The 57671-nt window shown below is 40.7% G+C and carries 45 protein-coding genes, 1 tRNA gene and 1 pseudogene (1 of these 47 running past the window's edge); 27 read left to right on the forward strand and 20 right to left on the reverse strand.

From position 1 onward, the window contains the following. Nucleotides 1-87: 87 nt before the first annotated feature. Together lpcA and ACTG7X_RS07340 are read right to left on the reverse strand one after the other, a co-directional pair. Nucleotides 88-672, reverse strand: coding sequence for a D-sedoheptulose 7-phosphate isomerase (lpcA, locus tag ACTG7X_RS07335; protein WP_439257859.1), 585 nt, complete (start codon nt 670-672; stop codon nt 88-90). A 70-nt stretch (nt 673-742) separates the two neighbouring features. Then, on the reverse strand, nt 743-1663 hold the full coding sequence (locus ACTG7X_RS07340; protein WP_439257860.1) for a helix-turn-helix domain-containing protein: 921 nt from the start codon (nt 1661-1663) through the stop codon (nt 743-745). 123 nt (nt 1664-1786) lie between these two features. On the opposite strand from ACTG7X_RS07340, the gene ACTG7X_RS07345 reads away from it, so the two are divergent. After that, nucleotides 1787-3904 carry a TonB-dependent siderophore receptor gene (locus tag ACTG7X_RS07345; RefSeq protein ID WP_439257861.1) on the forward strand — a complete coding sequence of 706 codons (2118 nt, stop codon included), beginning with the start codon at nt 1787-1789 and terminating at the stop codon, nt 3902-3904. A 33-nt stretch (nt 3905-3937) separates the two neighbouring features. Continuing rightward, nucleotides 3938-5500 (forward strand): alpha/beta hydrolase, encoded by a 1563-nt coding sequence (locus tag ACTG7X_RS07350; RefSeq protein WP_439257862.1) that lies wholly within the window; start codon nt 3938-3940, stop codon nt 5498-5500. 47 nt (nt 5501-5547) lie between these two features. Here the strand turns inward: ACTG7X_RS07350 and ACTG7X_RS07355 are convergent, their stop codons facing one another. Both ACTG7X_RS07355 and mfd read right to left on the reverse strand, forming a co-directional pair. Beyond that, nucleotides 5548-5940 (reverse strand): GFA family protein, encoded by a 393-nt coding sequence (locus ACTG7X_RS07355; protein ID WP_439257863.1) that lies wholly within the window; start codon nt 5938-5940, stop codon nt 5548-5550. A gap of 40 nt (nt 5941-5980) precedes the next feature. Beyond that, complete coding sequence (gene mfd / locus ACTG7X_RS07360; protein WP_439257864.1) at nt 5981-9427, reverse strand: transcription-repair coupling factor; 3447 nt, start codon at nt 9425-9427, stop codon at nt 5981-5983. Between the two features lie 236 nt (nt 9428-9663). Here mfd and ACTG7X_RS07365 point away from each other — a divergent pair, with 236 nt between their 5' ends. From ACTG7X_RS07365 to ACTG7X_RS07380, 4 genes are all read left to right on the forward strand, one after another. Beyond that, nucleotides 9664-9963 (forward strand): type II toxin-antitoxin system HigB family toxin, encoded by a 300-nt coding sequence (locus tag ACTG7X_RS07365; RefSeq protein ID WP_439257865.1) that lies wholly within the window; start codon nt 9664-9666, stop codon nt 9961-9963. Nucleotides 9964-9965: 2 nt separating this feature from the next. Further along, the gene (locus ACTG7X_RS07370; protein WP_439257866.1) at nt 9966-10322 is read left to right on the forward strand and encodes a helix-turn-helix domain-containing protein; all 357 of its coding nucleotides are present in this window, start codon (nt 9966-9968) and stop codon (nt 10320-10322) included. A gap of 274 nt (nt 10323-10596) precedes the next feature. After that, nucleotides 10597-10947, forward strand: a complete 351-nt coding sequence (locus ACTG7X_RS07375) for a hypothetical protein (RefSeq protein WP_439257867.1) — start codon at nt 10597-10599, stop codon at nt 10945-10947. Then, entirely contained in the window at nt 10938-14807 is a 3870-nt protein-coding gene (locus tag ACTG7X_RS07380; RefSeq protein WP_439257868.1) for an exo-alpha-sialidase, read from the forward strand. The genes ACTG7X_RS07375 and ACTG7X_RS07380 overlap by 10 nt, the downstream gene beginning before the upstream one ends. A 59-nt stretch (nt 14808-14866) precedes the next feature. Here ACTG7X_RS07380 and ACTG7X_RS07385 read toward each other — a convergent pair. After that, nucleotides 14867-15175: pseudogene (locus ACTG7X_RS07385) on the reverse strand (hypothetical protein); the annotation flags it as partial. 146 nt (nt 15176-15321) lie between these two features. Between ACTG7X_RS07385 and typA the strand changes: the two are divergent. The 5 genes from typA (at nt 15322) to ACTG7X_RS07410 (ending at nt 21483) form a co-directional block, all read left to right on the forward strand. Further along, nucleotides 15322-17172: a translational GTPase TypA gene (gene typA, locus ACTG7X_RS07390; protein ID WP_439257869.1), complete on the forward strand. Its 1851-nt coding sequence runs from the start codon at nt 15322-15324 to the stop codon at nt 17170-17172. A 173-nt stretch (nt 17173-17345) separates the two neighbouring features. Then, nucleotides 17346-18368: an amino acid ABC transporter substrate-binding protein gene (locus tag ACTG7X_RS07395; protein ID WP_439257870.1), complete on the forward strand. Its 1023-nt coding sequence runs from the start codon at nt 17346-17348 to the stop codon at nt 18366-18368. Between the two features lie 38 nt (nt 18369-18406). Further along, nucleotides 18407-19585, forward strand: coding sequence for an amino acid ABC transporter permease (locus ACTG7X_RS07400; protein WP_439257871.1), 1179 nt, complete (start codon nt 18407-18409; stop codon nt 19583-19585). A gap of 7 nt (nt 19586-19592) precedes the next feature. Further along, complete coding sequence (locus tag ACTG7X_RS07405) at nt 19593-20720, forward strand: amino acid ABC transporter permease (RefSeq protein WP_439257872.1); 1128 nt, start codon at nt 19593-19595, stop codon at nt 20718-20720. A 37-nt stretch (nt 20721-20757) separates the two neighbouring features. Then, nucleotides 20758-21483 (forward strand): amino acid ABC transporter ATP-binding protein, encoded by a 726-nt coding sequence (locus tag ACTG7X_RS07410; protein ID WP_439242299.1) that lies wholly within the window; start codon nt 20758-20760, stop codon nt 21481-21483. Nucleotides 21484-21630: 147 nt separating this feature from the next. On the opposite strand, the gene ACTG7X_RS07415 is transcribed toward ACTG7X_RS07410, so the two are convergent. After that, nucleotides 21631-23970 (reverse strand): TonB-dependent hemoglobin/transferrin/lactoferrin family receptor, encoded by a 2340-nt coding sequence (locus ACTG7X_RS07415; protein ID WP_439257873.1) that lies wholly within the window; start codon nt 23968-23970, stop codon nt 21631-21633. A gap of 407 nt (nt 23971-24377) precedes the next feature. Then, the gene (locus tag ACTG7X_RS07420; RefSeq protein WP_439257874.1) at nt 24378-25661 is read right to left on the reverse strand and encodes a citrate synthase; all 1284 of its coding nucleotides are present in this window, start codon (nt 25659-25661) and stop codon (nt 24378-24380) included. Nucleotides 25662-25987: 326 nt separating this feature from the next. Here ACTG7X_RS07420 and sucA point away from each other — a divergent pair, with 326 nt between their 5' ends. The 5 genes from sucA to ACTG7X_RS07445 all read left to right on the forward strand — a co-directional run bounded on the left by sucA (nt 25988) and on the right by ACTG7X_RS07445 (nt 32840). Further along, nucleotides 25988-28804: a 2-oxoglutarate dehydrogenase E1 component gene (gene sucA, locus ACTG7X_RS07425; protein ID WP_439257875.1), complete on the forward strand. Its 2817-nt coding sequence runs from the start codon at nt 25988-25990 to the stop codon at nt 28802-28804. A gap of 29 nt (nt 28805-28833) precedes the next feature. Further along, complete coding sequence (gene odhB, locus ACTG7X_RS07430; RefSeq protein WP_439257876.1) at nt 28834-30045, forward strand: 2-oxoglutarate dehydrogenase complex dihydrolipoyllysine-residue succinyltransferase; 1212 nt, start codon at nt 28834-28836, stop codon at nt 30043-30045. 59 nt (nt 30046-30104) lie between these two features. Beyond that, on the forward strand, nt 30105-31265 hold the full coding sequence (gene sucC, locus ACTG7X_RS07435; protein ID WP_439257877.1) for an ADP-forming succinate--CoA ligase subunit beta: 1161 nt from the start codon (nt 30105-30107) through the stop codon (nt 31263-31265). Between the two features lie 9 nt (nt 31266-31274). Continuing rightward, complete coding sequence (sucD, locus tag ACTG7X_RS07440) at nt 31275-32144, forward strand: succinate--CoA ligase subunit alpha (RefSeq protein WP_439257878.1); 870 nt, start codon at nt 31275-31277, stop codon at nt 32142-32144. 135 nt (nt 32145-32279) lie between these two features. Continuing rightward, nucleotides 32280-32840, forward strand: coding sequence for a DUF5358 domain-containing protein (locus tag ACTG7X_RS07445; RefSeq protein WP_439257879.1), 561 nt, complete (start codon nt 32280-32282; stop codon nt 32838-32840). Between the two features lie 45 nt (nt 32841-32885). Here ACTG7X_RS07445 and ACTG7X_RS07450 read toward each other — a convergent pair whose 3' ends face one another. The 5 genes from ACTG7X_RS07450 to ACTG7X_RS07470 all read right to left on the reverse strand — a co-directional run bounded on the left by ACTG7X_RS07450 (nt 32886) and on the right by ACTG7X_RS07470 (nt 37028). After that, complete coding sequence (locus tag ACTG7X_RS07450; protein ID WP_439257880.1) at nt 32886-33548, reverse strand: NAD(P)H-dependent oxidoreductase; 663 nt, start codon at nt 33546-33548, stop codon at nt 32886-32888. A 133-nt stretch (nt 33549-33681) separates the two neighbouring features. Then, nucleotides 33682-34263, reverse strand: coding sequence for a division/outer membrane stress-associated lipid-binding lipoprotein (gene dolP, locus ACTG7X_RS07455; RefSeq protein WP_439257881.1), 582 nt, complete (start codon nt 34261-34263; stop codon nt 33682-33684). A 55-nt stretch (nt 34264-34318) separates the two neighbouring features. Next, entirely contained in the window at nt 34319-34906 is a 588-nt protein-coding gene (locus ACTG7X_RS07460; protein WP_439257882.1) for a D-sedoheptulose-7-phosphate isomerase, read from the reverse strand. Between the two features lie 2 nt (nt 34907-34908). Further along, nucleotides 34909-35283 carry a YraN family protein gene (locus ACTG7X_RS07465; RefSeq protein ID WP_439257883.1) on the reverse strand — a complete coding sequence of 125 codons (375 nt, stop codon included), beginning with the start codon at nt 35281-35283 and terminating at the stop codon, nt 34909-34911. After that, nucleotides 35283-37028, reverse strand: a complete 1746-nt coding sequence (locus tag ACTG7X_RS07470; RefSeq protein WP_439257884.1) for a penicillin-binding protein activator — start codon at nt 37026-37028, stop codon at nt 35283-35285. Before ACTG7X_RS07470 ends, ACTG7X_RS07465 begins: the two co-directional genes overlap by 1 nt. A 74-nt stretch (nt 37029-37102) precedes the next feature. Between ACTG7X_RS07470 and rsmI the strand changes: the two genes are divergently transcribed. From rsmI to ACTG7X_RS07495, 5 genes are all read left to right on the forward strand, one after another. After that, entirely contained in the window at nt 37103-37945 is an 843-nt protein-coding gene (gene rsmI, locus ACTG7X_RS07475) for a 16S rRNA (cytidine(1402)-2'-O)-methyltransferase (RefSeq protein ID WP_439257885.1), read from the forward strand. A gap of 101 nt (nt 37946-38046) precedes the next feature. Continuing rightward, entirely contained in the window at nt 38047-39048 is a 1002-nt protein-coding gene (gene cra, locus ACTG7X_RS07480; protein ID WP_439257886.1) for a catabolite repressor/activator, read from the forward strand. A gap of 82 nt (nt 39049-39130) precedes the next feature. Then, a complete protein-coding gene (locus ACTG7X_RS07485; RefSeq protein ID WP_439257887.1) occupies nt 39131-40198 on the forward strand; it encodes an IS1595 family transposase in 1068 nt (355 codons plus the stop codon). A gap of 286 nt (nt 40199-40484) precedes the next feature. Then, nucleotides 40485-41117, forward strand: a complete 633-nt coding sequence (locus tag ACTG7X_RS07490; protein WP_439257888.1) for a hypothetical protein — start codon at nt 40485-40487, stop codon at nt 41115-41117. A gap of 243 nt (nt 41118-41360) precedes the next feature. Next, entirely contained in the window at nt 41361-41915 is a 555-nt protein-coding gene (locus tag ACTG7X_RS07495; RefSeq protein ID WP_439257889.1) for a hypothetical protein, read from the forward strand. A gap of 39 nt (nt 41916-41954) precedes the next feature. On the opposite strand, the gene ACTG7X_RS07500 is transcribed toward ACTG7X_RS07495, so the two are convergent. Next, entirely contained in the window at nt 41955-43817 is a 1863-nt protein-coding gene (locus ACTG7X_RS07500) for a hypothetical protein (RefSeq protein ID WP_439257890.1), read from the reverse strand. Between the two features lie 267 nt (nt 43818-44084). On the opposite strand from ACTG7X_RS07500, the gene ACTG7X_RS07505 reads away from it, so the two are divergent. From ACTG7X_RS07505 to truB, 6 genes are all read left to right on the forward strand, one after another. Next, nucleotides 44085-44161 (forward strand) — tRNA-Met (locus ACTG7X_RS07505). Between the two features lie 268 nt (nt 44162-44429). Continuing rightward, nucleotides 44430-44885: a ribosome maturation factor RimP gene (rimP, locus tag ACTG7X_RS07510; RefSeq protein ID WP_439257891.1), complete on the forward strand. Its 456-nt coding sequence runs from the start codon at nt 44430-44432 to the stop codon at nt 44883-44885. A gap of 35 nt (nt 44886-44920) precedes the next feature. Continuing rightward, the gene (gene nusA / locus ACTG7X_RS07515; protein WP_439242111.1) at nt 44921-46453 is read left to right on the forward strand and encodes a transcription termination factor NusA; all 1533 of its coding nucleotides are present in this window, start codon (nt 44921-44923) and stop codon (nt 46451-46453) included. A 20-nt stretch (nt 46454-46473) separates the two neighbouring features. Next, on the forward strand, nt 46474-48987 hold the full coding sequence (gene infB / locus ACTG7X_RS07520) for a translation initiation factor IF-2 (protein ID WP_439257892.1): 2514 nt from the start codon (nt 46474-46476) through the stop codon (nt 48985-48987). Between the two features lie 226 nt (nt 48988-49213). After that, nucleotides 49214-49603, forward strand: coding sequence for a 30S ribosome-binding factor RbfA (gene rbfA / locus ACTG7X_RS07525; protein WP_439242108.1), 390 nt, complete (start codon nt 49214-49216; stop codon nt 49601-49603). Then, the gene (gene truB, locus ACTG7X_RS07530; protein WP_439257893.1) at nt 49603-50523 is read left to right on the forward strand and encodes a tRNA pseudouridine(55) synthase TruB; all 921 of its coding nucleotides are present in this window, start codon (nt 49603-49605) and stop codon (nt 50521-50523) included. The genes rbfA and truB overlap by 1 nt, the downstream gene beginning before the upstream one ends. 72 nt (nt 50524-50595) lie before the next feature. Here the strand turns inward: truB and ACTG7X_RS07535 are convergent, their stop codons facing one another. The 7 genes from ACTG7X_RS07535 to ACTG7X_RS07565 form a co-directional block, all read right to left on the reverse strand. Then, nucleotides 50596-51288 carry a DUF4755 domain-containing protein gene (locus ACTG7X_RS07535; RefSeq protein WP_439257894.1) on the reverse strand — a complete coding sequence of 231 codons (693 nt, stop codon included), beginning with the start codon at nt 51286-51288 and terminating at the stop codon, nt 50596-50598. A 240-nt stretch (nt 51289-51528) separates the two neighbouring features. Beyond that, a complete protein-coding gene (locus ACTG7X_RS07540) occupies nt 51529-52143 on the reverse strand; it encodes a hypothetical protein (RefSeq protein WP_439257895.1) in 615 nt (204 codons plus the stop codon). Nucleotides 52144-52189: 46 nt separating this feature from the next. Further along, nucleotides 52190-52882, reverse strand: a complete 693-nt coding sequence (locus ACTG7X_RS07545) for a DUF4755 domain-containing protein (protein WP_439257896.1) — start codon at nt 52880-52882, stop codon at nt 52190-52192. 229 nt (nt 52883-53111) lie between these two features. Further along, the gene (tyrS, locus tag ACTG7X_RS07550; RefSeq protein WP_439257897.1) at nt 53112-54302 is read right to left on the reverse strand and encodes a tyrosine--tRNA ligase; all 1191 of its coding nucleotides are present in this window, start codon (nt 54300-54302) and stop codon (nt 53112-53114) included. A 93-nt stretch (nt 54303-54395) separates the two neighbouring features. Further along, complete coding sequence (locus tag ACTG7X_RS07555; protein ID WP_439257948.1) at nt 54396-54770, reverse strand: PD-(D/E)XK nuclease family transposase; 375 nt, start codon at nt 54768-54770, stop codon at nt 54396-54398. 121 nt (nt 54771-54891) lie between these two features. Continuing rightward, nucleotides 54892-57030 (reverse strand): phosphate acetyltransferase, encoded by a 2139-nt coding sequence (pta, locus tag ACTG7X_RS07560; RefSeq protein WP_439257898.1) that lies wholly within the window; start codon nt 57028-57030, stop codon nt 54892-54894. A 70-nt stretch (nt 57031-57100) separates the two neighbouring features. Next, a protein-coding gene (locus ACTG7X_RS07565) for an acetate kinase (RefSeq protein WP_439257899.1) crosses the window boundary here: on the reverse strand, nt 57101-57671 show its 3' portion. It continues 626 nt past the right edge of the window; the window shows 571 of its 1197 coding nt (coding positions 627-1197); its start codon lies beyond the right edge, outside the window — the gene reads right to left on this strand; the stop codon is at nt 57101-57103.

Raw genomic sequence — 57671 nt, forward strand, 5'->3', positions numbered from 1 at the left:
GTGCCAGCGACTATCTGGCATGCAACCCAAATGTAAACGATGTCCTTAGGGAAAATGTAAACTATGTGTGGGTTGCACAGAGGGTTTTTACGAATTTTTCGCCATTTCAAATTCAATTAACATCATCAAAATATGAATTACTTTAATATGAATTTCTTGAATCCGATCCGCATAACGGAAATGAGGGACACGGATTTCCACGTCGGCTAATCCTGCCATTTTTCCGCCATCTTTGCCTGTCATGGCAATGACTTTCATACCTTTGGATTTAGCGGCCTCAATGGCATTTAAGATATTTTTAGAATTACCGGAAGTCGATAAGCCAAATAATACATCACCTTTTTGTCCCACAGCCTCGACATAACGGGAGAACACATATTCATAGCCAAAGTCATTACTCACACAGCTTAAATGGCTCACATCAGAAATCGCAATAGCAGGGTAGCCCGGACGATTTTCACGATAACGGCCGGTTAATTCTTCGGCAAAGTGCATGGCATCACAATGGGATCCGCCATTTCCGCAAGAAAGGACTTTACCGCCTTGTTTGAAACTGTCGGAAATAAGTAAGGCAGCTTGTTGAATGAGTTTAATGTTGTTTTCGTCTGAAATGAATTTATTTAATACATCTTGTGCCTCAACCAGTTCGGCTTTAATTTGATCTAAATACATGGTTTTCCCCTTTTATTGAATCATTGTTGGTGGAATTGTATAGCAAAAGTGCGGTGAGAATCCATTAAATTTATCGAATTAACCCACTCAAATGCTGTTTTCTCACCTGACTCGGCACGATATTAAAATATTTACGGAAAGCGGTGGTGAAATTATCGGGGTTACTATAACCTGCAACGGTTGCAGCTTCACTGATGCTTTTCCCGTTTAAAATGGCACGGTAACTGCGTTCCAGTTTTAATTGCCTGAGATAAGCCATTACGCTGATACCGTGAATTTGTTTGAAATCACGTTGCATTGTCGTGACGTTGGTGTGTAGAAAAGCTGCCATTTGAGTTAAATTCCAGTCGTCCATCTTTCCGCTTAATAAAAATTCAGTTAATTGTTTGGTTCTTTTGGCTTTTAAGGAAATATTTTGCCCTTGATTAAACTGCGGTAATTGGGATAACAGTTCAAATAGCAGATTTAAACAGCAACTTTCTTTGTATAAAAATTGGCAAACTTGCGATGAATCGGCTCGCTCGATAATATCATTTACTAAAGTTAGAATCTGTTTATTGACCTGTAAAATATGTGGTTGTAAATGGGCTTTTTCCAGCTGTTCCACATAATAATAGTCTAACGCTTGTGCAAAGTTGGAGGTTTTTAACCAATCGGATTCAATAAACATCACTAGTTCTTTTTGTGTGGCGTTAGCTTCAAAATATTTTGCTCCCTGTATATCTTTTGAGATAGGAAAAAACACCGCCACGGGTTGTTTGTCGGCGGAAAAAACAAATTTTTGCTTACCGAATTGTAATTGGGTTTTGCCTTGCAGTGTGATGATTAAGCGAATACCAGCTTGAAATAAGCCTTGATCGCTCGCAGGAGAATCATTCATGGATAAATCGGCATATTTTAACAGTAGCCCTTTTCGCAAAGTATTGATAATAACCTTTCCATTTACACCGTTAAAGGGATCATTGATTTCAAGGACGGGTACTTTATTCATTTTATTTCCTTATTTATTTTTTTCTGCACGGTAAAATATATTTTTTTGCAAAGGTAAAGGCAATGATTTTTTGCCATAATAATTAAGAATTATTCTCATTAAACCGATAAACAAGGAACAATTATGACGAAATCATTTCAATATTCTTATTTAACACTTGCCTTATCCAGTGTTTTTTCAGTCGCTTATGCAACAGAAAATAATAGCCTAGATCAGATTGATATATATGAAACCATTACATCGCAAAGTCAGTTATATTCGCCCAATATCAGCTATGTGGGTACCAAAGTGGCAACCCCGTTGGTGCGTACGCCAATGGGGATTACGGTTGTCACCGAGAAACAAATTCAGGATCGTAACGCTCAGGATATTGCACAAAGTTTGGATTATACATCAGGTTTATTGAGTGCTTATCGGGGCAAAAACAGTATGTTGGAAATAATGGTGAGGGGAATTGGGAATAAAAGTGACGGTGGCGGTGTTCCGACCTATTTAAACGGCATTGCCTATCAGGGATCTTATGAAATGGATCCGTTCTTTTTGGAAAGTATCAATGTGATTAAAGGACCTGCTTCGGTGCTTTACGGACAAGCCAATCCGGGCGGTGTGGTGGATATTGTGAGCAAAAAACCGACCAAAAAAGACCGCACTTTGCTACAAGCCAAGGTGGGAACGGACGATTATTATCAACTGGGTTTGGATATGGATCGTAAAATCAGCGATCAATTATCCGTACGGGTGGTGGGCAATGTGAAACGCTTAGACTGGAAAGAACGCTTTACCCGTCAACAGGGCGGTACCATTGCACCCTCTTTGACGTGGTCGCCAAGTCAGCAGACGGATTGGACTATCAGTTTGTTTTATCAGAAAAATCCGAAAATGGGGCAACGTAATTTCTTAATGAAAGAAGGGACGATTGAGTCAGTCAATGGGTCAAAATTGCCTTATGATTTCTTTGTGGGCGATCCGAATTATCATAAATTGGCATTGGAACAATATCATCTTGGCAGTCAGTTTTCGCATCGGTTTAATGAAAATATCACTTTTAGACAAAATTTGCGTTACACTAAATCTGATAACGATCATCGTGAATTATTGGGCTGGTCTTACAAAGGAGATACCACTTATGGGCGTGTGGCACGAGCATTTAGGGACGTTTACCACGAATTTGGCGTGGATAATCAATTAGAAACGAAATTTACCACGGGTTCGCTGAACCATACCTTGTTATCAGGGGTGGAATATAAACAATTCCGTTATGATTCCGTGGGTTATCATGGTCAAGCACCGAGTATTGATTGGACGAATCCTGTTTACGGTGTAACCATCAATCCGCCTGATTTGCTGACCAGTTCCGTGAAAGTGATTAAACAAACAGGTATCTATTTGCAAGATCAGATTTCGGTGGGAAATGTGGATTTCTTGCTGGGCGGACGTTATGACGTAGCTCACAATCGCTATGATGAACGTTATAGTATGCACGGCTCCCCAAGCGAACACAAACAACGGGATTATAAATTTACGTGGCGGACAGGGGCGATTTATAATTTCGCCAATGGTATTGCTCCGTATATCAGTTATAGCACCTCTTTCCAGCCTGAAATTGGTGTGGACAGTCAGAATAATGTGTTAAAACCGACCACGGCAAAACAATATGAAATCGGGCTGAAATATCAGCCGAACGAACATATTTTATTTACCACCGCACTTTATCGTATTTTGCAACATAATTTAGTCACCACCGACCCGAATACAAGGGAAAAAACCCAAACGGGTGAAACCCGTACCAACGGCGTGGAAGTGGCGTTATCGGCGGATTTAACCGAAAATATCAGTGTTATCGGTTCTTATGCCTATACCAAGCGTAAAGTCACCCAAGATAAAGATCCGAGCAACGTAGGCAAAAAACCGTGGGGCGTACCGCATCATCAGGGATCCTTATGGGCGAAATACGCTTGGCGTAATGGCGTGCTTGACGGTTTGGATATTGGGGCTGGGGTGCGTTATATGGGAACCACTCAAGATCGTACCAATACCATTAGAGTGCCGCATTATACGCTGTATGATATGTCCGTAGGCTATGATTTAGCCAAGTTAAGCAGTTCGCTCAAAGGGGCAACGGTGCAGGTGAACTTGAATAATCTGACCAACAAAAAATATGTTGCTTCTTGTGCCAGTGGGGATACCTGTTTTTATGGCACGGAACGTACAGTGGTTGCAACCTTTAATTATCAGTGGTAATTTTACAGGACTGAAAGTTTATCGGAAAAAACAATGAAAAAAACCACCGCACTTTTATTAATGAGTATGAGTATCTTCGCTTACAGCCAATCCATTTCCTTGCAAAATGGCGATTTTGTCAAAGGGGAATTTACTGTCACAGACAAAGACGGGGCAGATTTAGCCATTGTTTTTGCGGATAAAAGCGAGCGGTGGTTGTTGCAAAATGTGGTGGGTAAGAAAGAGTTTGTGTTCAAAGCCGAGCAAACAGGCACGGCGGATTTTGTGATTTATCCGCCTAAAGCTGAAAAAACTGAAAAAGCTGAAAAAGCTGAAAAAGCCGAAACGGCACATTATCAGATTCAGATTTTGCAACAGATTCCTGTGGCGGAACAACAGGCGTTGCCTGAAAAATACCTTAGTCCAACTATTCAACAGCTTGCCGAACAATTAACCGAACAGAATAAAGCCGCACGGCTAGATGAATTTTGGCAAAAGATCACCCAACAAGGTTTGCCCCTCATTGAACCTGTTGAAAATAGTAATCAAAGCATCGTTACGTTTTTATGGCGTGGGGCAAAACACAATGTGTGGTTGTGGGGTTCGCCGAGCCGTGAAGATCATCATGATCAGCTTGAACGTCTGTTCGGTTCGGATATTTGGTTTAAATCTTATCAACTTCCCAATGACAGTCTGGTATCCTACGGTTTCGCTCCCGATGTACCGAGCTTGCCAGTAAACCAAGGCGAGCAACGCCGAGCTATATTAGCCACCTTGCAAGCCGATCCTTTTAATCCGCATACCTATCCAGCCAAGCCGAAATATCCGCAGGATAGATTTAGTTATGTGTCGGCATTAAAACTAAAAAATACACCACAATCGCCTTGGCTTAAACCACAAAATGCACCGCAAGGTAAGTTGCAAACACATCAATTTCATAGCCAAATTTTGGTGAATAGCCGCCGTGTACAGATTTACCTGCCTGCTCATTTTGAACCGAACAATCCCGATCTTCGCTTGTTGTTTTTGTTTGACGGCACGGATTATATAGATAAAGTCCCGACCCCGATGATATTGGATAATCTGATTGCTCAGGGCAAAATTCCACCGACAGTTACGGTGTTTATTGATAATCCAACCACCCAAGCCAGAAGAGCGGAATTACCGCCCAATCTCGATTTTGCCAAAATGATCGCAACGGAATTATATCCTTGGGTAAGCCAACAGTTAGGCATAAAAATTGCCACAAAACACACCGCACTTGCAGGCTCCAGCTTCGGCGGATTAGCCACCGCTTATATCGCCAATCAATACCCTGATATTTTTGGCAATGGGTTGATTTTATCGGGTTCGTTTTGGTGGAAAGATCCACAACAAAGCTCGCAATTTAACAACGCAATGGCACATTTATATGCCAGTCAAGCGACAAAAAACCTTCATTTTTTTATCAGTGCAGGGATTTATGAGCAAACCATTTTAAACAGCTCAAGGCATTTTAAAGATGTATTGATGGCGAAAAATTACCCTGTAATCTATAAAGAATACGCTTCCGAACACGGTTATTTTTCATGGCAAACGATTTTGCCTGAGGGCTTGCTGGCGTTGTTTGGTCAGTAAAGCATAATCGTATTGATGGTGGGTTTACCCCACCTATCATCTAATGACTATGCCATTTTTTCCAACACTTCCGCTTCGGTCAATTTCGGTACATCATTTTTTAGTTCATAGAAAGACGGCTTTTTATCGATAAAAATTTCGTCTGCCAAGGTAAACGTGGTTTGCCCGTAAAATAAGCCAGTGGAAACATAATAATGTTGTGTACCCAGCATGTGATAATAAAGATGTGAACCGCAATTTCGGCAAAACGCACGTTCCGCCCGTGGGGAAGATTGATAACAAGCAATATGTTCGTTTCCTGTGGTTTCTATTTTTTCACTATGAAATGAAAATAATGGACCGCTGTTCCAGCGTTGACACATGCCGCAATGGCAGACACTGGCGTTTTGATTATCGGCAACCGTAAGTGTGATGGCACCGCATAGACATTGACCTTTCATGATGTTATTCTCCTTTGATGATGTTTATCATCGTTCGATTTTACCACAAACTCTCCAACAAATTCTTGATAAATTCCAACCGCACTTTTGCCTGTTCTAAATTGCAAGTAAAGCGAAATTTCGTTGGTCCATCAAATTTAAACACTGCAGGTTGCTGTTTGATTAAGGCCAAAAACTTCATTGGATCAATATCCGCCGTTGGGTTAAATTCCACAAAACCGCCGTGAGTCGTGCCGTCTATTTTAATCACTTTGAGTGCTTTGGCATGCAAACGCAATTCGGCAATTTGCAGTAGGTTTTGGGTCGGTTCGGGCAGAAGACCGAAACGATCAATCAATTCTACTTTTAGTTCATCAAGGGCGGCTTTGTTTTCTGCCCCTGCAATACGTTTATAGAAAGACAACCGCATATTCACATCGCCCAAATAATCATCAGGTAACAGGGCTGGTACACGCAAATCAATTTCTACTTGCTGTTGGGTGAGTTCGTCCAAACTCGGCTCACGCCCTTCTTTCATCGCTTTCACCGCCGCTTCCAGCAATTCCATATACAGGCTAAAGCCGATGCTTTCAATTTGTCCGCTTTGTTCTTGCCCGAGTAATTCGCCTGCCCCACGGATTTCTAAATCGTGGGTCGCCAAAATAAAACCTGCCCCGAGATTATCCAAACTTTCAAGGGCTTCAAGGCGTTTTACTGCATCTTTGCTAATCAATTTTGGTGGCGGTGTCAGCAAATAAGCGTAGGCTTGATGATGGGAACGCCCGACCCGTCCACGCAGTTGGTGCAGTTGTGCCAAACCGAAATTGTCGGCTCGCTCAATAATAATGGTATTCGCCGTTGGCACGTCAATGCCTGTTTCAATAATGGTGGAGCAGACCAACACATTAAAGCGTTGATGATAAAAATCCGACATCACTCGTTCAAGATCCCGTTCTCGCATTTGCCCGTGACCGATAGTCACCCTAGCTTCAGGGACAAGTGTGGTGATTTTTTCCGCACATTTTTCAATGCTTGCCACATCATTATGCAAATAATACACCTGACCACCACGCAGGATTTCACGCAAAATGGCTTCCCGAATAATCAAATCATCCGCTTGTCGCACAAAGGTTTTAATAGTTAAACGGCGGGCTGGTGGCGTAGAAATAATCGACAGATCCCGAATGCCGTTCATCGCCATATTCAGCGTGCGTGGAATCGGTGTCGCAGTCAGGGTCAGAATGTCAATATTGGCTCGGAGCTGTTTGATTTTCTCTTTTTGTCGCACGCCGAAACGGTGTTCTTCATCAATAATCAGCAAACCGAGATCGCTAAATTTCACATCCGATTGAATCAGTTTATGGGTGCCGATCAGAATATCCACCTTGCCCTCAGCGAGATTGTCCAAAATTTGCTTTTGTTGTTTAGCGGTTTTAAAGCGTGACACCATTTCCACATTGACAGGCAAATTGGCAAAGCGATCTTTGAAATTGTCAAAATGTTGTTGAGCCAACAGCGTCGTCGGCACCAACACGGCGACCTGTTTATGGTTCATTACCGCCAAAAATGCCGCACGCATTGCCACTTCGGTTTTGCCAAAACCCACATCGCCACACACCAGCCGATCCATCGCTTTCGGTTGACACATATCGGAAATCACCGCATTAATTGCCATTTCTTGATCAAGGGTTTCTTCAAATGGAAAGGTTGCCACAAAGGCTTGATAGTTTTGTTTATCATATTGAAACGCAAAGCCTTTTTTTACTTCACGTTCGGCATACACATCAAGCAGTTCCGCTGCCACATCACGGATTTTTTCTGCCGCTTTGGAACGGGCTTTTCCCCAGGCATCACTGCCGAGTTTATGCAAGGGGGCGGTTTCATCGCTACCGCCCACATAACGGCTGATTAAATGCAGACTGGCGACAGGCACATACAATTTTGCATCGTTGGCATAAGTCAACAGCAAATATTCCGCTTTCACACCAGCATTTTCAAGGGTGACTAAACCGCCGTAACGCCCCACACCGTGCTCCAAATGCACCACGGCTTGCCCAATTTTGAGTTCCGCCAAGTTGCGAATGAGCGTATCGGGATTTACGCTTTTGCGTTTGTCACGGTAGCGTTGTTGGACACGAGAGCCTAATAATTCGTTTTCAGAAATTATCGCAATTTTGACCGCACTTTTTTCTGATGTTTCTAGGATAAATCCCTGATCTAACGGGCTGATTTGTAAACTAAATGGTTGCCTTAAAACATCGTTAAAATCATTAATCTGTTTCGGCTTAATTTTTAACGGTGCCAACAAATCCAACAAGGTTTCACGCCGTCCTTCGCTTTCTACCGAAAATAAAATTTTGCCGTCAAATTGTTCAATAAATTGGCGTAATGCCTGTAATGGCTCTTTTTGTTGGGCTTGAATTTGCAACTCAGGCAACGGACTTACGCTTAAATTGGTTTGCCGAACGGATTTTTTCAAGGTTTCGGTTTTTAATGAAATGCGTGGATATTGCTTCAAACGGCGGTTAATTTCATCAATTTTGAGCCAAAGTTGATCGGGTGATAACAGCGGTCGCATTGGATCCACTTTGCGACTTTCAAAACGGCTCTCCGCATCTTGATAAAACCGCTCGCCTTGGATTTGATAGCCGTCAAGATCCACAAACAGGGTGTTTGGCGGCAAATAATCAAACAAGGTCGCCATTTGCTCAAAAAACAGCGGTTGCCAGTATTCAATGCCCGACACCAGCGTGCCTTTGCTCACTTGCTGATAAATATGCTCGGGATCACGGCGGATTTCGCCAAAGGTTTCCCGAAATTGGCTGCGGAAAAATTCAATGCCACGGCTATCGGTAGGAAATTCGTGAGCAGGCAACAGATTAATTTTGTCAATTTCAGTCAGCGTGCGTTGGCTGTCCACATCAAAGGTGCGAATACTGTCAATTTCATCATCAAAAAAATCCAACCGAAACGGCTCGTTGCTCCCCATTGGAAACAGATCCAACAGCGAACCCCGTACCGCAAATTCGCCCACTTCCAATACCTGCTCCACCGCTCGATAGCCCGCATTTTCAAGGTTCAACCGCATTTTTTCGATATTCAGTCGATCGCCTTTTTTAATCAACAGCACATTTTGGCTTAAAAATGACGGTGGACAAAGGCGTTGCATTAATGTAGTAATCGGCAAAATCAGCACGCCCGATTTGGCTTGTTGCAAGTAAAACAGGCTACTTAGCCGTGCGGAAATAATGTCTTGATGGGGCGAAAACGCATCATAAGGCAAGGTTTCCCAATCGGGAAACAGTTGCACGGCTGGCAAAGTTTGGCGTAAAAGTTTTTCCAAACGCACCGCAGTTTTGCTGTCTTGCGTAACGATAACGGTTAGCCCTTGATATTGCTGGGCAATTTGGCTTAAAGCAAAACTGTCTGCACCTGCAAGGACGTTGCCGAGCAGTTTGTGATCTTGGGGTTGGGTTGGGATATCTAATTGGAAAAAGGCATTGTTCATTATGATGTTGCGTTAAGAAGATGGAAATGGTGCTTATCTTAATGGAAAAAAGGGGGGATTGGCAATGGTTTCATTGTCGGGCATACCTACACAGTGATTTTTGTGATCTGTATTCCAAAAATGAACACAATGTCTTGCTTGATTTCCCCTGTTTTGCCTACAATCATTCTATTGCTATTGATGTAATCCCAAATAGGGACTATAATCACCAAATCCCGAAATAGGACGATGAAAAGATGAGAATAATTGCAACGTCAACGCTAGTGAGTTATTGGCAAAAACATCCTGATACTGAGCAACCTTTGAAAGCATGGATTACTGAAGTAAAAAGGGCGAATTGGCAAGACTTGCATGAAATAAAGGCACAGTATCGAACCGTGAGTATCTTGAAAAATCGTAGAGCGGTATTTAATATTAAAGGAAATCAGTATCGATTAATTGTGGCTATCGCTTTCCAGTTGGGACTGGTGTACATTAAATTTATTGGTACCCACGCAGAATATGACAAAATAAATGCAGATAATGTGGAGATTTAGCAATGAAGATTAAACCCATTAAAACCGAGCGAGATTATCAACAAGCATTGAAAGCTGTTGAACCGTTGTTTGATAAAGAAACATTAACGGCAGATGAATTGGATTTTTTAGATGTTACTGCTACCTTGATAGAGCATTATGAAACGAAGCATTATCCTGTTGAATTACCCGATCCAATTGAGGCCATCAAATTTAGAATGGAGCAACAGGGATTGGGGATTCAAGATTTGGATACGATTATTGGAAAGCCAAATAGAGTGTATGAAGTCTTTAATAAAACCAGACCATTAAGCCTAAATATGATGAAAAAACTTCATTCACAATTGGGCATAGGAGCGGATGTGTTATTGCAAGCCTAAGTCGAGAGTATGCTCACTTCAAATTGTGGTATTAGCACCTTGCCCCGTACGAAAGTGCGGGGCGATTTGTTTATTTTTCCCTCTTATTTTTCTAAAATCCCCCTCCTTTTCCCTTAATTTTTCCTTTTTTTTCAAAAATTTTGTGACGTAGTTCTCATTTTTGAAATCTCCCTCTTTACTGGAGTTTTTTTTTTTTTGTATGATGCTTTTTGAATAAATAATTCAAAATCTGTTCTATTCTATCATTTCATTTATACCTTGTGAGGGGAAAATTATGAGAAAGTTACTTAAAAAAACAGCGTTATCATTGTTAATTTCAGCAGCGATTAGTTCGTCTGTGGTTGCGGCAGATGTGGATTCTATTTTTACTTATACGGGGTATACGCCTTATACGTCACCCATTAATGTGACAGACGATTTTAGTGAACATTGGAATAAAAGCGGTGGGTCATTGACTTTCCGTATTGCGAATACGGGGGGAGCGGGAACGTATTCTTTCTTAGGGCTTTCCGATCCGTCAAAACCTAATACTTACTTGGCTTTTTATGTGAACCGTAACGGTAATAAAAGCACTTATGGTGTGGAATGGCGGAATGGCGGAATGGTGGAGGTGGTGTGGCAGTAAAAACAAATGCCATTACCAATGTGTCTGACTATACAACTGTCACCTATGTTTTTGATGATGTGAATAATAAAACCTCTATTTATGTAAATGGTGAATATGCTGGCGGAAGTAATTCAGTCAATTTTTTATCCTCCATTTCAGGTTTAGATACGGCTTATATTGGTCAAGTGAAGCGGTCTAATAATCAAAGTATGTCATATTCTGGTGATATAAGCTATGCTGGGGTAATTTCTGATGTTTTGACTGAGGAGCAAGTAAAAGAAACCTATCAAAATACGCTTTCTACTGAAGCTAATATTAAGATTGAACGTGCTTACCAAACTGAAAAACATGATGGCTTGGGCGCATATAAAACCGATAAATATGCAATCTACCAAGGAACTAAAACTGCACAACCAGATGATGCAACAGAAGCCTTTGGTTATCGTATTCCAGCCTTATTAACCACAAAAGACGGGGTGGTTATTGCCGTATCGGATAAACGTTATAAACACTGGAGTGACTGGGGCAATATTGATACGGTGATTCGCCGTAGTTTGGATGGTGGTATTACTTGGGAAAACACCCAAACGGTCGTTAACCTCGAGAGCCAAAAATCTTATGGTGATGTACAGTCTGCCTTTATGATTGACCCGTTATTAGTGCAAGATAAAAATACAGGTCGTGTGTTTATGTTGGTGGATATGTTCCCTGAATCTGGTGGATATAATTCTGTAAATACATCATCTGGAGCAGATAGTGGTTATATTTTGATTGATGGTAAGCACTATCAATTATTAACAGACAAAAATAATAGACGTTACACTATTCGTGAAGGTGGTGTAGTTTATGATTCCCATAATAATCCAACAGATTATAGAGTAGTTGTGGAAGGTGATCCTAAGCATGCTTTTAAAGACTTAGGGAATATTTATCAAGGAGAGACACTTCTAGGTAATGTTTACTTAAATTCAAGTGATTCAAATGCTTCACCATTCAGAATTTATACCCATTCTTATTTATGGCTAACTTACAGTGACAATAATGGGGAAACTTGGTCTAGTCCAGTGGATGTAACGCATCAAGTGAAAAAAGACTGGATGCAATTTTTGGGAACAGGTCCTGGCACTGGGCTTCAATTACAAGACGGTAGTTTGGTGATGCCTGTTTATTATACTAATAAATATGGTAAGCAATCTTCTGCCTTGATTATTAGTAAAGATGGCGGTGAAACTTGGAAAATGGGGGATTCGCCAAATGACAGCGCTTATTATTACGAGGGCGGTTCTCAACAAATTAACCGAAGCGAGCAAGAATTAACGGAATCACAGGTTATTCAATTGAATAATGGTGATATTAAAATGTTCTCTCGTAATACCAGTGGTCATGTGAAAATTTCAACCAGTAAAGATGGAGGTTATACTTGGGATAGCACCATTGAAACCGATCAAACATTGCTTGAACCATATTCCCAAATGTCAGTGATTAAATATTCTAAATTGATTGATGGCAAGGAATATGTGGTATTTGCCAATCCTCATGTTTCAGCCCGTCCTCAGAAAAATGGTATGGCATGGTTAGGTGAAGTGCAAGAGGATGGTTCTATTTTATGGAAATATAATACCAGTTTTGAAGTGACTGGAACAGATCCTAACGTTTCTAACCAAGGTGTAGAATATGGTTACAACAGTTTAACTGAGTTGCCTGATGGCTCTATCGGTATTTTATATGAAAGTCGTTCTGGCTATGATATTCAATATGTGCGGTTTAATTTAGAAGAGTTTTTATGGAAAGATAATTATATTCACCGCGATATTCGTGACACCGTTGAAAATAATAAAGAAGTCACATTAAATAGCCCGAGAGAAGATAATTATTACAAAATTGGCGATGGCGAAATGATTAAAGTTGGCAAAGGTAAAAACCTTGCTAACCTAGAAGTGCGTGAGGGGATTGCTACATTAAATCAAAGTGCGGATGAAAAAGGTGACAAACAAGCCTATGCAAAAGTTGACGTTAAAGCCAATGCCACCGTGCGTTTAGCCGATTCTGAACAGTTAAATTTCAGCAATTTAACCTTAGAGAAAGATGCCAATCTTGATCTAAATGGTGTAAATATTGAAGTACAAAATGGTGAAAATGAAGCCTCCACAGGTTTACGCAGTGCAGAAATCGTGGGGAATATTATCAACACCGCAGAGAACCAAGCCACCTTTACTTATGGCGTAAATGGTAGCCACAATTTCAGCGGTTATGTAGGAAATGTTGGTGGTGATCTTAATTTAGTTTATGCCCCTGAAACTGCCGAAAGTAAATTGACCTTGTCAGGAACTGCGTTCTTAAATGATGTGACCGTAAACAAGGGGACGTTGTTGTTTGCTGGTAATGTGCAACATGCTGATAGCAATGCGATTTCTGTTGCTGGGGATGCGAAGTTTATTCATACTGGTGCATTAACTGTCGGTATCAATAACAATAACAGTGATATGTCCCAATGGGATCATGGCTCTGTGATTGTAGAGGGGGATTATCGCTCTGCCACACAAACCCCTGTGAATATTGTGCTGTCAGGTGATGTCATTAATGGCGCCTCCGATAAAAATCATGACGGACATTATGATGCAGACGAGGGGGTATCTTTGGTGCAAGTGTATGGTGATGTTGATCGTATTGATGCCTTTGCTTTAGGTACAGTGGCAGAAAAAGTACAATCGGCCTATCAATTTGAATTAGTCAGTTTTGAGAAAGAACGTGCAGGCAATTACTATGATTATCAATTACATCGTAAATTAATTAGAGAAGATGGCAAACCGATTAGCAATGTGGTTTATGCTAAGTTGCCTGATACGCCAACAGTGGAATTACCAGATGGCACAATACAGGAGGAACCTATCCGTTGGAGAGTCTTAGACGTTGGGCTTGAAGCCCCAACCTATACCATGCCAACAGCAGGGGCGGATGTATTTGCAGCAGCGGAAGCGCGTTATCAAATTCAATCGCAAGTGCCATCTTACTTAGTCGCTAACTCTGCTGCTATGTATCAAGGTACCACCGTGCGTGATATGTTTACTGATAACCTTTGGGCGAAACAGAAAAAAGGGTTCTATGTTGAACAACGTCATACTCGTTCAGACTATAAAACGGATTTAGGTTTTGCGGATTATGGTTATAACTATGAATCCATTCAAAATACCACGTTATTTGGTAGCTATATGCCAGTGTCTGATAGCACCGAATTACATGCTGGCGTGGCATTTAGTCAACAAAAAGTAACACCAAAAGCAGCAGATGGTTATAGTTCAACCAAATATAAATCGACCTCGTTGATGTTAGCGATGCACAATGAATGGAATAATGTGTTATTGAATACGCACCTTGGTATTCACTGGCATGATGGTAAAGTATCCGCCACAGAACGAAATATTGCTACCATTAAAGGCGAGCAATATCAAATTGGAACAGAATTGGGCTATAAATTTAAATTAGGTCAATTCTCTGTTACCCCAGTGGCAGGGTTAAGTTATCAACATTTTGATATGAGCATTGATGACAAATCTTCTGCACAGCTCAAAGTGCATACCGAACCGTTTAAAGTGTTTAGCCAACATGTGGGTTCTTACTTCGGTTGGGAAAATGACCACGTTGATTTAAACGTTGGGGCATTGTATGAACATCATAACGAGAACAACAAACAAGTGGTGGTGAATGGTGACCGTTTCAATACGGGTAGTTTGGATAATGCCGTGGTGGTGAAAGCCAATGCAGATTTCAAATTAACGCCACAATTTAGACTTGGTCTTCAAGTGAACCACCGTCATTCTGTATCTGATTCAAAAGTGAAACAAACCAATGTCGGGGCGAAATTAGAATATCAATTCTAGTTAACGCAATAGTCAACAGGGCGGATAATGATTTATCCGCCTTTTTATATGGATAGGTTTTATTTATACTTAAAACTTTCTCTGATTTTGATAAAGGTTTCAAGTATACTTGAAACTTTTCGCCCATCGATGAAGTCAGTAATTGGCTCATAAATTTTGCCTTCGTCCATATCTGGCTCATTAGCATCATCTACCACTAAATCCGACAATTCACGAGATTGGCATTTAATACCGTATAAGAAATTACGTAAGTTTTCTTTAATCACTTCAAATTCGCTGACCAATTCATTAAAGGCTGGGCGAGCGACTTTATTTAGGAAACGTCGGATGTCTTTACGATTCGTTGGATTAACGATTTTTTCTAAGCGAATACGACATCATATTTAATCTTTGTAAACAATCATTATTTAATAGCTCATTGTGCAAAAAAGTTGTATAATTTGCGACCTTTCACCGTGCTGAGAAAAAGTGCGGTGAGAAAATTCAAAATTTTAAAACAATAGAAGACAACTTAATGGCAGATTTAGATATTAATAAATTGCGTAATATCGCAATTATTGCACACGTTGACCACGGTAAAACAACCTTGGTTGACAAACTTTTACAACAATCCGGCACTTTAGCAAGCTCCCGCAGTGGCGATGGTGATGAACGTGTGATGGACAGTAACGATCTTGAGAAAGAACGTGGCATTACCATTTTAGCCAAAAATACCGCAATTAACTGGAATGATTACCGTATTAACATCGTAGATACCCCGGGACACGCCGACTTCGGTGGTGAAGTGGAACGTGTACTTTCTATGGTGGATTCTGTATTACTCGTGGTAGATGCCTTTGACGGCCCAATGCCACAAACGCGTTTCGTCACTCAAAAAGCCTTTGCCCATGGTTTAAAACCCATTGTGGTGATTAACAAAGTTGACCGCCCAGGGGCAAGACCTGACTGGGTAGTGGATCAAGTCTTTGATTTATTTGTAAACTTGGGTGCGACAGATGAACAATTAGATTTCCCAATTATTTACGCATCCGCTTTAATGGGCGTGGCGGGCTTAGAACACGAAGAATTGGCACCAGATATGACGCCATTATTTGAGGCTATTGTGGAACATGTTTCACCGCCAGCCGTGCATCTTGATGAACCGTTCCAAATGCAAATTTCCCAATTAGACTATAACAGCTATGTGGGCGTTATCGGTATTGGGCGTATTAAACGTGGTTCAGTCAAACCAAATCAAGCGGTGACCGTAATTAATAGCGAGGGTCGTACTCGCCAAGGTCGTATTGGTCAAGTATTAGGCCATTTAGGCTTACAACGTTATGAAGAAGATGAAGCCTTTGCAGGCGACATCGTGGCCATTACGGGCTTAGGCGAACTGAATATTTCAGACACAATTTGTGACATTAATGCCGTGGAGGCCTTGCCTGCATTAAGTGTTGACGAGCCAACCGTGACCATGTTCTTCTGTGTTAATACTTCTCCGTTCTGTGGTAAAGAGGGGAAATATGTGACTTCTCGCCAAATTTTAGAACGCTTAAATAAAGAATTGGTGCATAACGTGGCATTGCGTGTGGAAGAAACCCCAAACCCAGATGAATTCCGTGTTTCTGGTCGTGGCGAATTGCATTTATCGGTGTTAATCGAAAATATGCGTCGTGAGGGCTATGAATTAGCCGTATCTCGTCCGAAAGTAATTTATCGTACTATTGACGGCAAAAAACAAGAGCCATTTGAGCAAGTAACCATTGATATTGAAGAACAACATCAAGGTTCTGTGATGGAAGCATTGGGTATTCGTAAAGGCGAAGTGAAAGACATGCAGCCAGATGGCAAAGGTCGTACTCGTTTAGAATACGTGATCCCAAGCCGTGGCTTAATTGGTTTCCGTAACGAATTTATGACCATGACATCAGGTACAGGCTTGCTTTATTCCACATTTAGCCATTATGACGATATTAAACCAGGTGAAATCGGGCAACGTAAAAACGGCGTATTGATTTCTAACGCTACAGGTAAAGCCTTGGGTTATGCCTTATTCGGCTTGCAAGAGCGTGGTAAATTAATGATCGATCACGGTGTGGAAGTGTATGAAGGTCAAATTATCGGGATTCATAGCCGTTCTAACGATTTAACCGTGAACTGTTTGCAAGGTAAAAAACTCACCAATATGCGTGCGTCAGGTAAAGATGATGCGATTGTCTTAACCACGCCAGTGAAATTCACCCTTGAACAAGCCATTGAATTTTTGGATGATGATGAATTAGTGGAAGTCACGCCAACATCAATCCGGATTCGTAAGAAATTACTGACGGAAAATGATCGTAAACGGGCAAATCGTACGACGGTGAGTACGAGTATTCATTAATAAAAATTAAGTAAAAAAATACCGCACTTTTTTTAAAAAAAGTGCGGTATTTTTTACGCCATTTTCCTCTTATAACCAAATCTTCTTTGATATGCTGTAATTTTATTTGCTTATATACTCTTTTTTTATTAAAGTTGACCCAATTTAATTTTTAGCCCTTTTTGGAGAACTTTATGAAAAAATTAACCTTATTAGCTGCCACCGTGGCGACCGTATTGAGTAGCAATGCTTTTGCCGCTGACACTTCAACTTTAGATACCGTAAAACAACGTGGTCATGTGATTTGTGGTACCACCACCGGCTTTGCGGGTTTTTCTGCACCTGATGATAAAGGCGAATGGAAAGGATTAGATGTGGATTTGTGTAAATCCGTGGCGGCTGCGGTATTTGGTGATGCGACTAAATTTAAAACCGTGCCACTAAATTCTCAACAACGTTTCACTGCACTTCAAACGGGTGAAATTGATGTATTAACCCGTAACACGACCATTACTCAACAACGTGATACTGCACAGGGTTTACAATCTCCGGGGGTAAATTTCTATGACGGACAAGGGTTCTTGGTGAAAAAAGATCTTGGTGTGAAAAGTGCCAAAGAATTAGATGGCGCAACTATCTGCTTACAAACCGGTACATCAAACGAAAATACCTTAGCAGACTGGGCGAGAGCAAACAACATTAAATATACGCCAGTCGTATTCGATCAATTTAACGAAGTCGTCAATGCCTTTGCGTCTGGTCGTTGTGATGTGTATTCTACGGATGCGTCAGGTTTAGCCTCAATTCGTATTTCACGTTTATCTAACCCAGATGATTATGTGGTGTTACCTGATTTAATTTCTAAAGAGCCATTGGCACCGTTTGTACGTCAAGGTGATGCACAATGGTTTAACATTGTGAAATGGACGTTGCAAGCTCAATTTAATGCGGAAGAATTAGGTTTAACCAGTGCCAATGTGGATGAACAATTAAAAAGCGAAAATCCAAATATTCAACGTTTGTTAGGTGTGACAGAGGGAACTGGTAAAAATCTTGGTCTAGACGACAAATGGGCCTACAATATTATTAAGCAAGTGGGCAATTATGGCGAAAGTTTTGACCGCAATGTGGGTAAAGACAGCCCATTACAGATTCCACGTGGATTAAATAATTTGTGGACGAATGGCGGTTTACATTACGGTTTACCGATTCGTTAATTTCTCCGATATTAACTAAAAAATAGAGGGGCGTTAGTATGACGCCCCGTTATTATATAATGAAAAAAATCTCATTTTCTTTGAACGATGCCAATACCAGAGCTTGGGTATATCAAGCGTTGATCTTGGCGGTCGTGGTTTATTTTGTCTGGTATTTAGTCGATAATACCCTGCATAATTTGGCCGCTCGCAATATTCAAACGGGTTTCGCTTTTTTAGATAAAGAGGCGGGCTTTGCCATTGGTGAATCCTTAATTGACTATAATCTGACGGATACTTATTGGCAAGCCATCAAGGTCGGAATTTTTAATACCTTACTGGTGTCTTTTGTTGGGATTGTATTGGCTACACTGCTCGGTACGGTTATTGGCGTGGCTCGGCTTTCTGCCAACTGGTTAGTGAATAAATTGGCGGCGATTTATGTAGAAGTGATGCGTAATATTCCATTACTGATTCATTTATTCTTTTGGTATTCCTTGCTCACCGAAAATTTACCCAATCCTCGTCAAGCCTTAAACCCAATAGACGGGGTGTTTCTATCAAATCGTGGTATAAAAATCCCTGCTTTAATAGGGGATTCGGTGTCTTGGATGCTTGTTGGCCTATTATTTGCGCTCATTGCCTCGGTTATTTTCTCCTTTTGGGCGAAACATAAACAAAATAAAACCGGAAAAACCACCGCAGTTTTTTCGATTAGCTTGGCTTTTTTTGTGATATTCCCTGTATTGGCAGCATTGTTATCAGGTTGGCAACTGGATGTAGTTAAACCCGAACTTAAAGGATTTAATTTTGTTAATGGTTGGCATTTTAGTCCAGAACTGGCCGCTTTATTATTAGGCTTAGTATTATACACAGCCGCCTTTATTGCGGAAATCGTGCGTTCGGGTATTCAAAGTGTGAATAAAGGCCAATGGGAGGCTGGTGAGTCGCTTGGTTTATCTCGGCTTAAAACCTTGCGTTTAATTATTATGCCACAAGCGGTACGGGTGATGATTCCTGCTATGAGTAATACCTTTATGAACTTCACTAAAAACAGCTCATTAGCCGTAGCTATTGGTTATCCAGATATTGTATCTATTGTCAACACGATGTTAACCCAAACCGGCCAAGCCATTGAGGCTGTGATGATCATTATGTTGGCGTATTTTACCATCAGTATCAGCATTGCAGTATTTATGGCGTGGTATAACAAACGTATGGCGTTGGTAGAAAGGTAGGGAAACGATGAATTTAAGCGAAAAAAACACCGCACTTTCTGCACCGCAATCACTTTCTGAGCCTTTGCCAGATCGTCCGCCACAGCAAACTGGCGTGGGATTGTGGATAAAACAAAATTTATTTGCCACACCTGCACATGGTTTGGCTACAATTTTGGTGTTGTGGTTCTTGCTCTTTTCTATTCCTGCTGTGGTGGAATGGGGCTTATTACAAGCAAATTTCACCGCAGACAGCGGGCAGGCCTGTCATGCCTCAACAGGAGCTTGTTGGTCCTTTGTGCAGCATAAATACCGCATGATTTTATTGGGCATTTATCCCTTTGATGAACAATGGCGGCCGTTTATTGTGTGCATTTTGTTGATTGGCTTGATTGTCTTGAGTGCTATTCCACGTTTTTGGCGAAAATCTTTAGTCGGTATTTGGCTTGTCGTGTTGGCCATTTGTGGCGTGCTTATGCACGGCGGTTTGTTTGGTTTAACTGAAGTAGAAACCGCACGCTGGGGAGGCTTGCCCATCACGTTGATTTTGGCGATTTTCGGGATTTTATTTGCCACGCCATTAGGCATTTTGCTGGCTTTAGGTCGCCGTTCAGACATGCCAATTATTCGTTCATTATCCATTACATATATTGAACTGGTGCGTGGCGTGCCCTTTGTGAGTTTGTTATTTATGGCCTCGGTGATGGTGCCGTTGTTCTTTACGGATGGTTTTTCATTGGACAAATTACTTCGTGCGCAACTTGCCGTGATTGTGTATGTGTCCGCTTATATTGCCGAAGTAGTGCGTGGTGGATTGCAATCCATACCGAAAGGACAATTTGAGGGCGCTGCCTCGTTAGGGTTGAGTTATTGGCAAAGTATGCGACTCATTATCTTGCCACAAGCCTTAAAAGTGGTGATTCCACCGTTAGTGAGTATTTTTATCTCGATCTTTAAAGATACCTCGTTGGTGGTGATTATCGGCATTTATGATTTAACCCTCTCGGCCAAAGTCGCTTTAGCGGATCCGCAGTGGCAAGGTTTTAGCGTAGAGGCTTACGTCTTTATTGGGTTTATTTATTTTATTTTTTGTTATGCGATGTCTCGTTACTCCCGTTATATTGAGCAACGGTTAGAGTTGGCCAGACAGCGTTAATTAAAGCAATATAAGGAGCGAATTTGTGTCTAAAGTCATGGTGCAATTAAGCAATGTGAATAAATGGTATGGTGATTTCCATGTCCTGAAGAATATCAATCTCAGCGTGAATGAGGGCGAGAAAATCGTGATTGCAGGGCCATCGGGATCGGGTAAATCAACCATGATTCGTTGCATTAACGGCTTAGAACATCATCAAAGCGGGGAATTGACCGTGAATGGTGTGGTGTTAGATAACAATGTGAAACACTTGGAACAAATTCGCCGTGAAGTGGGCATGGTGTTCCAGCATTTTAATTTATTCCCGCATTTGACGGTGTTGGAAAATCTGACCTTAGGGCAAGTTTGGGTGTTAAAAAAGAACAAACAAGCGGCCATTGATACCGCTTTAGGTTATTTAGAACGGGTGAAAATTGCCGATCAAGCCAATAAATACCCAGGGCAATTATCGGGTGGACAACAACAACGTGTGGCGATTGCACGCTCTTTGTGTATGTCACCGAAAGTGATGTTATTTGATGAACCCACTTCGGCACTGGATCCTGAAATGGTGAAAGAAGTGTTAGATGTGATGGTGGAACTGGCTGAACAAGAACGTATTACCATGTTATGTGTGACCCATGAAATGGGATTTGCCCAACGGGTAGCGGATTCGGTGGTGTTTATGGATCAAGGCAGTATTATTGAACAAACGCCACCGGATGAATTTTTCCGTCAGCCAAAATCTGAACGAGGACGTCAATTTTTGGCGCAGATTTTGTAGTTTTTTGGGGAAGTGCGGTGAAAATATTTTAACCCTGCACTTGCGTACAGGGCTAGATTAGTAACGATGCTCCGCATCTTGAAACAAGCCAGCCACGGGGTGGCGTAACTATGCTTAACCCCGTATGCAAGTACGCGGGGTTAATGGCTAAAACCGAATTTCCACCGATGCACTGTAATTACGACCTGGAGCGTGGAAGCGTTCAAGACCTAATCCATCTCTATCCACACTATTGGTTGTGCTATGGGCATTGATACCACGTAAAGCGTCCCAAGTGTGATATTTTCGGTTAAATAGATTATATACGCCAGCTCGTAATGTAATATCATTCATGATTTTGTAATATCCATATAAATCAAAGATATAGGCTGATTTGTTACGGTATTTATAGGTTTCAACGGATTGATATAATTCTTCTTTTGTACAGATATCTTGATCATACCAAGCATCATATTCCCATAGCACGCATCTTGATTTATTCTCAAAGGTTTTTGCATCTTTGGCTTTTTTAGCACCTAAATAAGTTAAACGGCTGAAGATACCCCATTTCCCTGCTGGATCTTCATAATCTAAGCCAATAACTGCTTTGATAGGCTGAATAGAGAGTAGGCTTGCTTCATTCGATAATTTACCTTTGCTATAGCCTAAGGCACCATAAAATTTAAAGCCTTCAGGTAATGGCGTAACTTTATCTAAATTGAGCTGACCTTTGACTTCAACACCATTAATTTTCGCACGATCAATATTGACCATTTGTTGCACTTGCGTTTGATAGGTACGACCGTATTGTGTTTGTTCAATAATACTTTCTTGTTCAAATAAGAAATTGCGGTATCGGGTTTGATATACACTCAAATCAAATGTGCCAATATCGTTTTGAGCCTGAGTGAATAAAGTATGGCTTACACTACGTTCAGATTTTAATCCAGGATTGGATTTCCAAGTCCCATAAGGGTTTTCAAAGCTGAAATATAATTCTGTGGCAGTTGGAATACGATACCCTGTACTTAATTGATAACCGACTTTCCAAGTATCATTCACTTGAGCATTTAATCCTAGGAAACCGTTCCAATTCGCAAAGCTACTTTGGCTTGGTTCACCCTCGGCTAAACAGGCTTTACTACATTGAGCGTTAAGAGATTTTGGCGTTAAACGTGCATAATCATAGCTTGCACCAATATTCACGGAGAAAATCGGTCGCCAAGTTTTAAAATCAGGTCGCCAAACGATATCATCTTTTAGGGCAATACTATATTGTTTCGTTTTCACAGGACGTTGAATGGTATACCATTCATCTAACCCATAAATATTGGTATCATGGTTAATATTTTTAAACTCACGTTCGCTGATATAAGTATTTAACGCTAACGTATGTTCACCAAAACCAGATGAAAGTGGTAAACTTTCCAATCTAATATTAGCCCGTTTAAAATCAGTTTTCATTCTACGATCAAAGGTTTCGCTTATTTTTTTCGCATTGGTTAAATAATCTCGATTGCCTTTATAATTTAAGGCAGATAAGTCAGTTTTTTGATAGTCTAAATCTAATTTTGCATAGGCTAAATAATTTGATGCAGGCGTATAAACATATTGAGCATTAATATTGATACGTTTATTTTCATCATTTGCTTCACGCCATTGGCTGCCATATAAAGTATAGCTACGTTCATCAGTATAGCGATCACCTTGTTGACCATTGACAGAAAGCCCAAGACGGTGATGATCGTTGATTTGATACCCTAATTTTGCTAGATAACTATGAAAACGATGGGTTGACGGATCTGGGTGCTGACTACTTGAATAATTCGTTTCAGGACCATCGCCATTACTTTTCATTTCGTGACCTGTGCGTTGGGAATAAAGTAACATGGCATCTAATTTTTCGCCGACATAACCCACACCCAAGGTTCTCACCCATTCACGATTTTTACTGGCATAACCTGTACGTAATAACGCACCAAAATGCTGATCGGGTTTAACAATATCTAATGCTTCTAGGGTATGATAATTAACTGAACCACCTAAAGCACCACTGCCTGAATTAAAGGAATCAGATCCCCGCACAATATCAATATCTTTTACTAATTCAGAATCAATACTTAAACGAGATGGATTGAAATTACCATAACGAGCATATAAACTATTTTCTTCGCTATCAGGTAAATTTACACCATCAATGCTAATTCCTACACGATTACCTTCCACGCCACGAATGGCAAAGCCTTTTAAATGGCGACCATTATCAGCCACACCCACATCTGTCGTATAACGCACTAAATCACGGGTATCTCGGATTAATTCTTGTTGAATGGCTTGATGGGTTTTCTTGATAACAGCAGGTTTTTGATCTTGTTCACCTTCCGTGGTGACAGAAATTTTATCTAACGTTTCCGTTTGACTAGATTCTTCACTAAAGCTAGGTTGGCTATAACTGAATAGAGCTAAAGTGATTAATGAAAATGAACAAAGGCAATTTCTTTTAGTCATTATGTGTCTCCATACATGCTCCAAAGGTTATTTTTTAATTAAAAGAAGAAAGTCTTCAATGTAAATAATTATAATGAAAATATACTCTATTAGCAAATAAGAATTATTATTATTCTTTAGTGGGTTTTATATGATTTATACTTTACTTTTAAGTGCGGTATTTTTCCTAAAATTTTTATTGAATGTATTGAGTCAATGAAGTGAATAGAGTGAATAGATACTTTTTTAGCTACTTCAATGACTTGTTTGGGTTAACATGACGTTTTGCCATGATAATATTTTCAGGTAAACGTTGGGGATTGATTTGGGGTAAATTTATGTCATTAATTATAGCTAGACGTTGTCTAGCTATAATGAAAATATATTAAGGCGGATTTCTCCGCCTTAATATATTGCAAATGAACTTGTTATTCAGACGATTTTTCTAGCTCACGCTCAGTATAACCCGTATACACTTGACGTGGACGCACAATTTTTAAGGTGCCGAAATCGTACATTTCTTTCCAGTGGGAAATCCAACCCACGGTACGACCTAAGGCGAAGATCACGGTAAACATGGACACTGGAATACCAATGGCTTTTAAGATAATACCGGAATAGAAATCCACATTTGGATAGAGGTTGCGCTCAATAAAGTATTCGTCGGTTAAGGCAATGCGTTCTAATTCCATGGCCACTTGTAGCAATGGGGTTTTAATGCCTAATTCTTGTAATACTTCATGACAAGTTTCACGCATGACTTTGGCACGAGGGTCGTAATTTTTATACACACGGTGACCAAATCCCATTAAACGGAAGGGATCCTTTTTATCTTTGGCTCGAGCAATAAATTCAGGAATACGATCCACGGTGCCGATTTCTTCTAACATTTTGATACAAGCCTCATTGGCCCCACCGTGCGCTGGTCCCCAAAGAGAGGCAATCCCCGCTGCAATACAAGCAAATGGGTTAGCGCCGGAGGAGGCGGCTGTCCGTACGGTGGAAGTGGAGGCATTTTGTTCATGGTCAGCGTGTAGAATCAAAATGCGGTTAATGGCTTTTTCCAATACAGGGTTGACGACATAAGGTTCGCACGGGGTGGCAAACATCATGTAGAGGAAATTACCCGCATAAGAGAGGTTGTTTTGTGGGAACATGAACGGATGCCCAATGGAATATTTATAACACATGGCCGCCAAGGTTGGCATTTTGGCTAATAAGCGAAGTGCGGTTAAAGTACGGTGTTCTTCATCACTCACATCGAGCACATCATGATAGAATGCGGCCAACGCACCACTGACCCCACACATCACCGCCATGGGGTGTGAGTCACGACGGAAACCGTGGAAGAAACGGGATAATTGTTCGTGCACTAAGGTATGCTTACGCACTACTTTGCTAAATTCCGCATAATCGTCTTTGTCAGGGAGTTCGCCATAAAGCAATAAGAACGCCACTTCTAAATAATCACACTTCATGGCGAGGTCATGAATTGGATAACCGCGGTGTAATAAAATCCCTTTTTCCCCATCAATATAGGTAATTTCCGATTTACACATGGCGGTGGACATTAAACCGGGGTCAAAGGTGAATAAGTGATTTTTACTGAGTGCTTGCACATCAATGGCATCATACCCCAAACTGGCTTTATGTATCGGCAAATCAAATTCTCGACCATCACTTAAACTTAGTTTTGCTGTTAAATCAGACATGGTTCACTCCTTTTGTGATTTGTTGTGTTTATGTTATGTTTTTGTGAACGTCATAGGTGTCTATTAAAGGATAATGATAGTTTAATAGAGCGCATGATGGCGTTCCAAATTTGGTTTAAAAATTAACATAGTCTAAATATAACTCTATTTTGTATGTTTTGTCTGCAAAAAAGTATGTAAATTTTTTGTTAAATTTCAAAAGTGTGACGTAGATCATATTTTTCTTTTTCAGAATAGGGTAAAGTTACACTAATTTAGATGAGATTTATCACCTCTAAATTTTTTGTGTATGATGGATATTAAAATTTAATATAGGTAGGAACACGATGCAGAAGAATTCATTTCAGCAGTGGCTCGATCAAAGTGCGTTGTCTGGTGGCAATCAGGCTTATATTGAAGATCTTTATGAGCGTTATCTTGAAGATCCTGATTCTGTGGAACTGAGTTGGCGAGATGTTTTTGATCGTTTAGCCAAAAATACGACGACGTCAAGTCAACCAGAACAAGCCCATTCGCCGATACGTGAGTATTTTCGTCGCTTAGCGTTGGAAAAATCACCCAAAGGGGTCACGGTGATTGATCCTAAAGTGGGGGAACGTTTAACCAGTGTATTAAGATGGCTCAACGCTTATCGCTATCGTGGGCATTTGTTAGCGGATGTTGACCCGATTAATTTACGTGAGAAACCGGATGTCCCCACGTTAGATTATCGCTATTATAATCTGACTGAGGCGGATCTTGATGAAGTGTTTGATTTAAGTGGTCATATTTTCCACAAAGAAAAAATCAGTTTGCGTGAATTGGGGGAAACTCTAAAGAAAACCTATTGTGGCAGAATTGGCTTGGAGTTTATGCACGTCAATGATTTAGATGCACGGATTTGGTTACAACAACAAATAGAAAATTGGGTAAATGCACCGCACTTTAGCCAAACCGAGCAGGAAAAATTATTAGCCGAGCTGACCGCTGCAGAAGGTTTGGAGCGTTATATTGGGGCAAAATTCCCAGGGGCAAAACGGTTCTCCTTAGAGGGCAGTGATGCCTTTGTGCCGTTAATTAAAGAAATTATTCGCCATGGGGCGAAACAAGGCACGGAAGAAATGGTATTCGGCATGGCTCACCGTGGACGTTTGAATATGTTGGTGAATGTGCTAGGTAAAAAGCCGGCGGAATTATTTGATGAATTTGCCGGTAAACATCATGGTAATGGCACCGGTGATGTGAAATATCACCAAGGCTTTTCTTCGGATTTTATGACCGATGATGGCCTCGTGCATTTAGTGTTGGCTTTTAACCCATCCCATTTAGAAATTGTCAGCCCAGTGGTCACCGGTTCCGTGCGAGCCAGACAAAAACGCATTGGTGATGATGATCATCGCAAAGTGCTAGCGGTTACGGTGCATGGTGACAGTGCGGTGGCAGGTCAAGGGGTGGTACAAGAAACCTTGAATATGTCTGATGCTCGTGGTTATACTGTGGGCGGTACCATTCGTATCGTGATTAATAACCGAATTGGTTTTACCACCTCTTTCCCGAAAGATACACGTTCTACCGTTTATTGTACCGACATTGCCAAAATGATTGAGGCACCGATTATTCATGTGAACGGGGATGATCCAGAGGCGGTGGCCTATGCGGCTCGTATGGCGGTGGAATTTAGAACTTTATTTAAGCGTGATATTTTCATTGATTTAGTGTCTTATCGTCGTCATGGGCATAATGAGGCAGATGAACCGTCCGCCACCCAACCAATGATGTATAAAAAAATCAAAGCCCATCCAACACCACGTCAAGTCTATGCCGACAGACTGATTAACGCCGGCGTGATCAATAATGAAAAAGCCACTGGATTTATCAATAATTACCGTGATGCCTTGGATCGTGGTGAGCGAGTGGTGCCGGAATGGCGTGAAATGAATTACGATAAAGTGGATTGGTTGCAGTTCTTAAATCCAGAATGGAATGCGGCCTATGAAAGTCGTTTTGACACACAACGCTTTAAAGCCTTAGCGGCAAGCATTTCACAATATCCAGAAACGCACCCGATTCATTCTCGCGTGGAGAAAATTTACGCCGATCGTGCCTTAATGGCTAAAGGTGAAAAATTGCTCGACTGGGGCATGGGCGAAACCATGGCGTACGCCACCTTGTTAGATGACGGTTATCATATCCGTTTATCCGGTGAAGACTGCGGACGGGGGACATTCTTCCATCGTCATGCGGTGCTACACTGTATTAATGACGGAACAGGCTATGTGCCATTATGTCATCTGCATGATAAACAAGGTAATTTTGAAGTCTGGGATTCTGTGCTTTCCGAAGAGGCGGTACTGGCCTTTGAATATGGCTATGCCACCACCACACCGAAAACGCTCACTATTTGGGAGGCTCAATTTGGTGATTTTGCCAACGGTGCACAAGTGGTGATTGACCAATTTATCAGTTCGGGCGAACAAAAATGGGGCAGAATGTGTGGTCTGGTGTTATTGCTCCCACATGGTTATGAGGGACAGGGCCCTGAGCATTCCTCCGCTCGATTGGAACGCTATTTACAACTTTGTGCGCAACACAATATGCAAGTTTGCGTACCGTCCACGCCGGCACAAATTTATCATTTATTACGCCGTCAAATGTTGCGTACCGTTCGCCGTCCATTGGTGGTGATTTCACCAAAATCCTTGTTACGTCATCCGTTAGCGGTGTCTGCACTGGAAGAGTTAACCAACGGCACATTCCAAAATGTAATCGGTGAAATTGATGAGATTGATCCAAAACAAGTGAAAAGAGTGGTGTTCTGTTCGGGTAAAGTGTATTACGATTTATTAGAACGTCGTCGCAAAAATAATCAAAGCGATGTGGCGATCATTCGAATTGAGCAACTTTATCCGTATCCAGAGGACGAAGTGCGGTCTATTTTAGCGGATTATTCTCATGTGAAAGATTACGTGTGGTGCCAAGAAGAACCGTTAAATCAAGGCGCATGGTATTGTTCTCGTCATAACTTTATGCAAAGCATTCCTGCGGATGCGAATTTGCGTTATGTGGGACGCCCAGCCTCCGCCTCACCTGCAGCAGGTTACATGGCGTTACACAATGAACAACAACAAAATTTAGTCACCGAAGCGTTGACGTTATCGGCTTAATTTTAATACACAATTAAAAAGGAAATATTATGAGTGATTTAGACATTCTTACCCCAGTATTACCGGAAAGTGTTGCGGACGCAACGGTGGTTAAATGGCATAAAGCGGTGGGTGAAACCGTCAGCCGTGATGAAATTTTAGTGGAAATTGAAACGGATAAAGTGGTACTAGAAGTGCCTGCCAGTGCGGACGGTGTGATTGCGAGCATTGCTGAAAATGAGGGAGCAACGGTGGTGAGCAATCAGGTTCTTGGCAAATTAAGTACCGAAGTGGATGGGGTTCGTGCCTCAGCTCCAGTCGCTACAACCGAGGCCACCCCTGCGGATCGCCAAACGGCTAATTTAAATCCAGATTCACAAGATCATCAAGAAGATTTAAGCCCCGCTATTCGTCGCTTAATCGCAGAACATGATCTCGACCCGAAAGCCATTAAAGGCTCAGGTGTCGGCGGTCGAATTACCCGAGAAGACGTAGATCGTGCTTTAGCGAATCAATCCCAAACTGCGGTGCAAACTGGTGGAGATTTCTCGCAAGCCAATTTACGCAGTGAAAAACGTGTGCCAATGACTCGCTTACGTAAACGTGTGGCAGAACGCTTGCTTGAAGTGAAAAATACCACCGCCATGTTGACCACGTTTAACGAAGTGGATATGCAACCGATTATGCAATTACGTAAAAGCTATGGCGAAAAATTTGAAAAACGCCACGGTGTGCGTTTAGGCTTTATGTCTTTCTATGTGAAAGCCGTGGTGGAGGCGTTAAAACGTTATCCAGAAATTAATGCCTCTATTGACGGTGACGATATTGTTTATCATAACTATTTTGACATCAGTATTGCGGTATCGACGCCACGTGGTTTGGTGACACCGGTATTGCGTGATTGCGATCAAATGAGCATGGCAGAAATCGAAAAAGCCATCAAATCTTTAGCGGAAAAAGGCCAAAATGGTAAATTAACTGTGGAAGAATTAACTGGCGGTAACTTCACCATTACCAATGGGGGCGTATTTGGTTCTCTCATGTCCACACCAATTATCAACCCACCACAAAGTGCGATTTTAGGTATGCACGCCATTAAAGATCGCCCGATTGCGGTAGAGGGTCAAGTGGTGATTCGCCCAATGATGTATCTCGCCCTTTCTTACGATCACCGTTTAATTGACGGACGTGAAAGCGTGGGGGCGTTAGTGACGATCAAAGAATTGCTTGAAGATCCAACCAGATTATTATTGGATATTTAATTTTTCGATTATTTTCGTGGGGCAGCCATGCCCCTAACATCAAATAAAAGGGACAGTCCATGAATTTACATGAATATCAATCCAAACAAATTTTTGCACAATATGGTTTACCGGTCAGTGAGGGGTATCCTTGCCAAAATGTTGAGCAAGCCATTGACGCCACTAAAAAATTGGGCGGTTCTGCTTGGGTCGCTAAATGCCAAGTTCACGCTGGCGGACGGGGTAAAGCAGGGGGCGTAAAAGTGGTGAAATCCACTGACGAAGTGCGGTCATTTTTTGACAAATTTTTAGGTCAACGTTTGGTCACTTTCCAAACCGACAGCCGTGGTCAACCGATTAATACCATTTACGTAGAAGCCTGTGCCGACGTGAAAAAAGAACTTTATTTAGGGGCGGTGATTGATCGTAGCTCACAACGTGTGGTGTTTATGGCATCCACGGAGGGCGGTATGAACATTGAAGAAGTGGCTCAAAAAACACCGCACTTATTGCACAAAGTAGCCATTGATACCTTAATTGGAGCGCAACCTTATCAAGGTCGTGAGCTAGCATTCAAATTAGGCTTAACAGGCAAACAAGTGGCACAATTTGCGCATTTATTTACCCAATTAAGCAAAATGTTTATGGAAAAAGATCTAAGCCTATTAGAAATCAATCCATTAGTGATTTTACAAAATGATGACTTACATTGTTTAGATGCCAAAATCGTGGTGGATGACAATGCCTTATACCGCCAACCAGACTTAAAAGCCATGCAAGATCCAAGCCAAGAAGATGGCCGTGAAGCAGAAGCAGAAGCCTTAAGTTTAAACTATGTGGCCTTAGAGGGGAATATTGGCTGTATGGTGAACGGGGCAGGGCTTGCTATGGGCACCATGGACATCATCAAACTGCACGGTGGTCAACCTGCTAACTTCCTTGATGTAGGCGGTGGGGCTACGAAAGAGCGTGTGGCAGGCGCATTTAAAATTATCCTGTCTGACCCTAATGTGAAAGCCATTTTAGTCAATATTTTCGGGGGCATTGTGCGTTGCGACTTGATTGCAGAGGGCATTATTGCAGCGGTCAATGAAATCGGTGTCAGCGTGCCGGTGGTGGTGCGACTTGAGGGCAATAATGCGGAATTGGGTCGTGATATTTTAGCCAAAAGCGGCGTGAATATTCTGGCCGCCAAAAGTTTAACAGATGCCGCTGAACAAGTGGTCAATGCAGTGAAATAAGGAGCGGTTATGTCAATTTTAATTAATAAAGATACCAAAGTCATTTGCCAAGGTTTCACTGGCGGCCAAGGCACCTTTCATAGTGAGCAAGCATTAGCCTACGGCACGCAATTAGTGGGTGGCGTGTCACCGAATAAAGGCGGCACCACGCATTTAGGGTTACCTGTATTTAATACCGTGCGTGAGGCGGTAGAGCAAACTGGGGCAACGGCGAGTGTGATTTATATCCCTGCGCCATTCTGTAAAGATGCGATTTTAGAGGCCATTGATGCAGGGATTAAATTGATCGTGTGTATCACCGAAGGCATTCCAACGGTGGATATGTTAACCGTGAAACAAAAACTGGCGCAAACCGATGTGGTGATGATCGGACCAAACTGCCCGGGGATTATCACGCCAGATGAATGTAAAATCGGTATTATGCCAGGTTATATTCATAAAAAAGGCCGTGTGGGGATTGTTTCTCGTTCTGGTACGTTAACCTATGAGGCGGTGAAACAAACCACCGATAACGGTTTTGGTCAATCCACTTGCGTAGGGATCGGCGGTGACCCAATTCCGGGTTCTAACTTTATTGATATTCTCAAACGTTTCCAACAGGATCCAGAAACCGAGGCGATTGTGATGATCGGTGAAATCGGCGGTTCAGCGGAAGAAGAGGCGGCGGCTTTTATCAAAGCGAATGTAACGAAACCTGTGGTCTCTTATATTGCTGGGATGACCGCACCAAAAGGCAAACGCATGGGGCATGCAGGGGCGATTATCAGTGGTGGAAAAGGCACCGCTGCCGAGAAAATTCAAGCCTTGCAAAATGCAGGCGTGACCACGGTGCAAAGTCTGGCTGAAATCGGTGAGGCGTTGAAAAAATTATTAGGTTAATTAAAACAACTTCCTAAGACGTAAACTGCGGTGTAAAAATATTGATTTTTTACACCGCACTTTTTTGTGATGTGATTGACGAAATCAATTTTCCCTTTAAAATAGGCGTAACGTTTTTATCTCAAGGATCTTATTGTGTTAAAAAAAATCTCTTTTTCAATGGCATTGCTTTTGTTAGCTGGTTGTAGCTTTGGCGATAAGCAAGACAGCATTCCGGCTGAATATGCGGGGGCCGCCTATCAATTATCGGATGTTAATGCACAAAAATGGGCGTTTGTGGCTAAACAAACGGAGCAATGTATTTATCCGAATTTAACTCGAATTCAATACGAGCATTTTCAAAAAGAAGATAGCTACATTCATTCTCAATATGTCTTTTTCTACCCTTTAGAGGACATTATCGGCGAAGATAACGTCAAAATCATTCAAGGCGATCAAAAAGCCATGGATTATGCCACCTATCAATTTAAAAAATACAAATCTAGAACGGATGTAGAAAATCTAGAAAATAAACAATGTGCCGTATTACGTACTAAAGCCCGAGATGATTTAGCCGTAGTAAAAGGCGAACGTAAATCCGCCATGGTGGAAGAAAACAAAGAAAACGGCACTGCAAACGCAGACAGCAAAGCGGCCACGGACGATAATAGATTTTTCTTTGATATTATTAAGTGGGGCGCAGCGTTGTTGTTGTAGGTTATCATGCGAAAAGTGCGGTAAAAATTACCGCACTATTTCCTTTTACTCCACCCACTCAATCACGTCATCCACTGGCTTACGGTGTTTTTTCTTAATCTCTTTATTACGATATCCAAACGTCACCATGCAAGAGACGCCGTATTCATTGAGATCAAATACCCCTTCTTCGGATAAAATACGGTTCACTTCATCATAGTTAAATCCCTCAATAGGACAGCTATCAATACCAATTAAAGCTGCGCCAGTCATCATGTTGCCGAGAGCGATATAGGTTTGTTTGCTACACCAATCAAATAAAGTGCGTTCGCTTTCAAGGATTTTAATGTCATCTTGTTGGAAGGATTTATAGCGGACGACCGTCGCCGCCATTTGTTCTGGCGTGAGGCCGCGTTGTACGAGGGCATTGCGTAAGAAGTCGCTGTCATAGCGTGCATTTTTTTTGGCTAAGATCACCACTAAATGGCTTGCCTCATGAATCGGGTGTTTGATCCCCCAACTGACAGGGGCGATTTTTTCACGCAGTGCGGGGTTTTGCAATACAATAAATTTCCACGGTTCGGATCCGACGGAACTTGGGGAAAGACGGCCTAATTCTAGAATATAATCCATGTCTTCTTTGGGAATTTTACGTGCCGGATTGTAGGTGCGACAAGCTGCACGAAAATGAAAGGCATCAAGTACCTGTTGTTTATTGATATCGGTCATTTGTTATCCTGTTTTTATAAAAAAATCAATAAAATAAACCGCACTTTATATGCGGTTAAACCGAGTACAAGCGTACTCGGCGCATTTCACACAAGGCGCAACGCATGATAATTATCGTTGCTTGGGGAAGTTGTTAATTTAAGTATTTAAACACTTTCACCACTTTCTTTACATCAGACACTTTACGTGCCACTTCTGCCGCGGCTGAACCTTGATCTTGGGTGACGTTACCGAGTAAAAAGACTTCGTTATTTTCGGTAATCACTTTGACGTCGGTGGTTTTTACCGCAGAATCAAGCAACATATTGGATTTAATTTTGGTGGTGATCCAACTGTCTTGCGCTTTTTGTGCGGCGCTAATTGGCGAGCCAGTGCGCATTTCATTGTAAACATCACCTACATTTTCTACGCCTTTAGCTAAACCCGTGGCCACTTCTTTTAGGCTTTCTTCAGGCACTTGACCGAGCAATAAGATACGATTGCTGTAAGAGACCACAACAACACGTCCTTCTGCTTTGATTTGTTCATCTTTGGTGACGGCATCATAGACTTTCAGTTCTAAGGTTTCATCATCTACTTGTGAACCCACAGTGCGGGGGTCAGTTCCTACTTTGGTGGCAACGGCAGCGCCCCCTAATCCTAAAACAACACAACCTTGTAGCATAACGCTAGCGGTTAAGAGAAGACCGAGCTTTTTTAATATGTTCATTTTCATTTGATTTCCTCCTTAAAATAATCTGTATATAGTCTGTGGTGAGTTGTGCTTTTTGTCAACTGCTTTGTGTAAATAAACTGTGATCAATAAGCTCACAAAGGGCATTAATGAGGAATAAATGCCCCTCTAAAATGCGACTTTCCCGATGGCTTGGTACGGGGATTTCTAAGTCATTTTCCGTTAATAATCCACGTAAATGATCGCTATTATTACCGGTTAAGGCGATTACCGAAATTTCTTTGGTAAAGGCCTGTTGTACCACATTTAAAATGGGCGATTCATTACCAAGAGAAGAGAGGACAATTAAAATATCCCCCTGTTGTGCCACGGCATTAAATTGGCGTTGCAGTAAGGTTTCGTTTGGGTTGTCAGCCATAATCGCTGAACCAATAGCGCCCTCGAGGCTGAGTAATACCGAGGGAAAACTGGGCCGTTCTAATTCGTAGCGGTTGATTAAATTAGCCACTAAACATTGTGCATTGGCATAGGAACGCCCTAATCCGCACACAATAATTTTATGCCCACTTAATAAGCAATTAACCACATTTTGCGTGGCCAGACAAAGATTGTTGGCTAAAGATTTTGAGGCCGCAATTTGAATTTGAATATTTTCGGCAAAAAGATCGTTAATTTTTGTTAGCATGATTAATCCAAAAAATTAGGAATCCATTCAAGATCATCTACTTGTTGACCAAAGGCCACCAAATCAAAACGGCAATCGGCATCTTCAAGACTTTGTCCTCGTTGCATGAGCCATAGATTGGCAGCGTCTTGCCATTTTTGTTGTTTGCGCCAATCGACACTGTCTACTGCGGAACCAAAATGATCGTTTTTACGTTGACGCACTTCTACAAATACAATGGTGTCGCCCTCTAACATAATCAAATCAATTTCACCGCACTTAAAAGATTGATTGGCGGCCACAAAGCGTAGCCCTTGTTGTTCTAAAAAGAGGCGAGCATAGCGCTCAAATCTCGCCCCTTGTTGTTTGGTCGAACGGGTTCGTTTGGCCGAAAACATTAGTTTTTAATGGTATTGATATTGCCGTCTTGGTATTGGAACCACGTCATATCACGTTCAATATTACAGTTCGGGCCAGCGCTCAGTTTCCCAGTTAATCCGCTCACAGAATAACCGGGTACTTGACGTAATTCATTGAATTTATTAATTAATAACCATGCGTCTGCGCCCATGGCATACAATCGCATTAAGGAATAATCGCCACCGGTTTTGCTTTCAATGGTTTTATATTGTTCAGAATCCGTCTCTTTAAAGAATGGAATATCACTGAATTGTAACCCATTCATTTGTAAACGGTATTCTGGCGTATTGTTGGACGAATTGACGCGTGAGCTAGCATACAGTTTAAGATTCGGGTTTACGTTATCAATCACGGATTTGAGTTCGCTTAATTGCTCGCTTAAGGCCACAATATACATGGCTTCCGCTTGCTTACTGGCACCCTCTTCTAAGGCAAGTGCAATATCTTGCGCTTGATTGTAGAAACGAATATTGGCATCAGTACCAGACAGTTGTTGCCAACGTACGGTAAAAGCACTGGCGGTGCGTTGGCCTAAGTCAGATTGCGGCACCATGACTAACGGAGAGCGAATATTATCATTCCACATTTTATCCGCAGCAGATTCGGCTTCATCTTCAGGGGCTAAACCATAATAACAAAGCTGATTGACGGCACGAGCATTTGGAGTGGAATTTAAGGCTAACACATTCAAGCCTTGAATGCTGCTTGGGTTACTTAACACCACATCCACATTGTTTTTTAACAATGGCCCCACCACGGCCATGGCGCCCGATTGTTTGGCTTGTTCAATGGCAGTTGGAATATCCGTTGTCATGGTATCAATCACATCAACTTGAATATTGCTCTCACTTTCACTTGTTTCACCTTTGGCGTTATCAAACCCCGATTTCACGGTACTGCCAATTAATTGTGCATCCCCGCTTAAAGGCAGTAACAATGCCACTTTGTTGACTTGTGTTTGTTGGAAATTGGATAAACTTTTTAATTCTGTTGGGAATAAATAGGCCGCACTATGGGTTGCGTAAGCGGTTTTCCAATTTTGTAAGGCTTGGCTTAATTGGGTGGGTTGATTAATGTTGTCATTGTAGGCTTGCGCTAAGGCGAGCCAACCGCCTAAGGAAACATCCCCATCAGCAGATGTACTGTTTACGGTGCCTTTGTTGGTTTTGCGTAATAACGCCCAAATGTCGTCAATATTGTCTTGTTTGCGTTGAACGTCAGTGAGATAGCTGTCAATTTTAATACGGGCTTTGACGGCGTCCATAAATTGATTTTGGTTTTCCGCAATACGTGCAGAAACTTCATAATAACGGGCGCTTTGTGACGGGCTAAGTTGCGCCAAATTAATCAATTTTAATTGGCTTTCGGCTTGGCTATTCTGTTGTTTGGCCGCTGAAATATGGGCGTCAATAATGGATTTATCTAATAATTGTTCTGGCGTGAGTTCTTTGAGATTTAACTCTGCTAATAAGGCCTCGGCTTGCGCCACTTTATTTTCCGTGATTAAGACACGAGCCGCTAAAAGTTTATAGGTTTGTTTATCTTCTAATTCTTGGGTTTGGGCTATTTTATTCATATAAAAATCGGAACTGGCATTGGCGTCCAATTTTAAGGTTTGATCAAAGTCACTTCCGAATAAGTTTGTACAGCCTGCCAATAACACAGGAAATAAAAGTGGCATTAAACGTTTTTTAAATTTCGTCCCTTGTAATAGAATAGACATAATAACTCCGTGATAAGAAAGAAGTGTAGATCTTACTTCGCTCATCAATTAAAAGCAATAAAAGAAGAGATAAAATGACAAATTCAGGGACTTTATATATCGTTGCCACGCCCATTGGCAACTTACAAGACATTACGCAACGGGCATTAGACGTGTTTTCCAAGGTGGATTTAATTGCAGCGGAAGATACCCGTCACAGTGGTTTATTATTAAGCCATTATGGCATTAAAAAGCCGTTTTTTGCGTTACATGATCATAATGAACAGCAAAAAGCGGATTTATTAGTGGAAAAATTACAACAAGGGCAAAACATTGCCTTAATTTCCGATGCGGGGACGCCACTCATTAGCGACCCGGGGTTCCACTTAGTACGAAAATGTCGTCAAGCAGGGCTGAACGTGGTGCCATTGCCGGGGGCTTGTGCGGCGATTACCGCCTTGTGTGCCTCGGGTATTGCCTCCGATCGTTTTTGTTTTGAGGGATTTTTACCCGCAAAAAGCAAGGCTCGCCGAGATAAATTGGAAAACTTAGCCAAAGAAGACCGCACATTGATCTTTTATGAAAGCACACACCGTATTGCAGACACCTTGGCGGATGTGGAAACGGTGTTGGGGGCAGATCGTTATGTGGTGCTTGCCCGAGAAATCACCAAAACATGGGAAACGATTTCTGGCGATCATGTAGGGAATTTGCGCCAATGGTTAGCTGAAGATCCCAATCGTACCAAAGGCGAAATGGTGTTAATTATTGAGGGATATAGCCAAACGGAGAATGAGGCATTTGATCCGCAAGCCGTGAAAGCCTTGCAATTAATTAGCCAAGCATTGCCGTTAAAAAAAGCGGCGGCGATTGTGGCTGAATTATATGGGGCGAAGAAAAATGCCTTGTATCAATATGGATTAGCGCATTTTGGTTAAAATTTTGCGATCTAGATCAAACTTTTGAAAATCAAGGCTTTATTTATACCGGATAATGAATTTATAATCAACACTGGGAATTTTGCAGTATTGAGGGAACGATGAAGTTAGAGGAATTAGCCAAATTAGCTGGGGTGTCACGCACCACGGTCAGTTATGTGGTGAATGGAAAGGCTAAGCAACACCGAGTGAGTGATAAAACCATTGCCAGAGTCAAAGCATTAATTCATGAATATGATTTCAAACCTAATATGTTAGCCGCGAGTTTGCGAGCAGGAAAAAGTCGCACCATTGGATTAATTATCCCTGATTTTGAAAATATGAGTTATGCGAAAATTGCCAATCAGTTAGAAAATCGTTGTCGTGAAAAAGGTTATCAACTTTTGATTGGCTGCTCGAATGACAATGAAAACAATGAAATGAGTTGCGCTAATCAGTTATTACACCGCAATGTTGATGCGTTAATTGTATCCAGTGCATTGTCGCCCGATCATGGTTTTTATGCAGAATATGCAGATAAAGTGCCGGTCATTGGGTTTGACCGCCGTATCAACGCGGAAAATGTGTTGAATGTGTTAACCCATGATGAACAGGACGCTTTTCAATTAGCGGATAAACTCTTTCAACATTCCTATGACAAAGTGCTATTTTTAGGCGCTTTGCCCGAATTACAAACCAGTCGAGAACGGGAAATTGGCTTTCGTAAAGCCCTCGAAGTGCGGTCAAAATCGGCTGAGTTTTTATATGCCGATCATTTCCATAAAGAAAGTTGTGCTAAAACCTTTTCGCAATGGTTAAGCCATAATCCGTTGCCTGACGCCATTTTTGTGACGTCGCTCACCTTGTTGCAAGGGATCTTCAGCGTGTTATTAAGCCAACGTAAATCGATCCCAAAAGAATTGGCGATAGCTACCTTTGGGAATGATGACATGCTAGATTTATTGCCAAACCGCCTGATTTGTAGCGTGCAAAAACATCAAAATGTGGTAGAAGCCTTGCTCAATGCCACCTTTGCCTGCTTGCCCACTGGCTTGCAGTCACAACCGACCAAATTATCCGAACCCGTCCCGTTGCTATGCAGGGAGATTGTTTGTCGAAACTAGCGGGTGGAATGGATATTGTTGAGCTGGCGTCACTAAAACTAAGGTAACTAAATTTGGGTAGCTATTATCTTGTGGAGAAAATATGAGTAAACGAAGCAAACTGAGTGAGCTAAAATTTAGCTTTGTTAAGCTACCTAAGGAAGAACAAGCGCAATTTAGTCGTTTTGCCAATATTTGCCAAATTATGTCTAATAAGCCAAAACCGCCGAAATTTTGCCCCCATTGCCGTTCTGCGCATTTTGTTAAAAACGGCACAAAGTGCGGTTCTCAACGTTATTTATGTCGCTTTTGCAACAAATCCTTCACGGCGGAAAGCAAGACGATTTTATATGGCTCGCAAAAAGAACGGCTCGTTTGGCATTATTATGTGTTCTGTTTTCTGCGCAAACTGAGTCTGCGAGAGACCGCCAGAATGTGTGAAATTAGTTTACCAACGGCCTTTGCTTGGCGACATAAGTTATTGGATTGCCTAAAAAATATGTTTGATCAGCAAGAATTACAAGGGATTGTTCAAGCAGATGAAATGTATTTTAGTCGCAGCAATAAAGGGCAACGCTGGCCGGATATTAAGAAGTTTTACAAACGGACCTGCACACCCGAACAGGAAGCGGAACAGAGAGCGGAACTTGAAAAGAGACTAAAAGAGCTTCAAGTTCAACCGCCCCAATCCACTCGTGGCATTTCGGATGATAAATTTTGCCTAACTTTTGCCGTGGATCAAAGCCGAAAATTGCATGCCACGATTTCCAATCGGGGCAATCCTAGCACGGCGGAATTAAAAAACGCCTTGCAAGGAAAAATTAAAGAAAATGCCACGCTCGTGACAGATTCCAAAGCCGCCTATAACAAAGTGGCGTTGGATTTCCATTTTGAGCATATCAAAATCCCACCCAAACAACATAAGCAAGCAGGTTACAGCTTAAGTTTAGTCAACAACGCCCACAGGCATTTTCGCACCTTTATTGAAGATCATTTAATGGGCGTGGCGACCAAATATTTGCCGAATTATATCGTCTATTTCCAGTTGACCTATTGTCAAGATGATCTGGATGAAAAGCAAAAAGAAATCTTTGATTTTATTGATAAAACCTATTTCAGGGTCAAGATCAAAGAGATCTCCAAACGACCGCTTTATCCGAGGTTTAATTAGTAGATATTCTGTTTTATGTTGAGGGTACTCACCTAAAATGGAGGGGCGGATCTGCGTATCCGCCCGAAACTACGCACCGAATTTGACGGGCGGATACATAGATCCGCTCCTACGTTGTTTTTTCCTGCCTTTATCCCATTTCAGTTTCGCTATCGCCTAGCGCTAGTTAGTCATGTCTGTTTGTCTTTTGGTTAAAAAATAGTCGAATAAATAATCAGGTGTTGTGCAAAAAAAAAACAATGTTAGTATAAATTCCGATTGATAAATCAAAGCAAAGGTACAACGTATGAAAAGTAATAGCTCTACGAAGAAAATATGGTATGGACGTATTGTATGGATAGTTGGTGCTGTGTTGATACTTATTCTTTTAAAGTTAGCCCTTAATAGTGAATATATTTTTAACTTGCTAGGAAAAGAAGCTAATTTAGATCCTATAGATCAACTTGGATACCTAGCTATAACTATATTTTTGAGCATATTCGTTTCTTCTATAACATATATACTTGCTTCGTCAACGAAAATAAATTTATTGGATTGTTTATTTTCTATCTTAGCAACGGTAATAATATTATTTATTGTTATTCCTAATATCCCATCTAATAACCTATGGGGATTAAAGGATAGCATATTGTTTATAATTCCAACAATCATTGTAATTATACTAAGTGCCATAGCTAACAAAATAGCTCACAAATCAGGTGAAGAAAAAATCAAAAACGGAATAGGCTATTATTATTTTATTTCTTTTGATGATAACAAAAAAGCAAATGTTATTCCAATAGAACCACATTACGATAATGATAATAACTTGTTATTTTTATCGGGGAATAATTGCTGTTTGGTAAGAATATCAGAATTGGAAATAAAAGACGAAAAAATAAGCAATAATAAGAATGAAAAAAGGGAAAAAGTAAAATAACAGATATGTCAGATAAATAATTCTTAGCCGTGTTTAACCAATGTGTTGATACCCCCATAAAATAAGGCTTTATAAACAAAGCCTTATTGGGTAAATAAAATACAAAAATTGTATATTTTCTGAATTTAAATTTGTTATTTTTTATTCAGAAAATTTACTAAAATTTTAATAAAAAACTATTGTATTTATTTTTATCTACGATAACATCCAAATAAAAATAAATATAATAATAAAGGAGTTTATATGCTCAAAAATAAAATTAAATTAGGATTTTTTTTAAGTTTTCTTTTTATTTCTCAAAATGTTTTTTCTTATGGTTGTCAAGATAGATTTATTAGTAAAGAAAGATATTGCTCACCTGATGGAACTCAATTATTTTGGTATGGTGAAATTACCCCAGAAATGAAAAAGATTAAAAGTACATTCAGGGGAAAAACCTATACTTATAAAGATTTAATACAGCCTTTAGATCCTAATGAATTAATTGGTTTAAAAGATTTTGAGAAAGACATTAAAAGTTTTAATAATGAATTAAAAGAAAAATTAAATACTCTTGAACCATCTCAACTCAAGCAAATCCTTGATATTCGCGGTGATTATGTAGAGAAGATTTTTAATAATAAATTATATAGCCACAGTATTTTGAATAATTTAGTGGGGATTGACAATAGAATAATTTTTCTTTTGGATAAGTTTAAATTAAGTAAAGAAAAGCAAGACTTATTTAAAATAGGAGCCTTTGAAAAACATAAATCTTTAGAAATTATGATTAATTACATTAATTATAGATCATACTAATAAGTAAAAAGCAATAATATTTATTATTGCTTTTTATCTTTATCCATTTAAACTGCTATTACTTATATCATTTATAGAGCCTACACTACCTTTATCCAAGTGTTCTTCTGTTTCTTTTTTTATAGGATTTTTCATTGCTAAATCACTATAATTATTATTATAAAATTCTTCTGCTACTGCTTTTGACTGTTTCATATCTGCAACTGCTAAAATTTTATCTGGTCTTTCAGAAATATGTTCTGTTTTTACTTCTTTTGGCTGATTATTATTTTGTATTAGTTGTTCAAGTTGTTCAGAATCTAATTGAGTTACTTTATAAAACTTTTCTAAAATTTCACTATTGGTTGATTTTATTGAAGTTCCTTTTATTAATGGATTATATTTTATGCTAGGATTTTCTTCTAATTCTTTAATCTTATCAAGTATATAAAGATCCATCTCTGATAATTTTTCACTATTATTTATTCTTCTAAAAACATCATAAACATCAACTGCTTTAATATTCTTATCAATATGTTGAGAAACTGCAATTGCTATGTGGTAATAATTATCCCTTTCTTGCATATATTCTTTGCAATATTTCTTACTAATTCCAGTATGGTCAGGATTAATAGTAGGATTATTTTGCAAATCCTTTTCTATTAAGGATAGTATTTTCTCTGCTGACTTCTCATCAAACCACATTCCTTCCAGTACAGTCTTAAATAAATAATGATCATTGCCTTGAGCCTTACTTTTTTCATAGAGATTTCTAAAAAAGGCATTATTTAGCACATCTTCTTTAGCATCTTTATCACCTACTAAATATAATGTTAATTGAGAATGTAATAACTGCCCTAATAATGTGTTGTGTTCAGATCTCACTAAATTAACAATATCCCATTTAGAATTAGCATTAAATTTTTGGAAAATATCAAATGCTTTATTTAAATGCTCACTCAACTGATCATAAACTTTATAAATAGGTTTATGAAGTAAAAAATCGTCCCAATAACCTTTAAATATTTTATTTCTTTTTATTTCCTGTTCAACAATCTGAGCAGAAACAAACTGCAAGGCTTCCTTAACTTTAGGATCTTTCTCATTTTTTATTTTTTCATCTAATATTTTCTTATATCTAATCCTGTTTTCTTCTGTGTCTGGTTTTATTTCAATACCATCTTTAGTAAGTTCAATACAAATCCCCCCATGTTTACCAACAGATAAAGCAACAATAAAAACATTTTTCAAAAATTCTTTTTCTTCAGGTTTTACATTAGCCCCTCCTGCCCATTTATCAAATAAAGCCTGACCTTTCTTACTATTAAAAAAATCATTAAAAATTTTTCTCTCTTTCTCAGGTAAGTTTTGTATTTCATCAAGAATAGTATTTAAATTTTCAGGTGATTTGCTTGCAAGCCCCATAATTTTAGTCAAGTTAACAGCATTTTCTTCATTGGGATTTTCTCTAAATTCTTTAACACTTTGTTTTATAAGTTCTTTTTGTTGTTTGGGTGCTATCTGATCCCATTGACTTGGATCAGTCATATTATCCATAACATACTTATATAACTCATATCCCTTCAACAGATTCAACTGCTGCAGATTAAACTGCTGACCAGTTTTAATTTCTTGCTGTTGTTTATTGACCTGCTCTTTTTTTTCTGCCAGATCATGTGCCAAATTTGCCATGATTTTCTGCATTTTCTCTATTTCTGGTTTATGGCTTTCAGTAATCTCTTGAAATTTAGGATTATCTTTCAACTTGCTTTCCATCTGATTTAATAAAGCAGTTTTTTGACCAATAGGAATAGATAAATTAGCCACCACATTCATCACATTAAATAAATTTTCAATATCTTTTTCATCATTTATTTGTGGAATGGTGGCAAGATAATTTTGCAAGTCAAATTTTTTATCCATAATTATTTTTATCTGAGGAGTTTATTAAATATTACTTTTATTGTAAAAAATTAACAAAATTTTTATTATAAACTGATGTATTTTTGAGCAATTTAAATGGAAATCTAATCAACACATTGGTTAAACACGGCTAAGAACCTTTATGACTTAACAACATTGTTTTTGAGCAGGTTGTTTCTATTGGTATCTATTGGGATATTGGCAGCGGATTTTAAAAAAGAGTTGTATTTTCACAAATTTTATGTATAATATGCCCCATATTTCGGACGCGGGGTGGAGCAGCTTGGTAGCTCGTCGGGCTCATAACCCGAAGGTCGTTGGTTCAAATCCGGCCCCCGCAACCACTTTCTGAAAGGGATTATTGCTCAGAAAGGAAATAAAGGTTCAGTGAAACCCAAATTTGGAATTTGGGTTTTTTTGTACGTAAAATTTGGACATTTACACTGGGCTTTTAGGCCCTTTTTTTGTGCTTGAAATAACCCTCACCCCAACCCTCTCCCAAAGGGAGAGGGGGCTGATCGAGGGAAGAATTAAATTTGTCATTAACACAAAAACCGTCCCCTCTCCCTCTGGGAGAGGGCTAGGGTGAGGGTAAAAATAAACGGAGAAACCATGGCAACATTAGAACAAAAATTAACAGAATTACTACAAGATTCCGTGCAAGATCTCGGCTGTGAGCTGTGGGGAATCGAATGTCAACGCACTGGTCGTTTTATGACCGTACGTTTATTTATTGATAAAGAAGGTGGCGTGGGAATTGAAGACTGTGCCGATGTCAGCCGTCAGGTGAGTGCGATTTTAGATGTGGAAGATCCCATTGCGGATAAATACAATTTGGAAGTGTCCTCACCCGGTTTAGATCGCCCATTGTTTACCTTAGCACAATATCAACGTTATGTAGGCAAAGAGATTAGCGTACATTTACGCATTCCGGTGGCGGATCGTCGTAAATGGCAAGGCATATTGGAAAAAATCGACAATGATATGTTGACCTTGATGGTGGATAATCAACCGCAAACCTTGGTGTTTGGCAATATTCAAAAAGCCCACGTGGTGGCAAAATTTTAATGACTGAATTTAACTATTAAAAGGATAATGAAAAAATGAGTAAAGAGATTTTATTTGCAGCGGAAGCTGTGTCTAACGAGAAATCCCTACCGAAAGAAGTGATTTTTGAAGCCTTAGAAAGTGCCATTGCACTGTCAACTAAGAAGAAACATGCGCAAAAACAAGAGCGTTTAGGGGTGGAAAAACCGTCTGAAATTGATGTGCGTGTGGTGATTGATCCAAAAACCGGTGAATTTGACACATTCCGTCGTTGGATGGTGGTGGAAGAAGTCACTAACCCGACGAAAGAAATTACTTTAGAGGCTGCTCGCTTAGATGAACCTGAGATTCAGTTAGGCGATTTTGTGGAAGATCAAATTGAATCCGTGGCCTTTGACCGTATCACCATGCAAACCGCTCGCCAAGTGATCAGCACCAAGATTCGTGATGCAGAACGTAGCCGTGTGGTGGAACAGTTTATCAGCGAAGAAGGCAAAATTGTGATTGGTACGGTGAAAAAAGTCAACCGTGAAACCATTATTTTAGAATTAATTGGGAACAAAGAAGATCCGGTGAAAGCCGAGGCCGTGATTGTGCGTGAAGATATGTTGCCACGTGAAAATTTCCGCCCCGGTGACCGTGTGCGTGGCGTGTTATACAAAGTCAGCCCTGAAAGCAAAGGGGCGCAATTATTTGTTACTCGTGCCAAACCGGTGATGTTAGAAGAATTATTCCGTTTGGAAGTGCCAGAAATTGGCGAAGAAGTGATTGAAATCAAAGGCTCCGCACGTGATCCCGGTTCAAGAGCGAAAATTGCTGTGAAAAGCAGTGACAAACGCATTGATCCCGTGGGTGCTTGTGTCGGCATGCGTGGGGCGAGAGTACAAGCCATCACCAATGAATTAGGTGGTGAGCGTGTGGATATCGTGCTTTGGGATGACAATCCTGCGCAATATGTGATTAATGCCATGGCCCCTGCGGATGTGAGTTCTATCGTGGTAGATGAAGATAATCATTCCATGGACATTGCGGTTGAGGGAGCGAATTTGGCCCAAGCCATTGGTCGTAATGGACAAAATGTCCGTTTAGCCACGCAGTTAACTGGTTGGACATTAAATGTGATGACCACCGATGAGTTAAATGAAAAACACCAAGCGGAAGATAATAAAATCTTAAAATTATTTATGTCGGCCCTTGAAATTGATGAAGATTTTGCACAAATCTTAATTGATGAAGGTTTTACTTCTTTAGAAGAAATTGCTTATGTGTCGGTCAGTGAATTAACCGCCATTGACGGTTTAGAAGACGAAGACTTAATTGAAGAATTACAAACCCGAGCTAAAAATGTGATTACCGCGACGGCGTTAGCGGAAGAAAAAGCCTTGGAATCGGCACACATTGAAGATCGCTTGTTAAATCTTGACGGCATGGAACGTCATATCGCCTTTAAATTAGCCGAGCAAGGTATCGTGACACTGGAAGAATTAGCTGAACAAGGTGTTGATGATTTAGCAGAAATTGAAGAATTAAGCCCAGAAAAAGCCGCTGAATTAATTATGGCCGCACGTGAAATCTGTTGGTTTAGTTAATCGTTGTAAGGAGAAACAGTATGACAGATAAAATAGAAAATCAAGCCCCTAAAAAATTGAGCTTACAACGCCGTACCAAAACCACAGTGAGTACGACAACCCCGACAGGTAAAGCCAAAGCGGTACAGGTTGAAGTGCGTAAATCACGTAAAATTGACACTGAAGCGGCTAAAAAAGCGGCAGAAGAGGCTCGTTTAAAAGCACAAAAAGAGGCAGAACAAAAAGCCCAACAACAAGCGAAAAATGAGGCCGCTCAGAAAGCGAACGAAAAAGGCAAAAAAGAGCTGGAAATCAAATCGGATTTAGTCAAAGCCAAAGTGGAATTGAAATCTAAACCAGAAAAAAGTGCGGTGCAAAAACCGTTAGATCCAGAAAAAGAAAAACGCCGTGCAGAAGAGGCAGAATTACGCCGTAAAGCGGATGAATTAGCCCGCCAAAAAGCGGAAGAACAAGCACGCAAAGCAGCCGAAGAGGCCAAACGCTATGCGGAACGTGATGACAGCAGCGAAAGTAGCAGTACAGAAGAATTTGCGGATTATCATTTAACTTCAAGCTATGCCCGTGATGCGGAAGAAGAAAATGTTCGTCGCAATGAAAGCCGTGGCCGTGGGGGTAAAAATAAAGTCACTAAAGCCAAAAAAGGCGGACGTGATGACGATAAAGGCAATAAAAATGAACGCCAATCGGATCGTCGAAACCAAAAAGATTTTAAAGGCAAAGGTAAACAAGGTAAAAAAGGCAGTTCCATTCAACAAGCCTTTACTAAACCTGCTGCAGCCGTTAACCGTGATGTGGTGATCGGTGAAACCATTACCGTGGCAGAATTAGCCAACAAAATGGCGATTAAAGCCTCTGAAATCATTAAAACCATGATGAAAATGGGCGAAATGGTGACGATTAACCAAGTGATTGACCAAGAAACCGCACAACTGGTGGCGGAAGAATTGGGTCACAAAGTGATCTTGCGTAAAGAAAATGAGTTAGAAGAATCCGTCTTAGGCGACCGTGATATTGAGGCAGAAAAAGTCAATCGTGCCCCAGTGGTGACCATTATGGGTCACGTTGACCACGGTAAAACGTCGTTACTTGACTATATTCGTAAAGCCAAAGTGGCCGCCGGTGAGGCCGGTGGGATCACCCAACATATCGGTGCGTATCATGTTGAAACCAAAGGCAAAGTGATTACTTTCTTAGATACGCCGGGACATGCGGCCTTTACTTCCATGCGTGCTCGTGGTGCGAAAGCCACGGATATTGTGGTGTTGGTGGTGGCGGCTGATGATGGCGTGATGCCACAAACCATTGAGGCGGTCCAACATGCGAAAGCCGCCGGTGTGCCGATTGTGGTGGCGGTGAATAAAATTGATAAGCCTGAGGCCAACCCCGATCGTGTAGAGCAAGAATTATTGCAATATGAAGTGGTTGCTGAAAAATTTGGTGGTGACGTACAATTTGTGTATGTGTCCGCTAAAAAAGGGACGGGTGTAGATGAATTACTTGACGCGATTCTATTGCAATCGGAAGTGCTTGAATTAACTGCGATTAAAGATGGTATGGCAAGCGGTGTGGTGATTGAATCTTACTTAGACAAAGGCCGTGGCCCCGTGGCGACTATCCTTGTTCAATCGGGAACCTTAAACCGTGGCGACATTGTACTTTGTGGTTTTGAATACGGTCGTGTACGTGCGATGCGAGATGAAAACGGTAAAGAAATTGACAATGCCGGCCCATCTATTCCTGTGGAAGTGTTAGGCTTATCTGGCGTGCCAGCCGCTGGTGATGAGGCTACCGTGGTGCGTGACGAGAAAAAAGCACGTGAAGTGGCATTATATCGTCAAGGTAAATTCCGTGATGTGAAATTGGCTCGTCAGCAAAAAGCCAAACTGGAAAATATGTTTAGCAACATGGCCGAGGGCGATTTAGCCGAATTAAACGTGATCGTGAAAGCCGACGTACAAGGTTCCGTCGAAGCCATTGTTCAATCTTTACAAGAACTTTCAACCGACGAAGTGAAAGTGAAAGTGGTGGGTTCTGGTGTCGGTGGTATTACCGAAACGGACGCAACTTTAGCTGCAGCGTCTAATGCGATTATGGTGGGCTTTAATGTCCGTGCGGATGCGTCTGCTCGTCGTATTATTGAAAATGAACATATTGATTTACGTTATTATTCTATTATTTATGAATTGCTTAACGAAATCAAAGCCGCCATGAGCGGTATGTTACAACCTGAATTCAAACAAGAAATTATCGGCTTGGCAGAAGTGCGTGACGTGTTCCGTCATCCGAAATTTGGTGCGATTGCTGGCTGTATGGTGACAGAAGGTGTGGTGAGACGTAACAATCCAATCCGTGTATTACGTGATAACGTGGTCATTTTTGAGGGCGAATTAGAATCTCTCCGCCGTTTCAAAGATGACGTAAGCGAAGTGCGTAACGGTATGGAATGTGGTATCGGCGTGAAAAACTACAACGATGTGAAAGTCGGCGACCAAATCGAAGTGTTTGAAGTGGTTGAAGTAAAACGCACGATTTAATATTGAAACCCTTTACCCTCACCCCTGCCCCTCTCCCAAAGGGAGAGGGGGAAAGTGCGGTTAAAAAGTGAAGAATTTTGACTTTTCTCAAATCATCCCCTCTCCTAAAGGGAACGGGGAAAGTGTGGTTAAAAAGTGAATAATTTTGATATTCTTTAAATCGTTCCCTCTCCCTTTGGGAGAGGGCTAGGGTGAGGGTATTGAGGGCAAATTTTAAGAGAAAACAATGAGCAAAGAATTTAAACGTGCCGACCGAGTCGCACAAGAATTACAAAAAGAAGTGGCCATTATCTTGCAACGAGAAGTCAAAGATCCACGCATTGGCATGGTCACCGTATCGGACGTGGAAGTCTCCCGAGATTTAGCCTATGCCAAAGTCTTTGTCACATTCTTGTTTGATCATGACGAAACTGCCATTGAACAAGGTATGAAAGGGCTTGAAAAAGCCACGCCGTATATTCGTTCATTACTGGGCAAAGCCATGCGATTACGCATTGTGCCAGAATTACATTTTGAATATGATCGTTCCTTGGTGGACGGCATGCGGATGTCGAATTTAGTCAGCGATGTGATTCGTCAGGATCAAGCTCGCCACGTGGAAGATAAGGAAGCATAATGTCCCGACCACGCAAAAAAGGCCGTGATATTCACGGCGTTTTTTTATTAGATAAACCGCAAGGCATGTCCTCTAACGATATTTTGCAGAAAGTAAAACGCCTTTATCAAGCCAATAAAGCCGGCCATACCGGTGCATTAGATCCTTTGGCCACCGGCATGTTACCCATTTGTTTAGGCGAGGCCACCAAATTTAGTCAATTTTTATTGGACGCAGATAAACGCTATATCGTTACCGCAAAATTAGGCGAACGCACCGATACTTCCGATGCCGAAGGTCAAGTCGTACAAACCCGAGAAGTGCGGTCAAAAACAGAGGAAATTCTCACCGCACTTGAACATTTTCGTGGTGACATTATGCAAGTGCCTACCATGTTTTCAGCCTTAAAACATCAAGGCAAACCCTTGTACGAATATGCTCGCCAAGGTATTACGGTAGAACGTGAGGCTCGCCCCATTACCATTTTTGAACTGAATTTCATTGGCTATGAATCACCCTATTTAACCCTTGAAGTTCATTGTTCCAAAGGGACTTATATCCGTACTTTGGTGGACGATTTAGGCGAACATTTAGGCTGTGGCGCCCACGTCACCATGCTCCGCCGTACTGCGGTAGCCGATTATCCAGCGGAGAAAATGTTAACTTGGGAACAGTTGCAAACCCTAGCCGAACGCCAAGATCTTGAGGTTTTAGATAGCCATTTATTATCTGTGGATAGTGCTGTTTCAAAACTCCCCATGCTGACATTAACCTCAGAGCAAACCCGAGCGGTTGGCTTTGGGCAACGAGTGAAATTTGAAAATAGCCAACAACTTTATGGTCAAGTGCGGTTATTTTCTGATGAGAATTTGTTCTTAGGGGTAGCAGAAATTAATATGGATAATGTGATTCGGCCGAGTAGAATGGTGAATTTAGCCTGACAATTTAAGATAAAAAAACGTAGATAATTTAATATATTATCTACGTTTTGAAATAAGATCTAATCAAATAACCTAACTTTTTTGCATATGGACTGTTTTTTCAAACACCTTTAACCAACGTTCATATTGCATTTCCACATCTTGCCAAAAGGCTTCTTGTGCATTAAATTTAATAAAATTCTCCGCATAAAATTTAATATGCCATTTCGGGAATTGCATATCATCTACTTGAATAAACAAACCATTATTTCGCCACATATCTTCTCTAGCTGTTGCTTTGGCAAGTTGACTATTTTGTATATTTTGGATAGAGCCAGAGAGGCCACCTGAAGCTGTGGCAAAATAGTTATAACTTGTGCTACCACAGACAGATTTTACCCCTTCAATTTGTGAGAATGTATAGGTTTTTTCGTTATTGCCAGACGCTAAACGTACGGTTTCGTTATTCGTGTTAATTTCAATTTCATAACGTTTTTTCCCATCATGAAATTTATGGAAGTAAACACCGTCATTGCTTGAATTATAATCATTATAGTTATAAATGCCTCTTTTATAAGTTACACGCACACCATATAGCCAAATCAAACCAGACCAAGCAAAAAAACCACTAAACCCACCAACTGGAGAGAACAGGAGATCTAAATTGGTCAGTGAGAGAAGAAAGATGATGAGTGAGCCAATCAGGAGAAATTTAGGTTTGTTGGCTTTGGCTTGATAAATAGCGAGATTTTTTGCTTCAGCTTCTTTGAGTTTAGTATTTTCCATGGGATTTCCTTTATTTTTAAGCGAAAGAAATTGAGAATAATTTGTTCAAAATGAACAGTGCGGATTTTAACATTGTTTTTTTTTTTGCACAATATTTGTCTTTTTTTAATCATAAAAGTGCGGTGTTTTTCATCGCAGTTTTGGGTAGAAAAGGGGAATAAAAAGACAATAAAAAACGGTGCAAGATGCACCGTTTTTAGCGTTGAATAAAATTTTATTAGTTAGTTTTAATTGTATTGCCTAGAATTGGTTTTTGATCACCATGTTATAAGATTTCCAGCCATCATTTGTAAGTACTAAATCATGGGCATCTGAGATTTTTTCACCTGTACTGATACGAGGATTGGCTTCTATTGCCCAATCAGCAATGTCTTTATAACTTTTAGTAAAATTAACATGTGAGGCTTTCATACCCATACCAGTGTCTGCTGGTTCAGTAAAGTCGTCGATACTTTCTAATACGATCTTGCCTGAGCAAAGTTTATCACCGGATAAATAAGGTCTGCCTTTATCTGTGACAGTATAGATTGCCGCACGGAAAGGACCACGACGTCCTTCAATGATTTCATCAGAACGGCTGACCAATCCATGTTGTCTTAAAAATGCTAAGCTACGATCTTCATAGCTTGCCATATCTGCCTCCAATACGTATTTATCCTCAGCTGCATAGGGGGAATCCTTTGGGAAACTGAGAGCAATACCAGTCTGTCTGAAATTGAGACAGACTGCATGTTGGGTATCTAAATAGGTTTGGATAGCTTTTGCAAAGTTATCCTTATTCGCTTCTTTGGGGTCGCTACATGCGGTTAAAGCTAAGGCGGTGCCTAGTATTGAAATGAGTAATGCTTTTTTCATATTGTCTCCTGAGTGAGAGGAATTATTCCCATTAAGTGAATCAAATTTATTTCATATTTAAAGTTTTTTCAAACACTTTTAACCAGCGTTCATATTGCATGGCAACATCTGACCAGAATTTATCGGATGTATATTTAATAAAATTTTCAGCGTAAAATTTAATCTGCCACATTGGAAATTGTAAATCATCCACATAAATAAATAGTCCATTTTGTTTCCAATTAGCTTTTAAACCTAACCCTTGAGCAAGTGACATATTAGCAAGGTTTTGTGTTGCACCAGCCATACCACCAGTCGCTGTGAGGTGGTAACCGAAAGTAGATTCCCCACATACTGATTTCACTCCCTCAATTTGAGAAAATGGATAGGTCTTTTCATTTTGACCAGAAACCAATCGGACGGTTTCATTGTGGGTATTAATTTCAATTTCATAACGATCTTTACCATCAAGAAATTTATGAATATAAATACCATTATTAGTGGCATTATAGTCGTTATAGTTGTGAATGCCTCTTTTATAATTAAAACGTACAGAAGACCACCAAAACAACCCAACAGCGGACCATCCTAAAGGCCATACCAAATCAGAAAAACTCATAAAATCATATATGAGGCCACTTAGTATAGACATTATAAACGGTATTGTCGGAACAATGGTAAGAATTTTAGGCAATAAGGTTTTAGCTTTGTATTTTTTTAAATTGGCTTCTTCAAGCGTTTTAAGATATGAATTTTCCATGGGATTTTCCTTTATTTTTACGAGAAAGAAATTGAGAATAATTTGTTCAAAATGAACAGTGCGGATTTTAACATTGTTTTTTTTTTGCACAATATTTGTCTTTTTTTAATCATAAAAGTGCGGTGTTTTTTATTGTATTTTTGGGGGAAAAGTGGGAATAAAAGGGAATATAGAAAAAAGGCAATAAAAAACGGTGCGAGATGCACCGTTTTTTGCGTTGAATAAAAATTTATTTCACTGTCACTCTAGCAAACTTCCGTTTACCCACTTGATAAACCGCCGTTGTTCCAGCTTGAATCATTTGTTTTACATTATCCACAGGCTCGCCATTGATTTTCACCCCACCTTGTTGAGCCGCACGAATGGCTTCAGACGTAGATGGCACTAACCCCGCTTCTTTTAACAAATTGGCTAAACCGATTTCGCCTGTAAAGGTAAATTCAGGCATTTCATCCGGCATGGCTCCTTTTTGGAAACGGTTGATAAACTCTTGCTCCGCAGTATCAGCAGCCGCTTGATCATGGAAACGTGCGATAATTTCTTTAGCGAGTAAAATTTTCACATCACGTGGATTTTTGCCATTTTCCACATCGGCTTTTAATTGAGCAATTTCCGTTAATGGGCGGAAAGACAGCAAATCGTACCAATCCCACATTAATTCATCAGAAATGGACATCACTTTACCAAACATCTCATTCGGTGCGTCGGCCACGCCGATATAATTACCTAGAGATTTGGACATTTTTTTCTCACCGTCTAAGCCTACTAATAATGGCAAGGTAATAGCGACTTGTGGTTTTTGTCCATTGGCTTTTTGTAATTCACGACCGATTAACAAATTGAACGTTTGGTCTGTTCCGCCAAGTTCTACGTCTGCCTGTAAATGTACAGAATCGTAACCTTGTAATAACGGATAAATAAACTCGTGAATTGCAATAGGTTGTTGATTAGCAAAGCGTTTTTTGAAATCATCACGTTCTAACATACGAGCCACGGTATAGTTAGACGCTAAACGAATCATACCCTCGGTACCAAGTTGCCCCAACCATTCTGAGTTGAATACGATTTGAGTTTTTTGTGGATCAAGAATTTTGAAAATTTGTTGCTTATAGGTTTCCGCATTGCGTAACACATCTTCACGTGTTAATGGTGGGCGAGTAGTATTTTTGCCTGACGGATCGCCGACCATGCCAGTGAAATCCCCAATTAAAAATTGCACCTGATGACCCAATTCTTGGAACTGGCGTAATTTATTGAGAACCACCGTATGGCCTAAATGAATATCGGGTGCGGTTGGGTCAGCCCCTAATTTCACACGCAAAGGGCGATTTTCTTTTAATTTTTCGATTAAATCTTGTTCGGAGAAAATTTGATCAATACCGCGTTTTAGTTCCGCGAGAACAGTATTCAAGTCTGCCATTTTGCATTCCTAATAAAAATAAAATAAAGGTTACATTATAGGGAAATTCAAGTAAAGATAAAGGGCAGAATGTGATTTTTTCACAAATATCAATCAATTTACTCGTTTTTTGACTTCATCCACAGGTAAATCCACAACCTTAGAAATCATATTTAAATCTAATCCTAAAGAAAGCATATTTTGAGCATTTTGTTTTATGGTTTCTAATCGTCCTTTTTGAATCCCTCTCGATTCAGCCGATGTCAGCAAGGAATATTCGTCCCACTTGCGTTTTAAACTCACATCATACATTTGTTTTTCTCTCTTATTTAGGTTGCTGTATTCGGCAATTTGAAACAGTTTCTCAAAAATAGGCTTATTTAAATAGCGTGGCAACTGATTTAAATCTGCTATATTTTTTAACACATACAACCATTTGTGTAAATCGTTTTCTAGTTTATTTTTGAGTATTAAGTGCGGTGAAAATATCGCAAGATTTTTAGTTTAATTTTGGAATGGAGATCACAAAAATAATATTTTTTTGTATTTTTTTGGGGGAATTACCCTCACCCTAGCCCTCTCCCATAGGGAGAGGGGATTTTTTTAGGGGTTATTGGGTCGCTTGAATTGCGGTCAACGCAATGGTGTACACAATATCATCAACCAATGCCCCACGAGATAAGTCGTTTACTGGTTTACGCATACCTTGTAGCATTGGACCGATAGACACTAAATCCGCAGAGCGTTGTACTGCTTTGTAAGTAGTGTTACCGGTGTTCAAGTCTGGGAACACGAATACAGTCGCTTTACCCGCAACTGGGGAGTTTGGTGCTTTGGATTTTGCCACATCTTCCATCACGGCAGCGTCATATTGTAATGGGCCGTCAATGATTAAATCTGGGCGTTTTTCCTTGGCAATTCGGGTAGCTTCTTTCACTTTTTCCACATCTGCGCCGGATCCTGATGTGCCTGTTGAGTAAGAGATCATGGCCACTTTTGGATCCACGCCAAAGGCTTTGGCTGAATCGGCGGATTGAATGGCAATTTCCGCTAATTGTTCAGCGTTTGGATCTGGGTTTACCGCACAGTCGCCATAAACTAACACTTGATCTGGTAGCAACATAAAGAAGATAGAAGAAACAATCGAGCTACCTGGTGCCGTTTTGATGATTTGCATTGGTGGGCGAATAGTGTTGGCGGTGGTGTGAACTGCACCTGATACTAAACCGTCCACTTCGTTGGCCTCTAACATCATGGTACCCAATACCACATTGTCTTCTAATTGCTCACGAGCTGAGGTTTCTGTCATGCCTTTAGCTTTACGCAATTCTACTAAACGATCCACATAGTTTTCACGTACAGAGGCAGGATCAATAACCGTAATACCTTTTCCTAATGTCACGCCTTGCGCTTCTGCCACACGTTGAACATCTGCTGGATTGGCTAATAAAATACATTCTGCAATGCCACGTTCCGCACAAAGTACAGCGGCTTTAATAGTGCGAGGTTCGTCACCCTCTGGCAACACAATGCGTTTTTTCGCCGCACGAGCCAATTCGGTTAATTGGAAACGGAATGCTGGCGGGGATAAACGACGGATACGCGTAGAGGCAGCCGCTAATTGATTAACAAATTCTGCATCAAATTGTTCGCTAGTATATTGTTTGATATTTTCAATGCGCTCTTTGTCATCCACTGGCACTTCTAAATTGAAACTTTGTAGATTTAACGCCGTTTGCCATGTGTTACCCTCTACACGGAAAATCGGTAGGCCAGTGGTTTCAAAGGCACGTTGGCAGAGTTTGCTGATTTGTGCATCAATTTTGTAACCACCTGTTAATAAAATCCCCGCTAATTCTACACCATTAGTCGCAGAAAGTGCGGCGGCGGCTAATACATCGGGACGGTCAGCGGAAGTCACTAATAAGCTACCGGTACGGAAATGTTCCACCATATTTTGTAAGCCTCTGGCACAGAATGTAATGCCACGGATACGGCGTGTGGTGATTTCTCCCTCATGAAGAATCGCCGCACCTAAATGTTTGACTAAATCAATGGCACGAGTGGCAATGAGTTCTGCTGACCAAGGAATACAAGCTAACACTTTAATTGGGCTAGTGGCAAATAAGCGATAGACTTCACCGGCTTGATTATGGCTATGTTGATAAGAATCGAAGATCTCGGTTAAGTCTGGACGAGTACGTTCGGATTCATCCACTGGGGCATTAAATTTGTTCACCACCACACCGAGTAAGTTTTTATTTTCTTTGCCACCAAAAGAGGCTGCGGCGGCTTCAATACGTTCTTTTAATTCCACAGGGGTGTCATTACCCGGAGCGGCCACTAAAATAATTTCCGCATCAAGGGCTTGTGCGATTTCGTAGTTAATGCTGTTGGCATAGGAATTTTTGCGAGCGGGGATTAAGCCCTCGACCACCACAATTTCATTGTTTTTACTTAATGCTTGGTGCTGTTCAACGATTCTTTCTAATAAGACATCGGATTGATTGCGACCAATTAAGGTTTCTGCCACACTTAACATTACAGGCTCTGCGGTTTCAAGTGCGGTACTGGTGCGAACAATGGAAGTGGTGCGGTCTAATTTATCTTCACCGGAACTTGGTTGTGAAATGGGTTTAATAAAGCCGATCTTGACCCCTTTTTGTTCAAGTGCTCGAATTAAACCCAGACTTACGCTGGTTAAGCCCACGCCACTACTAATGGGAATAAGAATAATCGTTCTTGACATAATATTTCCTATATTGAGATTGTACTGAATGCAAAAGTAAACAGCCGATAATTATCGGCTGTTTATGGGATTATTTAATGCAAAGACGAGCGGTGTCTTGTGCAATCACTAATTCTTCGTTAGTCGGAAGAACAAGGGCAATTGGCGAGCCGTCTTTGGTAATCACGCCTTCTTTACCAAAACGGGCAGCCAAGTTTTTGTCGTTATCCACTTGATAGCCGAAGAGTTTTAAGTGATTTAAAGTGATTTCACGTACGTGAGCAGAGTTTTCACCAATACCACCAGTAAATACGATGGCATCTAAACGTTCACCGATAACCGCCATGTAGGAACCAATGTATTTGGCTAAACGGTAGCAATACACATCTAATGCACGTTTGGCGGGTTCTTCGGTTTCGTAGTTATCTTCCGCATAACGGCAGTCGCTGGTCACTTCGGTTAAACCTAATAAGCCCGATTTTTTCTCAAGGGTATCTTTGATTTCAGGTACAGCCATGCCGAGCGTGTTGTGCATGTAGAAAATAATCGCAGGGTCGATGTCGCCACAACGTGTTCCCATCACCAAACCTTCAAGCGGTGTTAAACCCATTGAGGTGTCGATACATTCACCATGACGTACCGCAGACACGGAACCGCCGTTG

Source organism: Lonepinella sp. BR2271 (assembly GCF_051851515.1).
GTDB lineage: Bacteria > Pseudomonadota > Gammaproteobacteria > Enterobacterales > Pasteurellaceae > Lonepinella.

Bases quoted from the DNA above. Each gene is read 5' to 3' on its own strand.
- ACTG7X_RS07495 (WP_439257889.1), top strand. From the start codon at position 41,361: ATGCTCAAAAATAAAATTAAATTAGGATTTTTTTTAAGTTTTCTTTTT.
- ACTG7X_RS07485 (WP_439257887.1), top strand. From the start codon at position 39,131: ATGAGTAAACGAAGCAAACTGAGTGAGCTAAAATTTAGCTTTGTTAAG.
- ACTG7X_RS07365 (WP_439257865.1), top strand. From the start codon at position 9,664: ATGAGAATAATTGCAACGTCAACGCTAGTGAGTTATTGGCAAAAACAT.
- ACTG7X_RS07500 (WP_439257890.1), bottom strand. From the start codon at position 43,817: ATGGATAAAAAATTTGACTTGCAAAATTATCTTGCCACCATTCCACAA.
- ACTG7X_RS07345 (WP_439257861.1), top strand. From the start codon at position 1,787: ATGACGAAATCATTTCAATATTCTTATTTAACACTTGCCTTATCCAGT.
- ACTG7X_RS07535 (WP_439257894.1), bottom strand. From the start codon at position 51,288: ATGGAAAATACTAAACTCAAAGAAGCTGAAGCAAAAAATCTCGCTATT.
- tyrS (WP_439257897.1), bottom strand. From the start codon at position 54,302: ATGGCAGACTTGAATACTGTTCTCGCGGAACTAAAACGCGGTATTGAT.
- pta (WP_439257898.1), bottom strand. From the start codon at position 57,030: ATGTCAAGAACGATTATTCTTATTCCCATTAGTAGTGGCGTGGGCTTA.
- ACTG7X_RS07465 (WP_439257883.1), bottom strand. From the start codon at position 35,283: ATGTTTTCGGCCAAACGAACCCGTTCGACCAAACAACAAGGGGCGAGA.
- lpcA (WP_439257859.1), bottom strand. From the start codon at position 672: ATGTATTTAGATCAAATTAAAGCCGAACTGGTTGAGGCACAAGATGTA.
- ACTG7X_RS07450 (WP_439257880.1), bottom strand. From the start codon at position 33,548: ATGACCGATATCAATAAACAACAGGTACTTGATGCCTTTCATTTTCGT.
- truB (WP_439257893.1), top strand. From the start codon at position 49,603: ATGTCCCGACCACGCAAAAAAGGCCGTGATATTCACGGCGTTTTTTTA.
- ACTG7X_RS07415 (WP_439257873.1), bottom strand. From the start codon at position 23,970: ATGACTAAAAGAAATTGCCTTTGTTCATTTTCATTAATCACTTTAGCT.
- mfd (WP_439257864.1), bottom strand. From the start codon at position 9,427: ATGAACAATGCCTTTTTCCAATTAGATATCCCAACCCAACCCCAAGAT.
- ACTG7X_RS07470 (WP_439257884.1), bottom strand. From the start codon at position 37,028: ATGTCTATTCTATTACAAGGGACGAAATTTAAAAAACGTTTAATGCCA.
- sucD (WP_439257878.1), top strand. From the start codon at position 31,275: ATGTCAATTTTAATTAATAAAGATACCAAAGTCATTTGCCAAGGTTTC.
- odhB (WP_439257876.1), top strand. From the start codon at position 28,834: ATGAGTGATTTAGACATTCTTACCCCAGTATTACCGGAAAGTGTTGCG.
- dolP (WP_439257881.1), bottom strand. From the start codon at position 34,263: ATGAAAATGAACATATTAAAAAAGCTCGGTCTTCTCTTAACCGCTAGC.
- cra (WP_439257886.1), top strand. From the start codon at position 38,047: ATGAAGTTAGAGGAATTAGCCAAATTAGCTGGGGTGTCACGCACCACG.
- sucC (WP_439257877.1), top strand. From the start codon at position 30,105: ATGAATTTACATGAATATCAATCCAAACAAATTTTTGCACAATATGGT.
- ACTG7X_RS07395 (WP_439257870.1), top strand. From the start codon at position 17,346: ATGAAAAAATTAACCTTATTAGCTGCCACCGTGGCGACCGTATTGAGT.
- ACTG7X_RS07400 (WP_439257871.1), top strand. From the start codon at position 18,407: ATGACGCCCCGTTATTATATAATGAAAAAAATCTCATTTTCTTTGAAC.
- ACTG7X_RS07375 (WP_439257867.1), top strand. From the start codon at position 10,597: ATGAGAAAGTTACTTAAAAAAACAGCGTTATCATTGTTAATTTCAGCA.
- infB (WP_439257892.1), top strand. From the start codon at position 46,474: ATGACAGATAAAATAGAAAATCAAGCCCCTAAAAAATTGAGCTTACAA.
- ACTG7X_RS07540 (WP_439257895.1), bottom strand. From the start codon at position 52,143: ATGAAAAAAGCATTACTCATTTCAATACTAGGCACCGCCTTAGCTTTA.
- ACTG7X_RS07340 (WP_439257860.1), bottom strand. From the start codon at position 1,663: ATGAATAAAGTACCCGTCCTTGAAATCAATGATCCCTTTAACGGTGTA.
- rbfA (WP_439242108.1), top strand. From the start codon at position 49,214: ATGAGCAAAGAATTTAAACGTGCCGACCGAGTCGCACAAGAATTACAA.
- ACTG7X_RS07545 (WP_439257896.1), bottom strand. From the start codon at position 52,882: ATGGAAAATTCATATCTTAAAACGCTTGAAGAAGCCAATTTAAAAAAA.
- ACTG7X_RS07405 (WP_439257872.1), top strand. From the start codon at position 19,593: ATGAATTTAAGCGAAAAAAACACCGCACTTTCTGCACCGCAATCACTT.
- rsmI (WP_439257885.1), top strand. From the start codon at position 37,103: ATGACAAATTCAGGGACTTTATATATCGTTGCCACGCCCATTGGCAAC.
- sucA (WP_439257875.1), top strand. From the start codon at position 25,988: ATGCAGAAGAATTCATTTCAGCAGTGGCTCGATCAAAGTGCGTTGTCT.
- ACTG7X_RS07355 (WP_439257863.1), bottom strand. From the start codon at position 5,940: ATGAAAGGTCAATGTCTATGCGGTGCCATCACACTTACGGTTGCCGAT.
- ACTG7X_RS07350 (WP_439257862.1), top strand. From the start codon at position 3,938: ATGAAAAAAACCACCGCACTTTTATTAATGAGTATGAGTATCTTCGCT.
- ACTG7X_RS07420 (WP_439257874.1), bottom strand. From the start codon at position 25,661: ATGTCTGATTTAACAGCAAAACTAAGTTTAAGTGATGGTCGAGAATTT.
- nusA (WP_439242111.1), top strand. From the start codon at position 44,921: ATGAGTAAAGAGATTTTATTTGCAGCGGAAGCTGTGTCTAACGAGAAA.
- rimP (WP_439257891.1), top strand. From the start codon at position 44,430: ATGGCAACATTAGAACAAAAATTAACAGAATTACTACAAGATTCCGTG.
- ACTG7X_RS07490 (WP_439257888.1), top strand. From the start codon at position 40,485: ATGAAAAGTAATAGCTCTACGAAGAAAATATGGTATGGACGTATTGTA.
- ACTG7X_RS07370 (WP_439257866.1), top strand. From the start codon at position 9,966: ATGAAGATTAAACCCATTAAAACCGAGCGAGATTATCAACAAGCATTG.
- ACTG7X_RS07460 (WP_439257882.1), bottom strand. From the start codon at position 34,906: ATGCTAACAAAAATTAACGATCTTTTTGCCGAAAATATTCAAATTCAA.
- typA (WP_439257869.1), top strand. From the start codon at position 15,322: ATGGCAGATTTAGATATTAATAAATTGCGTAATATCGCAATTATTGCA.
- ACTG7X_RS07410 (WP_439242299.1), top strand. From the start codon at position 20,758: ATGGTGCAATTAAGCAATGTGAATAAATGGTATGGTGATTTCCATGTC.